45 protein-coding genes (1 of these 45 only partly in view) are annotated in these 57,671 nt (G+C 50.6%); 18 read left to right on the forward strand and 27 right to left on the reverse strand.

The features are described from left to right. Window positions 1–137: the 5' portion of an RNA polymerase sigma factor gene (locus ACYVH9_RS28245; RefSeq protein ID WP_460639796.1), read on the reverse strand. The gene continues 463 nt to the left of window position 1, outside the view; only the first 137 of its 600 coding nucleotides appear in the window; the start codon lies at window positions 135–137; its stop codon lies beyond the left edge, outside the window. Between the two features lie 482 nt (window positions 138–619). Here ACYVH9_RS28245 and ACYVH9_RS28250 point away from each other — a divergent pair, with 482 nt between their 5' ends. Next, window positions 620–1,753, forward strand: coding sequence for an endonuclease/exonuclease/phosphatase family protein (locus ACYVH9_RS28250; protein WP_460639797.1), 1,134 nt, complete (start codon window positions 620–622; stop codon window positions 1,751–1,753). A gap of 99 nt (window positions 1,754–1,852) precedes the next feature. On the opposite strand, the gene ACYVH9_RS28255 is transcribed toward ACYVH9_RS28250, so the two are convergent. After that, entirely contained in the window at window positions 1,853–2,242 is a 390-nt protein-coding gene (locus ACYVH9_RS28255; RefSeq protein WP_460639798.1) for a hypothetical protein, read from the reverse strand. A 452-nt stretch (window positions 2,243–2,694) separates the two neighbouring features. Between ACYVH9_RS28255 and ACYVH9_RS28260 the strand changes: the two genes are divergently transcribed. The 9 genes from ACYVH9_RS28260 (at window position 2,695) to ACYVH9_RS28300 (ending at window position 17,476) form a co-directional block, all read left to right on the forward strand. Further along, window positions 2,695–3,291, forward strand: a complete 597-nt coding sequence (locus ACYVH9_RS28260; protein ID WP_460639799.1) for an RNA polymerase sigma factor — start codon at window positions 2,695–2,697, stop codon at window positions 3,289–3,291. A 72-nt stretch (window positions 3,292–3,363) separates the two neighbouring features. Beyond that, window positions 3,364–4,437, forward strand: a complete 1,074-nt coding sequence (locus ACYVH9_RS28265; protein WP_460639800.1) for a FecR family protein — start codon at window positions 3,364–3,366, stop codon at window positions 4,435–4,437. Window positions 4,438–4,585: 148 nt separating this feature from the next. After that, window positions 4,586–7,936 (forward strand): TonB-dependent receptor, encoded by a 3,351-nt coding sequence (locus tag ACYVH9_RS28270; protein ID WP_460639801.1) that lies wholly within the window; start codon window positions 4,586–4,588, stop codon window positions 7,934–7,936. A gap of 16 nt (window positions 7,937–7,952) precedes the next feature. After that, window positions 7,953–9,596: a RagB/SusD family nutrient uptake outer membrane protein gene (locus ACYVH9_RS28275; RefSeq protein WP_460639802.1), complete on the forward strand. Its 1,644-nt coding sequence runs from the start codon at window positions 7,953–7,955 to the stop codon at window positions 9,594–9,596. Between the two features lie 83 nt (window positions 9,597–9,679). Beyond that, window positions 9,680–11,275: an arylsulfatase gene (locus ACYVH9_RS28280; RefSeq protein WP_460639803.1), complete on the forward strand. Its 1,596-nt coding sequence runs from the start codon at window positions 9,680–9,682 to the stop codon at window positions 11,273–11,275. 1,247 nt (window positions 11,276–12,522) lie between these two features. Then, a complete protein-coding gene (locus ACYVH9_RS28285; RefSeq protein WP_460639804.1) occupies window positions 12,523–13,797 on the forward strand; it encodes a serine hydrolase domain-containing protein in 1,275 nt (424 codons plus the stop codon). Window positions 13,798–13,928: 131 nt separating this feature from the next. Continuing rightward, complete coding sequence (locus ACYVH9_RS28290; protein ID WP_460639805.1) at window positions 13,929–15,149, forward strand: serine hydrolase domain-containing protein; 1,221 nt, start codon at window positions 13,929–13,931, stop codon at window positions 15,147–15,149. 73 nt (window positions 15,150–15,222) lie between these two features. After that, complete coding sequence (locus tag ACYVH9_RS28295; RefSeq protein WP_460639806.1) at window positions 15,223–16,524, forward strand: serine hydrolase domain-containing protein; 1,302 nt, start codon at window positions 15,223–15,225, stop codon at window positions 16,522–16,524. 757 nt (window positions 16,525–17,281) lie between these two features. Next, window positions 17,282–17,476, forward strand: a complete 195-nt coding sequence (locus ACYVH9_RS28300; RefSeq protein ID WP_460639807.1) for a hypothetical protein — start codon at window positions 17,282–17,284, stop codon at window positions 17,474–17,476. A gap of 91 nt (window positions 17,477–17,567) precedes the next feature. Here ACYVH9_RS28300 and ACYVH9_RS28305 read toward each other — a convergent pair whose 3' ends face one another. From ACYVH9_RS28305 to ACYVH9_RS28315, 3 genes are all read right to left on the reverse strand, one after another. Beyond that, on the reverse strand, window positions 17,568–18,203 hold the full coding sequence (locus tag ACYVH9_RS28305) for an MCP four helix bundle domain-containing protein (RefSeq protein ID WP_460639808.1): 636 nt from the start codon (window positions 18,201–18,203) through the stop codon (window positions 17,568–17,570). Window positions 18,204–18,417: 214 nt separating this feature from the next. Further along, a complete protein-coding gene (gene rnk / locus ACYVH9_RS28310; RefSeq protein WP_460639809.1) occupies window positions 18,418–18,828 on the reverse strand; it encodes a nucleoside diphosphate kinase regulator in 411 nt (136 codons plus the stop codon). A gap of 264 nt (window positions 18,829–19,092) precedes the next feature. Beyond that, a complete protein-coding gene (locus ACYVH9_RS28315) occupies window positions 19,093–19,323 on the reverse strand; it encodes a hypothetical protein (RefSeq protein ID WP_460639810.1) in 231 nt (76 codons plus the stop codon). Window positions 19,324–19,944: 621 nt separating this feature from the next. Between ACYVH9_RS28315 and ACYVH9_RS28320 the strand changes: the two genes are divergently transcribed. The 3 genes from ACYVH9_RS28320 (at window position 19,945) to ACYVH9_RS28330 (ending at window position 22,242) form a co-directional block, all read left to right on the forward strand. After that, window positions 19,945–20,304 (forward strand): nuclear transport factor 2 family protein, encoded by a 360-nt coding sequence (locus ACYVH9_RS28320; RefSeq protein WP_460639811.1) that lies wholly within the window; start codon window positions 19,945–19,947, stop codon window positions 20,302–20,304. A gap of 180 nt (window positions 20,305–20,484) precedes the next feature. Continuing rightward, window positions 20,485–21,339 (forward strand): AraC family transcriptional regulator, encoded by an 855-nt coding sequence (locus ACYVH9_RS28325; protein ID WP_460639812.1) that lies wholly within the window; start codon window positions 20,485–20,487, stop codon window positions 21,337–21,339. 72 nt (window positions 21,340–21,411) lie between these two features. Beyond that, the gene (locus ACYVH9_RS28330) at window positions 21,412–22,242 is read left to right on the forward strand and encodes an NAD-dependent epimerase/dehydratase family protein (RefSeq protein WP_460639813.1); all 831 of its coding nucleotides are present in this window, start codon (window positions 21,412–21,414) and stop codon (window positions 22,240–22,242) included. A gap of 246 nt (window positions 22,243–22,488) precedes the next feature. On the opposite strand, the gene ACYVH9_RS28335 is transcribed toward ACYVH9_RS28330, so the two are convergent. The 12 genes from ACYVH9_RS28335 to ACYVH9_RS28390 all read right to left on the reverse strand — a co-directional run bounded on the left by ACYVH9_RS28335 (window position 22,489) and on the right by ACYVH9_RS28390 (window position 39,224). Next, complete coding sequence (locus ACYVH9_RS28335) at window positions 22,489–22,821, reverse strand: ACT domain-containing protein (protein WP_460639814.1); 333 nt, start codon at window positions 22,819–22,821, stop codon at window positions 22,489–22,491. A 19-nt stretch (window positions 22,822–22,840) separates the two neighbouring features. Then, entirely contained in the window at window positions 22,841–23,659 is an 819-nt protein-coding gene (locus ACYVH9_RS28340) for a class II fructose-bisphosphate aldolase (protein ID WP_460639815.1), read from the reverse strand. 5 nt (window positions 23,660–23,664) lie between these two features. Next, on the reverse strand, window positions 23,665–24,609 hold the full coding sequence (locus ACYVH9_RS28345) for a carbohydrate kinase family protein (protein WP_460639816.1): 945 nt from the start codon (window positions 24,607–24,609) through the stop codon (window positions 23,665–23,667). Between the two features lie 65 nt (window positions 24,610–24,674). Continuing rightward, on the reverse strand, window positions 24,675–25,844 hold the full coding sequence (locus ACYVH9_RS28350; protein WP_460639817.1) for an SIS domain-containing protein: 1,170 nt from the start codon (window positions 25,842–25,844) through the stop codon (window positions 24,675–24,677). Between the two features lie 9 nt (window positions 25,845–25,853). Further along, complete coding sequence (locus ACYVH9_RS28355; RefSeq protein ID WP_460639818.1) at window positions 25,854–26,792, reverse strand: EamA family transporter; 939 nt, start codon at window positions 26,790–26,792, stop codon at window positions 25,854–25,856. 32 nt (window positions 26,793–26,824) lie between these two features. Beyond that, complete coding sequence (locus ACYVH9_RS28360; RefSeq protein ID WP_460639819.1) at window positions 26,825–28,792, reverse strand: S9 family peptidase; 1,968 nt, start codon at window positions 28,790–28,792, stop codon at window positions 26,825–26,827. Between the two features lie 27 nt (window positions 28,793–28,819). After that, the gene (locus ACYVH9_RS28365) at window positions 28,820–30,172 is read right to left on the reverse strand and encodes a DUF4832 domain-containing protein (RefSeq protein ID WP_460639820.1); all 1,353 of its coding nucleotides are present in this window, start codon (window positions 30,170–30,172) and stop codon (window positions 28,820–28,822) included. A gap of 10 nt (window positions 30,173–30,182) precedes the next feature. Next, a complete protein-coding gene (locus tag ACYVH9_RS28370) occupies window positions 30,183–32,099 on the reverse strand; it encodes a glycoside hydrolase domain-containing protein (RefSeq protein WP_460639821.1) in 1,917 nt (638 codons plus the stop codon). Window positions 32,100–32,123: 24 nt separating this feature from the next. Next, window positions 32,124–33,332 (reverse strand): NHL repeat-containing protein, encoded by a 1,209-nt coding sequence (locus ACYVH9_RS28375; RefSeq protein ID WP_460639822.1) that lies wholly within the window; start codon window positions 33,330–33,332, stop codon window positions 32,124–32,126. After that, complete coding sequence (locus tag ACYVH9_RS28380) at window positions 33,329–34,552, reverse strand: hypothetical protein (protein WP_460639823.1); 1,224 nt, start codon at window positions 34,550–34,552, stop codon at window positions 33,329–33,331. Before ACYVH9_RS28380 ends, ACYVH9_RS28375 begins: the two co-directional genes overlap by 4 nt. Window positions 34,553–34,596: 44 nt before the next feature. Then, window positions 34,597–36,072, reverse strand: a complete 1,476-nt coding sequence (locus tag ACYVH9_RS28385) for a RagB/SusD family nutrient uptake outer membrane protein (RefSeq protein ID WP_460639824.1) — start codon at window positions 36,070–36,072, stop codon at window positions 34,597–34,599. 38 nt (window positions 36,073–36,110) lie between these two features. Further along, on the reverse strand, window positions 36,111–39,224 hold the full coding sequence (locus ACYVH9_RS28390) for a SusC/RagA family TonB-linked outer membrane protein (protein WP_460639825.1): 3,114 nt from the start codon (window positions 39,222–39,224) through the stop codon (window positions 36,111–36,113). 478 nt (window positions 39,225–39,702) lie between these two features. On the opposite strand from ACYVH9_RS28390, the gene agaR reads away from it, so the two are divergent. Continuing rightward, entirely contained in the window at window positions 39,703–40,482 is a 780-nt protein-coding gene (agaR, locus tag ACYVH9_RS28395; RefSeq protein ID WP_460639826.1) for a transcriptional repressor AgaR, read from the forward strand. A gap of 16 nt (window positions 40,483–40,498) precedes the next feature. Here the strand turns inward: agaR and ACYVH9_RS28400 are convergent, their stop codons facing one another. The 5 genes from ACYVH9_RS28400 to ACYVH9_RS28420 all read right to left on the reverse strand — a co-directional run bounded on the left by ACYVH9_RS28400 (window position 40,499) and on the right by ACYVH9_RS28420 (window position 45,454). Then, window positions 40,499–42,796 (reverse strand): glycoside hydrolase family 20 zincin-like fold domain-containing protein, encoded by a 2,298-nt coding sequence (locus tag ACYVH9_RS28400; RefSeq protein ID WP_460639827.1) that lies wholly within the window; start codon window positions 42,794–42,796, stop codon window positions 40,499–40,501. Window positions 42,797–43,352: 556 nt separating this feature from the next. Beyond that, on the reverse strand, window positions 43,353–43,550 hold the full coding sequence (locus ACYVH9_RS28405) for a hypothetical protein (RefSeq protein WP_460639828.1): 198 nt from the start codon (window positions 43,548–43,550) through the stop codon (window positions 43,353–43,355). Window positions 43,551–43,638: 88 nt separating this feature from the next. Beyond that, on the reverse strand, window positions 43,639–44,229 hold the full coding sequence (locus ACYVH9_RS28410; RefSeq protein WP_460639829.1) for an HD domain-containing protein: 591 nt from the start codon (window positions 44,227–44,229) through the stop codon (window positions 43,639–43,641). Window positions 44,230–44,304: 75 nt separating this feature from the next. After that, complete coding sequence (locus ACYVH9_RS28415; protein WP_460639830.1) at window positions 44,305–44,874, reverse strand: Crp/Fnr family transcriptional regulator; 570 nt, start codon at window positions 44,872–44,874, stop codon at window positions 44,305–44,307. 232 nt (window positions 44,875–45,106) lie between these two features. After that, the gene (locus ACYVH9_RS28420; protein WP_460639831.1) at window positions 45,107–45,454 is read right to left on the reverse strand and encodes a hypothetical protein; all 348 of its coding nucleotides are present in this window, start codon (window positions 45,452–45,454) and stop codon (window positions 45,107–45,109) included. A 610-nt stretch (window positions 45,455–46,064) separates the two neighbouring features. Between ACYVH9_RS28420 and ACYVH9_RS28425 the strand changes: the two genes are divergently transcribed. Next, window positions 46,065–46,958 (forward strand): YihY/virulence factor BrkB family protein, encoded by an 894-nt coding sequence (locus ACYVH9_RS28425; RefSeq protein WP_460639832.1) that lies wholly within the window; start codon window positions 46,065–46,067, stop codon window positions 46,956–46,958. A gap of 132 nt (window positions 46,959–47,090) precedes the next feature. On the opposite strand, the gene ACYVH9_RS28430 is transcribed toward ACYVH9_RS28425, so the two are convergent. The 3 genes from ACYVH9_RS28430 to ACYVH9_RS28440 all read right to left on the reverse strand — a co-directional run bounded on the left by ACYVH9_RS28430 (window position 47,091) and on the right by ACYVH9_RS28440 (window position 52,519). Beyond that, the gene (locus tag ACYVH9_RS28430; RefSeq protein ID WP_460639833.1) at window positions 47,091–48,197 is read right to left on the reverse strand and encodes a fatty acid desaturase family protein; all 1,107 of its coding nucleotides are present in this window, start codon (window positions 48,195–48,197) and stop codon (window positions 47,091–47,093) included. Window positions 48,198–48,404: 207 nt separating this feature from the next. After that, window positions 48,405–49,526: a lactonase family protein gene (locus ACYVH9_RS28435; protein WP_460639834.1), complete on the reverse strand. Its 1,122-nt coding sequence runs from the start codon at window positions 49,524–49,526 to the stop codon at window positions 48,405–48,407. Between the two features lie 302 nt (window positions 49,527–49,828). Next, the gene (locus ACYVH9_RS28440; RefSeq protein ID WP_460639852.1) at window positions 49,829–52,519 is read right to left on the reverse strand and encodes an ABC transporter permease; all 2,691 of its coding nucleotides are present in this window, start codon (window positions 52,517–52,519) and stop codon (window positions 49,829–49,831) included. Between the two features lie 1,010 nt (window positions 52,520–53,529). On the opposite strand from ACYVH9_RS28440, the gene ACYVH9_RS28445 reads away from it, so the two are divergent. Next, window positions 53,530–53,757: a YcgL domain-containing protein gene (locus tag ACYVH9_RS28445; protein ID WP_460639835.1), complete on the forward strand. Its 228-nt coding sequence runs from the start codon at window positions 53,530–53,532 to the stop codon at window positions 53,755–53,757. 320 nt (window positions 53,758–54,077) lie between these two features. Then, entirely contained in the window at window positions 54,078–54,338 is a 261-nt protein-coding gene (locus tag ACYVH9_RS28450) for a hypothetical protein (protein WP_460639836.1), read from the forward strand. Between the two features lie 287 nt (window positions 54,339–54,625). On the opposite strand, the gene ACYVH9_RS28455 is transcribed toward ACYVH9_RS28450, so the two are convergent. Together ACYVH9_RS28455 and ACYVH9_RS28460 are read right to left on the reverse strand one after the other, a co-directional pair. Continuing rightward, a complete protein-coding gene (locus ACYVH9_RS28455) occupies window positions 54,626–55,588 on the reverse strand; it encodes a hypothetical protein (protein WP_460639837.1) in 963 nt (320 codons plus the stop codon). A 12-nt stretch (window positions 55,589–55,600) separates the two neighbouring features. Beyond that, a complete protein-coding gene (locus ACYVH9_RS28460) occupies window positions 55,601–56,002 on the reverse strand; it encodes a hypothetical protein (protein ID WP_460639838.1) in 402 nt (133 codons plus the stop codon). A gap of 404 nt (window positions 56,003–56,406) precedes the next feature. Between ACYVH9_RS28460 and ACYVH9_RS28465 the strand changes: the two genes are divergently transcribed. Next, window positions 56,407–57,615 carry a serine hydrolase domain-containing protein gene (locus tag ACYVH9_RS28465; protein WP_460639839.1) on the forward strand — a complete coding sequence of 403 codons (1,209 nt, stop codon included), beginning with the start codon at window positions 56,407–56,409 and terminating at the stop codon, window positions 57,613–57,615. Window positions 57,616–57,671 lie beyond the last annotated feature (56 nt).

Here is a 57,671-nt window from a genome sequence, read left to right on the forward strand (position 1 = left end):
GTAAAGCGGGTACCGTAATGATGGAGGGCACTGTAATGAAGCTCGGCAATCTCGCTGAACGCGGTTTTGTCGCCTTCGCAAAACTGCTGCCAGCGCAGATTCAGATGGGTGTCTGGAGAACAGATTGTCTTTTTCACACAGTCCAAGAATAGGTGCTACTTACAATTTATTAAAATTGTTCCAAAATAATCTTGGTATAAACATGTAAATTTTTAGCATGACGTTACTGTAACCGTCCTGCTCCATCATGCTTTCTCGAAAATAAAAAGCAGAACCCCTGGCTTTGACGACAAACGGACAGTTCGCCTACACTTAAATTGTGCTGATCCATATATGCTTTAGCATTAATCTGACTTCGGCATGTACTTTTTTCCGCATAAAGTATTCAAATAAGGGTCCCTCCCATCCTTCCACGGGCTTAAATTTTCAGTTCCAGCGCAGCGGGATTACTCTGTACCAGGAGAAAAGTTTGCCATGGCGGACCAAGATTCAATTTAAAAGAGCCTCGATCAAAGGGCTTTCCACTGGTGTTGCCGTTTACTCAAAACTTGGCTAGTGAAATGCTGTAAAGCCCGTGGGCACTTAACTTGCTGAATAAACCTCCTTAACGCCTGAAACGATGCGCTATTCCTTACTGAAGTATAAATTCACCAAGCTGCAACGCGACTTGGTGATTGATAATCTAATAGCCCTTCGGGAGCAACTGGATGCCGATATCCCAGATAAAGATTCAGAACACAATCTTTTATTGGCTACCTGGAATGTGCGGGATTTGGGGAAGGTTGATGGGAAGGAAAGTAATCGACGAGGCTTTGGCAAGCGCATTTTAGAGTCCCACTTCTATATTGCCGAAGTCATATCCCGCTTTGATTTTGTGGCGGTACAGGAGGTTAATGACTTGGCGGAATGGGAAATGGTCATGGATATTTTGGGCGGAAACTGGGATTACATTGCCACGGACGTTACCGATCCCAAATTAGGGGGCAATGGCGAACGGCTTACGTTTGCCTTCGACCGTCGAAAGGTAAAATTCTGCAACATAGCTGGAGAAATTGTGCTGCCCAATGATATGCTAATCACCAACACCGACCCGGATGCCCCAGATGAGCAGGCGCTCTTTCAGGGAAAGCAGTTTCGGCGAACCCCCTTTCTGGCGAGTTTTCAATCGGGTTGGTTTAAATTCGACGTATGCACGGTTCACCTATACTATGGAAGCGCTTCAGGGCCACAATTGAAAGAACGAATTAACGAAATCAATCGGATTGCTAAGTACCTGAGCGCCAGGGCTAACCAGGCTCTTTCGAACGAACGGGCTTTACTGTTGCTGGGTGATTTTAACATTGTCCACCCAGAGCATAAAACCATGAAAGCGCTTATCAATGAAGGATTTACCATTCCCAAAGCGCTTCAAGTGCCTTCCAACCTGGACCGAACAAAATATTACGATCAGATAGCTTTCAAGACCAAACCAGAAGTCCTGGAGTACATTGATCGAGCATCAACCGATCCCAAAAAAAAGAATGCGGGCCTGTTCGAGCTTTACAACAAGGTCTTTACCGAAGAAAAGTTTGAACAGTATAAAGAGGAGCTTAAAAAGACCCCCAACGGAAAAAATAAGGATGGGGAAGCCTTGAAAAAATATTATCTGGAATGGCGGACCTACCAGTTTTCCGATCATAAACCGATGTGGGTACGTCTTTCAACGAACGATAGCAAAGGCTACTTGGAGCGACTTAGATCGAAGGTCGATTAGAAGACGAAATACATCGAATACCAATGCATAACCCGCCAAGACTATTCCATTCTGGCTAGCCTTGGCGGTATGCTACTGATACTAAAGTTCGAAACAAAACTAGTTAACCGCCACCAGTCTGGGAGTTACTTCTACCTGTTTTGTGGCCAGCGTCACTTCTTTGGTGATGATCTCCACACCGTTACTGATCGCAACCTGGTATACGCCATCGGGCAGGTAGCTCACATCGAACCGGTAGCGAACCGCATCCTGGCGTTTACCGATTTTCTGAGAAAATACCGCGTTGCCTTTCTGGTCCAGCAGTTGAATCAGTACCGGACTGGTGGTTTCCTTTTGAACGGCTACCTGTAGCTTACCTTCCGTGGTGGTGTACATCGCACTCTGGAAAGCAGCGGCTTTCTTGGGCTCTTTCGGGGTAGCGCTGGCTGGGTTGAAGGTGGCAGCGGTTAATGTCAAGGCGACGAGCAAGGTGTTGATCAGGGTTTTCATGGCGTCTATTTTTTTAAGGATTGTTGTTCTGTTTGGTTGAATCAAAGGTCGGCAGCTTGGCCGGCAAAGCCTGTCACAAATGAGTCAACTCCTGGTACTTTTGGGAAATGCCACAAATCGCTCTACCATTCACGGTAAAGAACTGGCAGGAAGACAGCTGGTTGGATAAAAGCGACGAGACCAAATCCCTTGATCTTATCAGGCAGGGTAGCGTATGGCTGAACAGCACGAAACTGTTATCGCTTACCGGCAAATGTTGAAGCGGGAAAACGAGCAAAAGCGAATAGAAAAGCGGAATTCAATTTGTTGATTAAATTCCATCCTATCAGTAGTCCTTCCCCATAAACATCTTTTCCCTCTTATTGGCGAGCTATTTCAGGGAGAAGATGGAAAACGACTCGTTCAAGAAAAGAAATAACATCCAGCAATGGAATTAATGATTACATGACGTAATGGCTTATTCGGAAGCGACTGACGATAAAACTTTGTGGAAGGCTTTTAAGCAGGGCGATCAGGCAGCCTTTTCGTTGTTGTATCAGCGCTACGTCCGGGTTTTGTTCAGTTACGGGAAAAAGCTTGGTGCTGATGAGCAAGCCGTTGAAGATGCGATTCAGGATTTGTTTGTTGACCTGTGGCAAAGCCGGAGTCGTTTGAGTGATGTGGAGTCGGCCCGCTTTTATTTATTTCGCTCCCTGCGTCGAAAGATTCACGTTTCTATTCGCCCCGATCAAGCCTCGGCTGAAAGCTGGGAAGCCGTCGACGAGTGGCGGCTCCCGACCAGCCCAGCCTGGGAGTCCGAGGTGATCAACGCCGAAATGGCCCAGCTCCAAACCGCTGATTTACAGTCCCAGTTGAAGAAGCTGCCGCTTCGGCAATACGAAGTACTGGTGCTTTATTACTACCATGATTTCAGCTACGACCAGATTGCGGCCATTTTGTCCATCAACCAGCAGTCGGTTCGCAATCTGCTGCAACGGGCGCTGCACAAACTCCGCCAACTGGCGCTTTTTGCCGGTCTTCTGATTCTTCTTCAATTTTTTTTCTCCTGAAGTGAGTTAAACGGGCTCTTTGCTTTCTCTTACTTTATATAGGGATAATTTTATTTGTTCCTAGAGAACAAAATGAGCTATACCGATTTCAATCTTGAGGATTTTTTGAAAGACGAGCCCTTTAAGCAGTGGGTCTACCGGCCTACGGCTGAAACTAATGCGTTTTGGCAGCGCTTTCAGGAGGAGCATCCCCAAATGCGACAAACCATTGAAGAAGCCCGGGCAATGCTGCGATCCATCGATCAAGACGTTGTTCAGCATTATCCCGATGAGGAACAGGTCCGGCGAATGTTTACGAACGTTCAGGAGCGGATTCAAACAACCCCGGTGTTCCCGCTCCAAGCCGTCCAACGCTGGCTGGTGGCGGCTTCCGTGGTGCTTTGTCTGGGGTTTAGCTTCTGGTTCTATCAGAAAAGGTCCCGTTCCACTCCTTACGAACAACGGGTCGATCAGGCTACCGTGGCGTTGCAGGAGAAAGTCAATGATTCGGACAAACCGATGTCGGTGCAGCTACCCGATCAAAGCATCATTCGGTTGCAACCGCATAGCCGAATTAGTTACGCGACCGATTTCAACGCCCAGCCGACACGCGAGATATATTTATCCGGCAACGCTTTCTTTGAGGTCACTAAAAATCCGAACAAACCTTTTTTGGTTTATGCGGACAAGTTGATTACTAAAGTGTTAGGAACCAGTTTCTGGGTAAAGGACAACGAACCCGGCCAGCAGGTAATCGTGGAAGTGAAAACTGGGAAAGTAGCCGTTTTCGCCCAGAGCGACAATCGGGCTGCTGAAAAACGGGCCAATCGAGAACTGGAAGGCGTTGTCCTCACGCCAAACCAGCAAGTGATGTTCTCCAGCAATGACGCCCGCATGAAGAAGTCGTTGGTGGAAGAACCGCTACCGCTTCAGCCCAAAACCTTTGTTTTCAAAGACCAGCCCGTGGCTACTATTTTTTCCGCCCTGGAAGAAGCGTACGGAGTCGATATTGTTTATGATGAGGATCTGCTAGCAACGTGTTTATTAACCGCTTCTTTGTCGGACGAACCCCTTTTTGAGAAGCTCCGGTTGCTGTGCAAGGGCATTGAAGGCCAGTATGAAGTAGTCGATGCCCAAATCGTCATCTCGGCTAAAGGCTGTCGATAAAGAAGCTTGTTACCTACCCTGCAATTGCCTATGAAAAAACCGAATTCTTAAAACAAGCGCTCTTTTCCTGATTTACGTATAGCATGCCCGTTTGCGGCATTTCTGGATCTTCTTTGCCTATTTTTCTATAAAATTACCCTTTGACTCGATGAAAAAAATGTTTCCTTACCCCGCCTTTGGGCGAAAAATAACTACCCGATACGGCCTGTTTCTGGTCGTATCGCTGCTGTTCACCAGCATCGCCCTGGCCAACGGCATTCGGGCGCAGGCCGTGCTGGATACCAAGGTCACGATCCAACGCCAGAATCAGGACGTGAAAGCCATTCTGGCGCTCATCGAGGAACAGACCAGCGTTCGATTCATCTACAGCACCAGTCTGATTCAAGCCGAGCGGAAGATTTCGCTAAATGTTCAGAAGAAAAAACTGGGAGCGGTTCTGGAAGAAATGCTAAAACCGCTCAATCTAGGCTACGAAGTATCCGGTAAGCAGATTATTCTCAACCGGTTACCTTCCATTACTCAGCCCGGCGCCAGTTTGCCCCAATCGCCGGAAACTTCGCGTTTGATCCTCCCCGTTGATCTGGATATAACCGGAACCGTGGCCGACGAAAAAGGCGAAAAGTTACCCGGTGTTTCGATTATCATGAAGGGCACGCAACGGGGCACCACCACCGACGGCAACGGCCAGTTTCGGATTAGTGTGCCCGACAAATCGGCCGTTCTGGTGTTTAGTTTCGTTGGTTATCTGTCGCAAGAAGTTTCGCTGGGCGCCAAAACCGACTTGAACGTGATTTTACAAACGGACGAGAAAACCCTGAGCGAGGTGGTGGTAGTCGGCTACGGAACGCAGAAAAAACGCGACCTGACCGGAGCTATTTCGTCGATTTCCAGCAAAGACATTGCCGAAACGCCCGCGGCCAATTTCCTGGCCAATGCGCAGGGAAGGCTGGCCGGTGTGGACATTGTTCGGGCAAACGGAGCACCCGGCTCCAATCCCACCATTCGGATTCGGGGAAACCGGTCGATCAACGCCAGCAATAACCCCCTCTACGTGATTGACGGCATTCCGACTGATGTGAGTATCAACGACTTCAACCCGAACGACATCGAGTCGATGGAAGTGCTGAAAGATGCCAGCTCCGTGGCCATCTACGGCTCGCGGGGAGCGAACGGCGTCATTCTGATCACGACCAAGCGGGGGAAGCAGGGAAAAGCGGTGCTGAGTTACGATGGGTACTACGGGGTTAAAAAAGCGAAAAAAGACCTGGACCTGATGAACGGTGACCAGTTTGCCCGGTACGCCCGCATTTCCCGGGGTTTTTCGCCAACGGATGCCAGCCAGGATGCGGCTTTGCTGAGCAGTGTCGAAATTGATAACCTGAATAAAGGCGTTTCAACGAACTGGCTGGACCTCATCTTGCGCGATGGCGTGCAGCAGAGTCATCAGCTTTCGGCCAGTGGCGGCTCCGAAAATACGACCTACTATCTGTCTGGCTCATTCTTTGACGAAAAAGGCGTTCTGCAAAAAAGTGACTACCGGCGGTATTCGTTCCGGGCCAATATTGATACCAAACTCACCCAGCGGCTGAAAGTGGGTGTGAGCGCCACAGTTTCCAACGACGTCCAGAACGTGATGGCCAATGCGCCCTATAGCAACGCCCTGACGTTTTCACCCCTGGTTATGCCCTATGATGCGGAGGGGGCTTTTGTGGCCTATCCTAATCCCCGCGAAGGCAATCTCACCAGCCCGCTGCTTGAATACCAACCCAATCAGTTTGTGGATGAAACCCGTAAATACCGCGTTTTTGCGACACTTTTCGGCGAATATCAACTAGCCGAAGGACTGACGTACCGATTGAACTACGGACCGGACTTTAGCACCTCACGCCGGGGAACCTACAACGGCACGTTGGCGGGAGGCACCAGCCGGGCTTCCATCGACAACCGGCAGAACTTTGCATATACGCTCGAAAACATACTGACCTACAACCGCAAAGTCGGTTCGCATTCGCTGAATGTCGTTGGGCTGTTCAGTACGCAGAAAAACCGGTTTGAATCTTCAAATGCTGCGGGCCAGAACATCCCGATTGAGAACTCTTCGTTTTATAATTTGGGCAGTTCAGGAACCGTTACCGGCATTGGCAGCTCGCAAAACCAATGGGGTTTGCTTTCTTACATGGGACGGGTCAATTACGGGTTCAAGGATCGGTATTTGATCACGCTGACGGGTCGCGCTGATGGATCGTCCCGTCTTTCGCAGGGCAGCAAATGGGCCTTTTTCCCGTCCGTATCGGCGGGCTGGGTGATTTCGGACGAAGCTTTTCTGACGGGCAACACCAAACTATCCTTTCTCAAGCTGCGCGCCGGTTATGGTGAAGTGGGCAACACCTCCATTGATCCGTATCAGACACTGGGCGGATTGAGCCGTTCGATCTACGCGTACGGCACCGAACCTGCCTTTGGCTACGGATTGAGTGTCATACCAAATCCCGATTTACGCTGGGAAATCTCCCGCACGCTGAACGTGGGCTTTGATTTCGGATTCTTTAGCGACCGAATCACGGGTTCGCTGGAACGCTACGACACCAAAACCAGCGATTTGCTCTTGAGTCGGCTTATTCCGATCACGTCCGGCTACGGTTCGGTGCTGCAAAACATCGGTGCCACCCGCAATCGGGGCTGGGAACTAACGCTGAACGGAACGGTTTTGAACACCCAGTCGGGCTTGCGATGGGACGCCAATCTGAACCTGTTCGCCAATAAGGAAGAAATTGTGGACCTGTTCAACGGCAAGGATGATGTCGGCAATCAATGGTTTATTGGCCATCCTGTTTCCGTATTTTACAACTTCAAACAACTCGGTATCTGGCAAACGAACGAAGCAGATGAGGCCACCCGGATCGCCAAGCAACGACCCGGCGACATTAAAATTGCGGACGTAAACGGACGGGATGCCGCCGGGAATCTAACGAACCAACCCGACGGTGTCATCAATGCCGACGACCGGACGATTTTGGGGTCCACCGTGCCCAAATGGAGTGGCGGTATTACCAACCGCTTCAGTTTCAAAGGCCTTGACTTTTCGTTTCTCGTTTACGCCCGGCAAGGCCAGATGATCCGCAGCGATTTTCATTATCTGGGCGGAAACCAGTGGCAGGGGCGCTACAACAGCCTGAACTTTGATTTCTGGACGCCCGAAAATCCGACCAATAAAATCCCGATGCCTTACGCTGCGTCGGCGCCCTTGTACTCCGATGCGGTGCGGTTTTTCGACGGATCGTTTGTCAAAATTCGCAACATCACGTTGGGATACACGCTGCCCAAAAATTGGGTAACGAAAGCGAAACTTTCGAGCCTGCGCCTGTACGCAACCGCCGACAACGCCTTTATTTTTTCGCCGTATAAACTGGTTGATCCCGAAACGTCGAACGGTATCGTAGGCGGAAGCGTCCCGATGACTTCGGCAACCTACGTTTTCGGTATGAATCTTAAATTCTAAGCCTTGCCCTCGAACAATGAAAAAGATCAATTTTACACTTTCGCTGACGCTTTTGTTCTTCGGCTTTTTTTCCTGCCAGACTATTCTGGAAGAATCCCCCGTTGGACTCGCAACCGCCGACAGTTATTATTCGACGCCAACCGGATTGGAAGACGGTCTCCGGGCGGTCTACACTCCCTTGCGCCGTTTTTACGGTCGGGAAGAAGCCTTTTTCCTGACCGTTCCCGGAACCGATATGTTCACCAACGGTTTTGGTGGCGTTACCAACTCCCCGGATATCAACAATTACTCCGCCAACTTCCTTGGTTCCAACGCCTTCGTGACGGCGGTCTGGGATAATTTTTACGTGGGCATCAACCAGGCCAATGCCGTGATCAATCGGGCGCCGACGGTAGCGGGGCTATCGGAAGCGACGAAAAACCGAATTATGGGTGAGGCTCGTTTTTTGCGGGCGTTGTATTACTTTCATTTGGTTCAGCAGTTTGGGGATGTTCATTTTTCGCTGCAAGAAACCATCGGCGTTCAGACGACCGCGAAAAGAACGCCCGTGGCTACCATCTACCAGGAGGGAATCATTCCGGATTTGCAGTTTGCCATTCAAAACTTACCGGCTAAGGCGGCCCAATACGGACGGATTACCAAACCGGCTTCCGAAGCAATGCTGGCGAAAGTTCACCTGACGCTGGGCAACTGGGCGGAGGCCGAGCGGCTGGCCAGTCAGGTAACGAAAGGCTATGATTTTCAGTTGGTAAAACCGTATGGCAACCTGTGGGATATTAACAACGATGTTAATTCGGAGGTGATTTGGTCGGTGCAATACACGGGCGATCCGCTGACGAACGGCGAAGGCAACCAGAGTCACCTGTTTTTTATTTTTGACTACACCCAAAACCCGACCATTATTCGCGATCTGCCCAATGGTCGGGCGTATCAGCGGTTCATGCCGACCAATTACCTGATCAAGCTCTTTGATCCAACAAAAGATAGCCGGTGGGAAGGATCGTTCAAAACCGTTTGGCTGGCCAATAGCCGGGGCACCATCAACGGAAAAACGGTTGCGCCGGGCGATACCGCCATCAAAATCGTGCCTTATCCGGTAGCGGATGCGGTTCAAAGTCAGACGCCTTACTGGTACATCGATTTCAACGACAAATGGGTCGGTGCTGCGAACATTACCAACAACGAGATTGGCGGGGGCCAGCGTCGGCGTTTTCCGGTGCTCAAAAAATACATTGATCCGCTGCGGGTGAGCGTGAATGCGACGGATGGCCGCCGGGATTTTACGGTGATTCGCTTAGCCGAATTATACCTGATTGCCGGGGAAGCAGCCTGGCGGCAGAACAAGCCAACTGAAGCGGCGGCTTACATTAACGTGGTTCGGACACGGGCAGCCATGGCCGGGAAAGAAAAGGACATGCAGATTACGGCGGCAAACGTCAATCTGGATTTTATTCTGGACGAACGGGCGCGGGAACTGGCGGGAGAAATGCACCGCTGGTATGACCTGAAACGCACGGGACAACTGCTGGAGCGGGTCAAAAAATACAACCTCGACGCAGCCCCCAACATCAAGGAAATGCACCTGGTTCGCCCTATTCCGCAGACCCAGATCGACCGGGTGACAAATCCGGGTGAGTTTATGCAGAATCCGGGGTATTGATTTCGATTCATCAGCAGGCGTTGCTGGTTTGTTGATGTGTCGCATTATCTTTCGCGTTATGTAGCTTTCTAACCCAATTGACTATGATTGCTAAACTTTTCTTTTTCTTTCTAGCCTTAGCGTTGGTTTATTCGCCTGCGTTAAAGCCACCGACGCAGAAACCAAACATCATCCTGATTCTGGCCGATGACATGGGCTATTCCGATATTGGCTGTTTTGGCTCCGAAATAAAAACGCCGAATCTGGATAACATGGCCAAAAACGGCCTCCGAATGACGCAGTTTTACAACGCGTCCCGCTGCTGCCCAACCCGGGCGTCGCTGCTAACGGGTCTATTTCAGCATCAGGCGGGTGTCGGCGACATGGTGAATACCCGCAAAGAACCCGCCTACCAGGGCTACCTCAACCAGCAATGCGTGACCGTTGCGGAAGCCTTGAAACCGAGCGGCTACCAAACCTACATGGCGGGGAAATGGCACGTGGGCACCAAGCCCGAACACTGGCCCCGCAAGCGCGGCTTCGACCGGTATTTTGGTCTGATCGACGGTGCGGGCAGTTATTTCAGCGACGCACCTTACCGCCCAAACCAACAGCTGACCATTGCGCTGGATGATCAGCGGTATACGCCCCTAAAGGACTATTACGCAACCGATGCTTTCACCGATCACGCCGTCGAGTTTATCGAGCAAAACGCCAAGTCCAGCGCGAAGGAGCCTTTCTTTCTTTACCTGGCTTTTACGGCCCCGCACTGGCCCCTGCACGCGCTGCCGGAGGATATTGCCAAATACAAGAACGCCTACCAGAAAGGTTGGGACAAACTTCGGCAGGAGCGTTTTGAGCGCATGAAAAAGATGGGTATTCTAGCCCCCGGCACCAAGCTTTCGCCCCGCGACGAGAAAATACCGGCCTGGGATTCGCTGAGTGACGATGAGAAAAAAAGCTGGGAAGATAAAATGGCCGTTTATGCCGCGATGATCGACCGGATGGATCAGAATATTGGCCGGGTTCAGCAGAAACTGAAAGAATTAGGCCAGGATAAAAATACGGTTATTTTGTTTCTTTCGGATAACGGAGCCAGTCACGAAGACATCAACGCAAACGGTTTTTTACCCCACATCGTTGAAAGCAGCAAGAAACCCGCCAGCGACCCGACCTCGTTTACGGCCTACGGATTTCGCGGGGCCAACCTGAGCAATACGCCTTTTCGCTTTTACAAACACTGGGAATTTGAAGGCGGAACGGCCACACCGTTTGTTGCCTACGGCCCTTCTATCGTAAAACCGGGTAAGATCGATTCGCGCCCCGGCCACATCATCGACATCATGGCGACTTGTTTGGATCTGGCAGGCGGCACCTATCCGAAAAGCTACCAAGGCAACACGATCAAGCCCACGGAAGGCGTAAGTCTGGCCCCCTTGTTCCGGGGTCAATCGTGGAAAGGCCACGACGCGCTGTTTTTCGAGCATGAAGGCAACCGGGCCGTCCGACAGGGCGACTGGAAAATCGTTTCGAATTATCCCGAAAACCGCTGGGCGCTTTACAACCTGAAAACCGATCGCACCGAATTGCAGGATTTAAGCCAGAAAGAACCCCAGCGCGTCCAGCAGATGGCGGCCCTCTACGATGCCTGGGCCAAACGGGCCGATGTGATTCCGTTTGCCGAGTTGAGCAAAAAATAGCTGGCCCACTCCGCGAAAGGACACTCAAAACATACCCACATTTCACGCCTGATGACTTGTGGCACCCGTTACAGCATCGGATGCTTTTCGTTGAAACATTTTTTTGTTTACTAACTTAAACTAGACCTACCAAAAAGGGAATTGTCTTCCCAACTCCCATGTAGGATATGTTACGCCATCCAGCGATTTTAATTCGTTTGGCTTACGGTTAGTTGGGAAGGGACACGTCCATTTTAGACGTGTCCCTACTTACTTTAGTGCCTTGGTTTTATAGGAAAAATTGGGCAAGAGCGTCAGGCTTGTACCATTATGGATTGACCAGGTGCTCGGTCTTTTCCCACCCAGCAAACTTTAGCCCGGTTACCTCAACTCGTCATGTCTATTTTAGGAGGAAGCCTTCACCCGTTTCGGGCACGGGACTTAGTAACTCCCACCCCAACAAGCGAAAGGTACAGACCGTTGCTGAGGCCGACGGAATGAGCGGCTTCGACGCTACTTGCTTTTATACTCAGTCTACAGCCCGAACCATCTCAGAACACGTTCCGAACCGGAATTGCCTGGTTGCCCCAAGTCTGGAGAAATAAGCCTGGGATTGGTTGCTATTTACCGGCACAGCTTTGTCATTCGACCAAAACGGGCGGCCCCGCTCCCACCAGCTGGCTAGTCTGACGGGAAGCAGGTCTTTCTGAACGATGAATAATCGGATTGGGTGCATTTGGTGGCTTGAAGCTCATCCTGCTGGGCGAATGGCTGACATTTGGACCATCTCTTATCGTATTCGGACCATTTCTTATCGTTTCCAATCATCAAAATTAAATACCTTTGGCCGGGCAACAATCCCCCATTAACTAGCTGATAAACAAACACATAAATGGACATACCATTTAAAAAGTGAGACAACACGCAAAGTGGTAATTCTTTACGCATGTCGCTTTGTGGAAGCTAGATTCATAGCCATTTTACGCTGGTGAGTTGGGGTCGTGTGGACTCTTCACGTATATCCTGACGGTAAGGGGGTTGAACCGTGAGCCGATTCAGAACGCTATCGATGTGCTGTTGGCAGGTGTTGAGAAGTTGGTCGGACGCCGTTAGGGCAACTTAGGTTACCCAACTCATCTGCCAGGTGAACAATGGAGTAATAAGGGTTCGCAGCCCAGAGCGGGTCACCTGGATTGCAGCACGTTCGTTGGGATCAATTTTTCAGTTGCATCGTCTTATTTACCCAGTAACCTTTAAAAGTATTAACCATGTTTAAGTTCCATTACTCAAAAATAGTTGTACACCTGGCGGTGGTTTCACTGAGTTGTATCATGGCGATGAGCTGTTCTTCCCTGCTCAATGACCATGTCATTGTGCAACCCGATGGCCAAAACCGGGTACAAAAAGCGGTTGACAGCGTTCGCGTCGGCTTGGAAAAAGAGCTGGGTCATTCGGTACCATCCCTGAATGTGTATATTCAAACGCCCAATCAATCCATCTTTGCCTCCTCAGTACCAACCGGCTCCACACCCTTCACTGAGAATACCAACTTTCGCTTTGCCAGTAACACCAAAACGTTTACCTCTACGGCCCTCCTGAAGATGCATCAGGACGGTTGGCTAAACTTTAAAGCGAAAATCACGGACAACATTCCGGGTACCAATATCTCTTATGTTCCCACTACGTTGGAGTGGGATTTCCCCCATAAAAATGAGATTACAATTGAGCAACTGATGCAGCATAGCGCAGGAGTTTATGATGTTGATAATGACCCAGTTCCTGGTTTTAATGGATTATCCTACACGGCATATGTTCAAAATGCTGAACCGGATCATCAGTTTACCACCGAAGAGATGGTTCTTCAACTCGCCATCCATAAGTTATCCTATTTTGCCCCGACCACTGATTATCATTACAGCAATACGGGCTATTCCATTCTTGGTTACATCATTGCCCGTGTCTATTCGCTGAAAAGTGGCAGCCCGAAAACCTACCAGGATTATCTGCAAGATCATATCGTCGGGCCGGGCACGAAAGTACCGCTGGCCCTTCGGTTTCCGGTTTTGTCCAGCGATAAGCAAATGCCTAGCCCCTACGCGCCAGGTATTGAGCGGCTTCCCGGAAGAACAATTCTATTCACCGACTATAATATGAGTGCTCAGGTAGCGGAGGGCAATGGCTACGGCACACCAGCTGCGCTCAATACATTCATCCGGAAGCTCATGAGCGGTGAACACGTGCTGACCCCCGAAACCGTGAAGCTTATGCAAACCGATATTAACCCCAAAAGCGGGAACCAGTACGCCCTGGGATGTTTCTACACGCCAAATCTGGGGTACGGTCATAATGGGGAACGCTGTGGGACGCTGTCGCTTGCCATGTATGATCCCACAACTGGCGTGTCGGTCGTGGCCTTTATAAATCTGGTCGATAATAGCCAGGTTACAACGGATGAGCATAGCACATTTTACAAGTCTTTCAATGCGATATATGGCGCGGCTTACGGAAGCCGCGCGGCCTTAGGCTATCCCGGTAGACCCTAGAATTCGCCGAGTGCTTGTGCTCATACGGCCTGCCTTGGAGCCGACTATCAACTCAAAGGCGCGCTTAAACCGTTTCGTCCCGTTCAGAAGCGCATCTTAAACCCCTTTTCAGCTTCTCTAATGCCTTTACTATGAAACTTACGACCCTTATTTCCTTTGTCACACTATTCATTCTGGGCAGTTCAACACTGCAGTCCTGTTTGCAGGATCATGTACCACCCCCTAATATCCATGCTCAACTCCAGTCGCTAACCGATAGTCTTTATCAGCACTTTGATCAGAAATGGGGAATTGAGAAAAACAAAGGTGGTTTTTTTCTGCAAGTGACTAGTCCGTCCGGTTCAAATCTGGTATCCAGTAACATCGAACCGGGTGTTCAGGGAAATTTCCATTTCCGAATCGCCAGCCTATCCAAACTATTCACGGCCTCAGCCATTATGCTCCTTCAGCAGGAAGGTAAATTAACCATTACCGATTATATCCCGGCTTACCTGCCTACTTCTCCAGACTACGATATTCCCTACAAGAACCAGATCACCATCAAACAATTGCTCCAACACCGGGCGGGGGTGTTTGATATTACCAATCAGGACATTCCCCAAAGCGTCAATCAGCCCTACGCAGGTAAACGTTACATTGATTACATTCGGGACGACCTCAACCAGGAAGCCCATACCTTCACCTTCGACGAACTGGTCGGTATTGTCGCTCACAACAAGTTATCCAACTTCGCTCCGGGTACTACCTTTCACTATTCAAATACTGGCTATAATCTGCTGGGCAAAATTATTGAAAAAGCCTCGGGTATGTCCTACCCTGATTTTATCCGGACCCGGTTTCTGGAGCCCTTACAGCTAACCAATACCTACAATGTATGGCAGGGGACCGATCAACGAATGAGGGATTCGTTTGTTAACTCCTATCTCCACGTTCCCAATCAGAGTCCAATCGATACGCCGGAAGATAACATGTCGATGAATGTAACAGAGGGCGATATGGTTTCAACGCCTGCGGATATCACCCGGTGGATCGAATTATTGCTAACGGGCAAAGCCGGTTTAACGCCCCAAAGTGTGGCTCTGATGGAAGAAATGGAAACGGCCGATGCCTCCCACGGTGTTTACGGCCTGGGACTTACCTTCAACGAAGGGCTGGGCTTTGGTCATGATGGTGCTCACTTAAGTTACATATCGACACTGCGTTACAACCCGGCTACAAAAACGACAGTGCTGATGGTTGCTAATTTTATCAAAACCAATACCACACCGGAAAAAAGCTCGATTGACTTTCTGGAGCTGGCATTGGGGGTACGCTATACGGCCTTACGAGCAGCGCAGGTCGCGATAAAATAATGCTGATGGAAAGAAACCATTTCTTTCCATCAACTCCTATCCAACCATTTTCATTACACTGAAATAAGCCAGGATGAATTCTATTACACATCTAAAGAGACTGTTCAAGGGCCCTCTCAAGCTGAACCGCACAACGTTTGTTCGCGGTTTACTGTTGAGTGGATTGGCGGGGTCGCTGTTGGGTTGTAGCTTTATCAACGTGGCTGATCACGCTATCACGCCAAGCGATAAACTACAAGAGGCCGTCGATAACGTACGGATTGACCTGGAAAAAAGCCTGGGTTACCCGGTCCCCTCACTCAATGTGTATCTTCAGACACCTACCCAAACGTACTTCACTTCTTCTGTCACTGCAGGGCAACAACCCCTCACGTCTACTACCCTTTTCCGATTTGCCAGCGTCACCAAAAACTTTACCGCCACGGCCATTTTGAAGATGTACCAGGACGGCTGGCTTGATTACAAAGCCCACATCACCGATCTGATTCCCGGTACCGATCAGCCCTACGTACCGACCACGCCCGACTGGAACATTCCCAACAAGAATCAGATTACCATACGGCAACTGCTTCAGCACAGTGCTGGGGTCTACGATGTGGACAATAGCCCGGTACCGGGTCTGAATGGGGAGAGTTACGTTAATTACGTTTTAACCCGCGATTCGACTCACTCATTCACTGCCGAGGAAATGCTCAAACCGATCATCGATAACCAGCTTCAGTATTTCGAGCCCACCAAAGGCTACCACTACAGCAATACGGGCTATGTCATCCTGAGCCGGATTATCGAACGGGTATACTCAGCCAGAAGCGGCCAGGCAAAAACCTACGCGGATTACCTCTATGACCACATTACCGGGCCAGCTAGCCAGGTACCTTTGCCGATTTGGTTTCCCTACCAGGCTAACGATATTCACTTGCCTCAGCCAAACGTAGCCAGCCTGATTCGGCGTGTATCGGGCCGAATGGATCGCTTTGGTCCGGTTAACATGAGTGGTCACGTCGGTGAAGGCAATGGCTACAGCACCATGGCGACATTGAACACCTATGTGCGTTCGCTGATGCAGGGTCAGCATGTCTTGCAGTCCCAAACCGTCAAGTTGATGCAATCCGATGTATCGGATGCCAATCCCTTTTATGGGCTGGGCACCTCCTTTCGTCAGAACCTGGGTTACGGCCACAATGGAGCCATTGCGGGCTATTTGACGACGATGACATACGACCCGGCTACGGATATTTCGGTAGTGGCGATGCTGCCATTGTGGGACCTTACTCAGGGGCCAAATGGGGACACGTCATTTGAGAAGTGCTTCAACTCGATGTATGACGCGGCCTACGCAGCCCGAGCCGCTTTGGGTTACCCGGGTAAACCTTAAAAGAAGGCCTGATTTAGTTTGGGCAATCAGTTGGGAAACGATGACACAAAACGAATCACTGGTAGGCACATGAAAGCCGTGCTTTTGGCAGACGCTGAATTGTGGGATAGTCGGGGGAAAAACCGCAAAAAAAAGCGTCAACCTACTGTTTTTTTGCCCTTACGTTTGACGCTCTGGACCCCTTCTTTTAAAGAAGAGCAGGAAATATTCCATGACGTATACCTTTAAACAGGACTTAAAGCGGTCACCAAAAAAGCTACCAGCGCGTCCAGTTAGCGACCCATTTTCCAACGGAATCCTTCATTTTTCGATACATCCTAAGTCGAGTAGGCAGCTATGCCCTTTTATGGGGGCAGTTACCGAAAGAAAAACTCCTTTTAGTCATATAGCTGATTTTCCGCAAGATGGTCTATACCCTGGCCCCCTGCAACGGTGTTGGTAGTAAACCACTTTACGGGTGGCGACCGAAACGCTCCTGTCACCGACGCACCAATGTGCCCTGGCCCCGCTAGGAATGGCAGTAACCCCATTGCAATCAGCCACTTGCTACGGGGAATCACTCTGTAAAATATCGCTCGTTAAAGTGGCTTTATGCCTCGATAAAATCGCTAGTAGGGGACTCATTTGTCCTCTTATTTTGTTGTAATAAAGGGATCTTATACCGCGTCGTTTTCTTTTCACAACCCGGTTGACTGGAAGTATTTCGAGGAGGGGATGTCGGGTGGTTTACCGTCCAAAAACATTGACAACAGATACAATGAAAAAGCAAATTGCCCTTGAACTGACCGAGAATGAAGCCCAAATGCTGGCGTTCTTATTGCATACAGCAACAGACCAATTTTACGCCAGTAAGGTTCTTCGGGATCGGGCCAAAATCAGTTTAAAAGATTTACGAACCGCCGAAACCATTCGTCGTAAATTATCGCATTACAGCAGGCAGACTTCTGTATAACTTGCTTCATCAACGGGGGCTTAGATCGACCTGAGCGGTATTGAGTAGAAGACTAAAACGCTCAATGTCGATCTTTTCAAGGCAAGGTCGCTCAAAAGCGATACCAAAGCAGGCTTACCCCAATCACGAAGACCAAGCCGATCTGCAGCGCTGTCAACGCATAGATGTAGTTGGCTTGGCCCCGCGACTCGTTGATTAATTCCTCACCAACGGCAAGTTGCAGGGCGGCCAGCTCATCCAGCGTTTGCGCCACATCGCTAAATGCCAGGCGACCACGCCCGGTAAATAAGGTTTGCTGTTCCGTAGGTTGATCGACCAAATTTGTGGTGATTTCGGTTTCCAGCTGGCTATAGCTGGCTAGCCGCTGTTTCAGCAATTGGAGTCGACCGGCTTCTTTTTCCGTCAGGTTCGTCGTTTCATACTTCGTGAGTAGCGAGTCTGCTCGCCGGTTAAGCCGGTCAAGCATCGAAGAAACCTGGCTCACCGTTGTCTTCTGGGTGGCCAGTACGTAAGTTTCAAGCAGCAGGCGTTTTCGATAGACCGTTGCTGTCAGGTTAAGCAGGATACCAGAAGGTACCAGTCGATCCTCATAAATGGAGGCTGCGGTGGTTTGAACGGCGTGCAAGCTCCGGCGACTCAGAAAAATACTGGTCAGGACTAGACCCAACAAACCAATAACCAACAGCGTGGATCCTAGGCGAGATTGTTTTTTAACAGGTGTTATCATAATTAGAAGATGGCTTACGAATGATTGTAAAGAGCGTGAGATTGCCGGCCACTGTAGGCTTATTTAAAATACGATCGAGGCAAACCGATCCCTATTGCGCTATCCCTGGTGGGGTCTTCTCCCAATCGTCTTTCCGTATACTGGCAACTGAAACCACTCCTTCTACTGCCCTAACTATAAAGCGTTACCCCAGTTTAGTCTGGACCGTTTAACGCTACAGGTTAAAATCACCGGCGGCTTCGGGTTGGTACATGATCTGATCAATTTTGATTTTCACGGTCCGTCCCGGCGTGGTCAAGCTGATTAGATCCCCTTTTTTGCAGCCTAATAAGGCCGTAGCCAGGGGGGAAAAAATAGAAATCTGGCGTTTATCCACGTTTGCCTGCTCCGGATAAACCAAGCGAACGTTCAACGTTTGCTGGGTATCGAGATACCGTATTTTTACCAGCGAGTTCATGGTCACTACATCCGACGGGATTTCGGCGGGTTCCAGCAACGTGGCCTGACTCACCTCCATCAATAAAATTCGGATGTGGTTGAACGAGGCATTGGGATCGGATTTGGCTTTGGTTACCCGGTCAATCAGCCGCTGGTAATCGAGTTTATTAATAATTAGATTGGTCATGGCTATACGGATTCAAATGGGTGAATAAACTCATTATTTTGCCTGTAGAAACTTTTTAAGGAATGTGGAAGGACGATCCGATTGGTACAGATTAGCGAAATTTGTACAATAACGAACGGTTAGCAAACTAGGGAATTAAAAGAAACCGGCTATCAAAAGATTCATTCCCTTTCGTTGAACAGCTTGCGTAGCTACTTCCATTCCTTTCCATCTGCTCAAAGGCTCTGAACTCGTGGGGAAGCAAATGCATCCGCGCATACTCTTTCAAGCAATAGGCGCGTGCTTGGTACCAATACCGCCTAAAGGCGTTAGCGCCCGGCAGTGCTGAAATCCCAGCTCTGCGTAAAAAAACCGCTCTTTGGGCGGAATGGTGTCCAACCAGTTCTGGTAGTCCCTCAAGGTTGGTTCAAATGCCCGGGGGGCCGCTAAAAAATAACGGACGATCACCTGCCCAATTCGGCGATAGAGTTCAAATTCCCAGATTTGTGGATTCATAGTGAGTTCGTTGTTTATTTTCATAGGAACTTTCAACCTGACTCAACTGCTGAGCAGGCTTAGCGACCAATAGTCGGCTTCCCACCGGTTAGGCACGAGTCCTGTTTGATGGAATTAGCCGTTTCGTCACATTCATATATTCAGTATAAAAACTAACATTTTGCAATTGTAAATTTACAACTGTAAATATTGAGAAGCAACTCAATGAGGCAACTTTCCGGTTTTACCTTACGAGGCCGTTATATTGATCCGGAACGGGATCTGTGCATCCGCGTACGTACCGAATGGTCCTTCCTTCAGGCATCCAGGGAAGGCAGTAAAACGCAGCTACCACCTGCTGCTTTATTGCAGCAGTATCCCTTTTCTCAGCAGGACTTATTCGGATTACTAGGCGATAACCCTGCTGGGCACGGCGGAGAAAATGGCCCTCTCCAGGATAAAAGGAATATACCCGAAAGCCGACTAGCGCCTGCCCTTCACGGATTTTGGCTACCAACGGGTCAGCTTAGGCGCCTTCTCAAGAAAATCCCACAAAATATCAACTGGCGCCGACAGGCACCAGCCCCAAACCAGGCTTAGCTTTGATGCCGATACGAATGGACCCTACCCGATCAATCACCAATGAATTATCAGCAAATTCTCAACCAACTCTATCAGGATTTCAACGCCCGAAACATTGATGCCGTTTTAGCCTTCATGCACGTCGATGTGGCTTGGCCGAATGGCTGGGAAGGTGGGTACGTGTCGGGTCAGGAGGAAATACGGGCTTACTGGCTACGGCAATGGCAACAAATCAATCCTGTGGTCAAACCCGTTTCATTTCAGGCAAGGCCAGACGGCCAAATTGAACTGGGCGTTCACCAGGTGATTTACGATCTGAATGGCCAGTTGTTAAGTGATAGTCAGATAAAACACCTTTATACGTTCGAACACGGAAAAGTGAGAAAAATGGCTATTGAACATGAGACTCCGGAGAAGTAGTCGAGATTAACTACGACCGATCCTGGTGCAGCGTCTCCTGAAAACGGGGATGTAACGAAATAACCCGTTACTTTGCCGCACCGAAGAGTGAACCAGGACCCCGGCTACTTCCCGACGGTGTTTGACTTTTCGTAAGGAAGTCTGTACATTCCCTACCTTCAGATCAGGTGGACATGAACCATGCGACGTATTCAGTTAGTACCGGAAAATTTTAGCCAAAATAGCCAACTGCCCATCCGGATTGTCTCCCCGGACTTTGGCCATTTGCCACCAGAGGCCGTCCACCAGTACGGTCCCACTCACGGCCTACCTTACTACTTTTTTCTTTTTGTGCTGGATGGTTTTGCCCGGTACAACGTCGATGGTGAAACGATCGATGTTGGCAAGGGTGAACTGCTTTTCTCATTGCCGCACCAGATTCAGCAGCGGCCCGCTACCGTTCCCGGAAACGATTATTATAAATTGGGCTTTGATGAAGCATGCCTGGCCCGTTTGCCGAAACATTACCCATTCTTACTGAATCCACTCAACCAGTTAAAAATTAGGTTTTCGCCCGCTGCCGCGCGCAGGCTTCAGGCGATTTTTGCCCTGCTGCTGGACTTATTAACGGCTTTGGATGCGGATCCTGAACTCATTTTGGCCCATCTGAATAGCCTGCTTACGGAAATAAATACCGCTTATTTTTACGGACACAAAAAGGCCGCCGACGACCGACTTACCAAATACATTGGGTTTAAGGTATTGGTCGAAAACAACCTCACCGATCACCCAACCATTAAAGAGATTGCGGAAGAACTTGCGCTCAGCACCGATAGCCTGTATCAAATCGTTAAACAGTATTCGGGGCACTCACCCAAAGAATTTGTAACCAACCGGCTTATCCTCGAAGCCAGACGCCGGATGTATTCTGGAAACCGAACTTCCGTCAAGGAACTGGCTTTTGAGCTCGGATTCAATGACCCGGACTATTTCTCTCGCTTGTTTAAAAAGGTAACGGGCAAAACGGTTGCCGCGTTTTTTCAGGATTTGTCCTGAACGGATCGGTTTTCGTCCGGCTCTGTTTACGGCATCCTTCCGAGCTTTGTTCATTCAACAATTTGTTAATTTATGAACAGCCAAGGAGAAAAAATACTGGTAACCGGTGCAACCGGTCTCGTCGGAGCGCGCCTTCTGCCACGTTTGGTGGAAACGGGGTTTGCCTGCCGTGCGCTGGTGCGCGCAGGAAGAGACGTTCCAACCGGCGTGCTAGCGATGGAAGGGGATCTACTGAATGCCGAATCACTCAGGCAGGCCGTGGAAGATGTGTCGGCGATTATCCATTTGGCAGCGGTGTTCCGCTCGCAAGACACGGATTTGATCTGGAAGAGCAATCTCGAAGGCACACGCAACCTGATCAACGCGGCCCAAATCCATGCCCCCCAGGCGCGCTTCATCATGGCAAGCACCACCCACGTTTACAACGTAAATAGTCCGCATCCCGGCCGCGAAGACGACGCGGTAGATCCGCAACACGCCTATCCCGCCAGCAAGATCGCAGCGGAAAAGGAGCTTCGCGAAAGTGGGCTTACGTGGTCGATCCTGCGTTTTCCCTTTGTCTACGGAGACGGAGATGGTCATCTGGAAACGCTGCCGGAACATTTGATGGCGCGCAACTGGCATCCCGCCCTGCGAATGAGTACCATCCACCACCGCGACATCGCCACGGCCATGCACCTGGCCCTATCCGGTACCATGGACAGCCGCATCGTCAACATTTCGGATGAAGCGCCAACCTCGATCTACGAGCTGGTTCGGCTGGTTGGTCAAACCCTGGAATCATCCGCAGAGCCGCTTCAAAATCCCTGGTACCTTCATGCCGATGGATCGCTGGCCCGTCGTCTCGGCTTTCAGCCTACGGTCAGAACGGTCTATCAGGCTGTGCAGGAAAAGTTACTGTAAATCAGGAGCACGACCGAATAAGGACCTGCCAAAGACGGTACCCATATCCTGTCGCCTTTTGCCTTCGTAAGGCCATTCCGGTTCGTTTTCGGTGTATAAATGCGAACCCCACTCATGCATCTCCCGGAAGCGCCCTTTCATTCAAGGGCGCTTCCAGGGATTCAGGGAACAAACGGGTAAGTAGGCATGATTCGGGCAGCTGTTGCTGAAGCGATGAGACAGCCCTTCCTAGATTAATTCGTTTTTTCAATCTTCTTCCATTTCATAGGGTCCCTGCCAGAGCGCCTGGTCTGCCTGGCTGTTCAGCCTGTCGAGATTATGCTCCAGCCAACGATTGGCTGCGGCTGGGTTCAGAAAGCTTCTAAAAACGTCGATTTGTTTTTCCAATTGTGCGGATAGTTTACGAACCGCTTCGTCGTCCTCGTTCATCACAATCGTAAAGCGGTGAATACCCGGGAGACCGGATGCGGTCACATGAAGGGATTCAATATTTATCCGGCGCCGGGAGATGATGACGCTGATCCGGTTAAGCATGCCGATTTGATGTTCAGCAAATAGTGTAATGGTTAACTCTCTCATCCCGACCGTGACGGTTTTATCAGCTATTTTGGACGATCAGCAATTTCTCTTTTACCAGCTGGGTTACGCTTTGGGTGGCAACCGGGAAAATTTTACGGAGGTCAATTTCTTCCCCATCCAGTGTAGTCTGGAGGGTTTTAACGAAAATATTCTTTATCTCTGTGGCAAGATTGACTTTGCAGATTCCAAGGGAAATCGCTTTCCGAAGTTGCTCTTCAGGAACCCCGGAGCCCCCGTGCAAAACCAGGATTGTGTCGACGGTAGCATGAATGTCTTTCAACAGGTTAAACTGAAGCTGGGGCTCCTTCTTGTAAAAACCGTGCGCGGTTCCAATGGCAACCGCTAGCGCATCCACCCCGGTTTCCTCCACAAAAATTTTAGCTTCCGCAGCCTGCGTGAAGACCTGGGCGTCGTGGGATTGCCCCAGCTTCGCCACATAGCCCAATTCCGCTTCCACATTGGCGTTGTAGGCCTGCGCCCGTTTGACGACTTCGCGGGTAATTCTGATATTTTCCTCAAAGGCAAGTTCGCTGCCATCGATCATCACCGAGTCGAACCCGGCGTCGAGGCAGGCTTGCGCCAGGTCAACGGATGATCCGTGGTCCAGATGAATCCAACCTTCCACTCCGAATTCTTTCAGCCCTGACCGGGCCAGTTCCACGGCGGTGTGGAGTCCCATGTAATCAATGGAACTACGGGTCAGTTGCAAAATAACGGGCTGCTTGGTTTCTTTGGCAGCTGCCAGGACCCCGTGCAGGGTTTCCAGGTTATAAAAATTAGTCGCGAGCAACCCCTTTTTCTCCCAGGTCAATTGCCGCATTTTTTCTTTCAAGGTCACAGGGATTACAAATCAAAGTTAAAAATTTCTTTCGCCGTTCGCTTCACCGATGTTATCTGGGCAAAAGCGGCCGTCCCTCCTGCCGCCGTGGTATTGATCGCTCCCGCCAGATTGCCCAGCCTCAGGCACTCCGGCAATTCCTGCCCGTTGAGAAAAGCATTGATAAATCCGGCATTGAAACTATCCCCGGCACCAATGGCATCTACGAAGTTTTCCGTCAGGAAAGCGTCGGCATGAAGCACCCTGTGGTCCGCATAGGCTGTTGCGCCATTGATTCCTCTTTTGACCACAATGGTATTGGCAAAACCGGAAAGTCGGTCGATGGCCGCCCCCACGTCAGGCTGGCCGGTCAGGCACAACAGCTCTTTTTCGTTCGGCAGAAAAAAATCGACGTAGGGCAGGCAGGATTCGGCTGGAAATGCCCATTGATTGGCCGGATCCCATTGCAGGTCCAGCGAAGTAGAAAGGCCAGCGGCCTTAGCTGCCGCGAACAACTTGGTGATATCGGCCCGTAACGCGCGTTGTAAAAAATAGGACGATACGTGAAGGTGCCGGAATTGGTGCAGCGCATGGAGCGGAATGTCACTGATCGACAAATGATTCATGGCCCCACCATGCGTAACATTGGCGCGATCCTGATCGTAGTTCAGGATCATCGTCAGTCCAGTCTGGTGCTCAGCCGATTCGATCACAAAGCGGGTATCGACCTTTTTGGACTGCAGCTCCCGAAGGATGAATTTTCCGAAAAGGTCATTGCCAAGCATGCCGCAAAAGGATACACGGCTGCCCAGCGCCGAACTATTGGATGCAAAAATGGCCGACGAACTTCCCAGCGTCAGCAGCATTTGATCGGCCAGGATCTCCTGGCCAATCACCGGAAACCCGTTCACCTGATCCAGCAGGATGTCAACGTTCAGCTCGCCAACGACCAACAGGTCTGTTTGTTCCATAATAACGGTTAAAGCCAATTTTTAGAAAGTTGAAACGCTACGAACCGAGCGTCTTTTTTCGTGGGCTATCTATCCTCCAGCACCTCCGGATAAATGGTCACCCCCTGCACCACCCGGTTGATGGCTCCCGATACCGAGGGGTTGTCCGGCATCAGGCCCAGGTAAAGCGACTGGTAGAACCCAATCAGTTGCCCCACGACGGCAGCCCCTATAAAGGATAGTTCATTGGGCCCGTCGTGGTAATGGGCCAGCGTAATATCCAGCACGGAATTATCCAGCTTCTGGCTGGGCATATTCCAGGTTGCGGTGGGTACACGCTGCCGATCCTGGTCGATGGACAGGCTCAGGTCACGCTCGTATAAGCCCACAACGGGATCGGCCGAAAACAGGTAAACGATCAGCGATTCACGATTCACCACGGCCCGGGGGCCATGCCGGAATCCGAGAAAGGAATCATGTTTGCAGATCACCTGGCCATCCGAGAGTTCCTGGACTTTCAGGTGACACTCCCGGGCGATACCGAGCAGCGGCCCCGAGCCCAGAAAGATGATGCGACGGTAGGGCTGGCTGGCCAGTGAAACGATCTGGGGCAAAAGCTCCCCCAGCAGGTACCGGGTTTGGTCCACCAGCGTTTTCAGTGACGCCCGCAGGGCCTCAATGGCTGGTAGTTTCACGACCAGGAGAATAGCCAGCAACATGCTGGTGAAACTGCCCGTCATCGCCAGTGACTGGTCATTGGCCTGTTCGGGCAAAACCAGGTAAAATGCATGAGGCAGTTTCCGGTGGGTCAGCGCGCTGTCCTTGTTGCAGGTGATGATCAGGTGATGAACCTGGTCGCAGTACTCATCGGCTATTTCAACGGCTGCGAGGCTTTCGGGGCTATTTCCTGACCGTGAAAAAGACACCATCAGCGTTGGAATCTCCCGCTGAAAATGAAGTTTCGGATGGGTGATCAGGTCCGTGGTCGCAATGGCATGCGTAAGTTTGCCCGTGCTTTCCTGGACAATTCCCTGGGCAGCTTCTCCGATAAAAGCCGACGAACCGGCACCGGCCAGGATGATACGCAGGTCGGGCAATTTCCATAAAGGAGCCAGAAAAGCCTCGATCTCCTTTCGCTCGTGGCGGATCATCTCGTAAACGTTCTGCCAGAGAACCGGCTGGCCCTCTATTTCAATCGCCGTGAACAGAGCACCTTTATGCTCCAATTCCCTGTCGTCAAACCGTAGGTATGGCATACACAAATTCTATTTTACTTCGTTAATTGTTTGGTTCGGGGCCAGAATTTCTTCACCGCCTTTTTTCTCCATCTTCATTTCGGCATTCCCCATCATGACGGCCGAGGCAATGGCCAGCCCAATACCCACCAAGGTAACGGGATGGGGAAAGGTGGAATAAATCCACAACGAAAGGATCACTGTCAGGACGGGTGAAAGGGCGGTGGTCATTGGGGCGACGAAAATCGCGCGGCCATACCGGAAAGCATATACCAGGCAAAGCGCCCCGAAAGCATTCAGCACCTGCACGGCTGCCGATAGGTACGGCCCATTCAGGCCATAGTTGATCGGCTGAGAAAAATCCGTCATCCAGAGCGCGAAAGGAATGAGTAAGAGGGAGCTGAGGGTCATGTAAAAAAAGATACTTTCGGCCTTCATGTGCTCATTGGCAAAGCGCATGACAAATCCCTGCGCTCCCCAGGCCAGCAAGGGCACCAAGGTCAATAGGATCCAGCCATAGCCACGCAGGGCAGCATTCCCCGGTGGAATATAAGAAAGTAAAAAAATGGCGACCACGGCGATACCGATGCCGGTCCAGCCCAGCGCTCCCGTCGATTCCTTCAGAAAGAGAACGGCCATCAGGATGGTTACCACCGGTGTAAGCGACAGAATCGGAAACACAAGGTACGCGGGCGCGATCCGGAGGGTTAAAAACAAAACCAGCTGGCCAGCCGCCCCAAGGAATCCGGCCAGGCACCCGAATAAGACCGAACGGGCATCCGATTCCAACTTCCACTTATTCACGGCCAGTGCCACAACGGCTGCGGGGATCATCATCACAGCCCAGACCACATACCCCAGGGTAGGCGGAAAACCGTTTTTCTCGGGCAGCTCAATCAACGCTCCCCAAACGCCCATGAAGAGGACGTGTATAATGACGAAACTGATCCAGGTTTTTGAATTGCTCATAGGGCAGTTAAGGACTGCGGAGTCCGGTTCGTTTAGTCGTGGCAATAAGTCTTCAACCAGTCCACCGTGCGGTTCAATACATCATACCGGTTCTGGGGCTTCAGGTCAGGCCGCCAACCGTGGCCTTCCCCGACGTACTGCACTAGCCTACTGTCGACCCCCAGTTTCCGGAGCGCGACGTACAGTTCTTCCGCCTGCGAAACCGGTACTTCATTGTCTTTTTCCCCATGCAGCAAAAGCGTAGGTGTTTTGACATTTTTTACGTAGTTCAGCGGTGAACACTTCCACAGCAAATCAAAATTATCGTAGATATTACCCTCAAACTCCGACTCCATCAGACTGTGGTAGAGAGAAGTTCCGGCAAAACTGACCAGATTGCTAATCCCGCCGTCGGCAACAGCCGCCCGGAAACGGTTCGTTTGCGTAATGATCCAGTTGGTCATGTACCCCCCGTAGCTCTGGCCGGTGATGGCCAGGTTGTTCGCATCAATCCAGGTATTGTGACTAATCGCAGCATCAACGCCTGCCATCAGGTCCTGGTAATCGCCCCCGCCCCAATCCTTCACGCAACCGGAAGAAAACGCCTGGCCGTACCCGCTACTTCCCCTCGGATTGATATATAGCACGGCAAAGCCCTGAGCCGAAAGCACGTGCAGCCGTTCCTCAAACGCGTACCCTACCATGTTGTGGGGTCCACCGTGGACAACGAGCACGAGCGGATACCACCCCTCTTCCGTAAAACCGTAGGGCTTGATGAGCCAGCCCTGGACCTTAGTATCGTCGAAACTGTCAAACCAGAAACTCGTGGCGGGTTGCAGACCAATCTCTGCCAGGAGCTCATCGTTAAGATGGGTCAGCTGGCGGGATTGCCCGGCCTGCTGGTCGTGTATGAAAACTTCCGGCGGGTGAACGGCATCGGTCCGGGTGTACACGATGAATTGTCCAAGGGCATCCATCTGATAGTCAAGCACCGTGCATTCCTCACCGAGGTTTTTTCCCGGGCTACTTCCATCCACTGAAACCCGGTAAAGCGCGGTGGTCCCTTCGCTGCCCGCCGTGAAATAAATCCGTTGTTTAATCGGATCCCACCGGATCTGTTCAATCCGCCGGTTAAAGTCCCGGGTGAGACAGACCAGCTCGTTGGTAGTCGGCGACAACACATACAGGTGCGTATCTTCGGCGGGGCTGTCGTTCGTTGACACCTTTGAAGTCGTCCCCAGGAAGGCAATCTGTTTCCCATCGGGTGACCAGGCAGGCTGGCAAACCGTTCCAAACTGTTCGGTATGCCGGGTAATCTCCTGGCTACTCAACTCCACACTCCACAGGTCGTGCAACTGGTTGTTGTCGGCATCACTTGATCGGTTGCTGACAAAGGCAATGCGTTGCCCGTCCGGACTCCAGCTCAGGGAATGATCGTTGTAGGGGCCGCTGGTCAGTGAAACCGGTTTTCCGCCTTGAATATCGACGATCCAGAGATGCGAGAACTCGTTGTCCGTGATATCCGGCCGACCTCGCCCTCCTTTTGTTTTATACAATATCCGGTCAGCGATTTTTACAGACTCTGAACTCCTTTTGAGAACCGCAGATGAGGCACCGACGAAAGCGATCCGGGTGCCGTCGGGCGACCATTCAAAATTTTTGAGGGCCAGGTGACCCAGGAAATAATGGGACTCATAAACCGGAGCCACCGGGCGGTGTTCATTCGTACGGAGGCAATAGATCCAGATCCATTCGTTGCCTTCCTGTTCAGCCAGGTAAGCGATTTCGTCGGTAACGGGTGACCATTTCGGGGAAGATCCGCTCCAGGCTTTTAGCTCCGTGTTTGTGCGAAAATCCAGCACCGAAATCGTATCCTGGTACGTATTTTCATCCAATAGCACCTTCGTGGTCCCGTGGACGACATACCGGTTATCGGCCGACAGCGAAGCTGCTGACGGCACGGCAATCTGTTGCAAATCCTTTATTTCAAGCGGTCGTTTTCGTTTATATTCATCAACCATAATTCCTCAATTCTGCCTTTACTTTAACTAATCGGCGATTGAAATGTCACCCACTTTATACCACCCTTCCCCCGTTTTTCCCGCAATCGCAAGCTGGATCGCCGGTTTACCCGTAGAAGGTGCCAGTAAACCAACCTGCAATTCGTAATCGCCCGGGGCAATTGCATCCGGCAGCGGCAAGGACGTGCGGTACGCACTCCGACCCGGAAGCCATTTTTTCACGTCCGCGTCGGTGCGTATCCGGTATCTTTTATTACTGTCATTTTTAGCCACCAGTTGCACGGCCAAGTCGTAGGATTTATAAATAGGTGCTACACCCCGGTTCTGCCAGATCATCTCACAAGTGATCGTTGCTCCTTTACCGACCAAAGCGCTGTATTTCATTTCTTCCAGCACAAACCGGTAGCCCAGCTTCTTTTCAAACTCTTTCACTTTCGGATACCATTCTTCCGGTATGGCTTCGTTGCCGTTATTCACGCCCGTTGCGTGCCACTCCAGGGCCTTGGCAAGAATATAATCAATATTCCAACCCCGTTTATGCCACTCCTCCATGGTCCAGCAGGTTTCCAGCGCGACCGGTCCGTGTTGCCAGTTTTCAAAAGCGTTTGCCGCCTGCAGGGCCGGCGGATAAACGCCTTTCATATGGTTCCAGCCCAGCGAATCCATATCGCCCCAGCAATCCGCCCGCCAGCCGGTTTTCTTCGACACGGCATACCCAAAACCATATTTCTGTTTGAACGCAATGAGCGCGGCCAGCGGAGTTTTCGTAAAACTGCCGAGGTAGGCATCGATGATGATGCGGGCCGCGGAATCGGAGGGAAAAACAATCTTTTTGGGATCAGCGGCATCAGGGTCCGTGTGCCATTCGCCCCATTGACCGACGCTGCCGATATCGACAAAACAAACATCCGGGTGACCATCATACCGCTGGCCGAGTGCCTTGATTAGGTTTACCTGCTTCTCGATAAAAACCGGGTTATCATAGAAAGGCGACTTAACCCCTGCTTTAAGTGCCCATTCCGGCACCATCATGTCTACATCCTGGCACATCACCCGGAAGTTCACCTGCTGACCGTTTCTGACCGCCCGCGCAATCGTGCTGTCAATCAAGTCAAACCGGATCTTGCCTTCTTCCGGCTCCAGCGCATTCCAGAAAAACCGTTGCTGACTGATCCCACAGGGCGTGTGCCGCCGGTTCGTTAGATGTTCGTTGTATATCGTACTGGTTGACGTAAAACCCCGACCCGGATTGAGCAAAAAAGCATCCGTCTCGACCGGCTTCACCACCACCATCTTCTCGGTCGACGAACATCGGCTGAGCAAAGCAGCAAGCCCAATGAAGGCCAGACCAGCGAATCCAATTTTTCGGCTAAATAACATACCTGTCTGCTTACTTATTTTTTGAGGATGGATTGATCAACTCGCCCAGTTCAAGCCGTTTGCGGTCCCATAATTCCGGATCGTAACTCCACACGTCCAGCTTGCCAACGGATTGATCCCCGAAAGGCCGGGCTATCACGTCGTTCACCAGCGCATCGGCCCGCCCTTTGTTTTTGTCCTGGCTCGCCAGCAGCCGCATGTATTCGTATTCCTGCACGCCGTTGCGCAAGGTTTTGAGACGGATAGACGGTGCGGCTACCTTCACATTCGGGATAATGCCGGGGCTGTAGATCAGCAGGGCGTTTCCATTCATTTTCTTGTGGTCGTATCCATCCGCATTGCCGTTGTCATGCCCGCCGTCGTTGGCGCTTTTCCAGGTTTCGGTATCGTACCAGGCCGCTTTCCACCCGGCGCCTATCCCCCAGCTGATCCACGAATGAGCCCTGTATTTCCAGACGCTCCAGCTAATGGCGCGGTCGTTCACCAGCGGCAAATCGGTAAACGTGGAACTGCCCACCCAACTGTTCACCTTGCTTTCGTAAATCATGGGGCCATACAGCCATTGATCAATGCCTTTTTTCGTGTAGGCCGCCATTCGGTTTTCGTCAAAATCAATGGTATGCACCGCCCAGGCGCTGATGGATCGATCGATCACCTTCATCGCGGTATCGTTGTAGCTGCCATCCACCCGGAACTTCGCTTCCGGATATTCTTTTTTGAACAGGTTGCCGTAATACGCCATACGGTCCCAGGCTTCGGGGAAATACGACTCATCGAGGCCGTTGAGATAAACCGTCAAATCGGTTGTTTTCGGATTGATCAGCGGTTTCAGGTGCGCACGAACCTGACGGATCATGGCCGTATATGCTGCCTTATTCGCCGGGTTTCGCTCCACATTCGGCTTGCCTACATCCGGCCAGCCCCGCGTGTCGTGTTTGCCGTAGACATCGAAAGGGAGCAGAAACGTTTCGACCGGCGTGCCGTAACCCGGGCCAAACACGTAGCCATGCTCTTTGGTAAAAGCCGCCCCGGTCAGGTATTTTTTCAAACGATGGTCAAACGCCGTCCAGTCGATGGCGTTGACGCCCGCTTTTTTGGTCAGGACGGGTTTGTAGGTGGGGTCCATGACGCAAACCCGGTTTCGCTTCATGAGCTGGTAAATCTCCAGCTCCTCTTTTTCCGTCATGCTGCTGACAAAGCCTTCGTGCTGGAGGCTCGCCTTGAGGCTGTTTTCATTCGGAATGGCAAAATCCCAGACATCGAGCTGCACCGGAATCGACTTGGTAACCCCATCAATGACCACCGAAATCGTACTGGTATAACGCCCGGCCGGGGCATCCTTTCGGTCAAAGGGAATATACTGATCCACCCAGAAGAACTGCGACCGCTGATCTTCAATCCGGTTATTGAAATCCGGCAACTGCAAGGGATAGACCCATATTCCTTTGGGGGGCACCGTGCCCTGCTGAATAGCACTGAACGGAATCAGTGCGTCTGGATACCAGCCCTTGCCCAACGTCGTTTTCGGATAACCGGTGGTTGGTGTTTTCACCTGCACCGACCACGCCAGAAAAAGCTCCGGTGCATTCGACCATTGGGTATTTCCCGAGCGGAACGGCTGCATGGAGACCTGAATTCCCTTGAGGGCTTCGGCAGATTGATTGGTCAGAACGAGCTGGAACGAAATGTACTCGCCCCGGGCGGCTTTTAGCGAAACCCGGCTGCCGTCATAAATCCAGTTGGATGACAGCAGTTTGTCCGCCTTCCGGCTTTCCCCGTACGGTGAATCATAGACCCGGTGCGTGACCGGATCCAGACGGACCGACGAAGGGATAACCGAGATCGACCAGTCTGAAGGACGCTCGCTAGCCAATCCCGGCAAACAAAGGATTAGGGTTAGGAATATAAATAGGACTATCTTTTTCATATGCGTACAGGCGGTTTTTACGCGCTATTTCCCGGAAGCGTTATCGACTGGAAACACCAGCAACTGGCTCAACGCTTCGTCTTCACCCATCACGATGTATTTCCCGTCTTCGGAGGCCGTGATGGTCGACAACTGAAAACCGCGCCATTCGATCCCCTGCTCAATGCCGGGAGCCCTCAGGATAAACTGAGGATTCCCCAAATCGGTAAAGCCCTCGCCCGACGGGCTGTAGCTAAACAGGTGTACATAGCCCGGCAACGCCCCCGACAACCCGTAGAGCTTGCCATCGGCGCCCACGCAGAGGCCGCGCAGCCGGTTCATCATGGCCGGTTTTCCCAGATTTTTGACTTTTCGGGTAGCAGGATCGAACTGAAATAACTGGCCATCACCGGCATTTCCCCCGTACAGAAGTCCATCGGCGGTTTTTGTCCAGGATTCGGTGCGGCCCAGGGTTCTCCGTCCCCAGACTTCGGGGAGTTCGGTGATGGTGGTGAAGCTTTCGTCGGCGGGGTTAAAAACCACGAGTCGGTTAATGGGCTGGCTGGTGTACACCAATCCCTGCGCATCGGTTATCATCGCGCCACTCAGGTATTCCTCGGGTTTCTGGTGGAATTCATGCACCAGTTTACGGAGATCCTTCGAGGTGACTCCGCTGTTTTTATACACCTTGAAGCTTTTCGAGCCAAGGTTGTAACTAAAGAAAAAACCGGAGGGATAGCTGATGCCATAAAGCATTTTACGGCTGGCATCTCCGGTCAGCGAGAACACCCCTTCTCCCTGAACCGGTGTGCCCAGGTCCGCAACCCGGATGCCCGCATCGGCGCCCACCTCGACCCGCAACAGGTGACCACTTCCGGTCCCCGCAGCCATTGTGCCCGCATATAACGCATTATCTTCCGCCCGGAAAAAACCGGTTCGGATGCTGGTTTGCCCCGGCAGGTCGTTGTTAAGATCCTTCAGGGTCAGCATTTCCCGTTTGGAAAGGGAAGCTACGAACAGAAAAGGTGCCCGGTTTCCCTGCGCTGTGGTGCCGCCAATGATAAAATCCTTCTGAACCGTTAACGATGTAATCGCGTTGCGGTACATCGGCATTCGTAGCAGCGAGGTATTGGAAAGCGAAGCCTCAATTCCGAAGCCTTCCATCGGTTTGAAATAGCTATACTGCGCAAAAACCGGCATAGCCAACCCCATTAACCCAAGTGCCAGTAAATTTTTTATAAACCTGGTTTTCATTTAGCTACTTTTTTGCCGGGGTTGAACTTGATGAGAAACGGTTCGGAACGGTCGTTTGAATCAAGATTCCGTCGACCGGCGAAATACAGATTACCGAATTTATCTTTCGTATCGGAGCCGGTAGCCTCACTGAGCTGGTCAACGGGGTATTCGTAAATAACCGTGTGTTTTCGGGTTTTCGGATCGAATTCCATCATCACCGTCCGGTCCTTGATCAGAAAATTGCCGTGCCCGCCGACGAAGTAATAGAGCTTGCCGTTATCGCCGATGTTGAGGTTGGGGACATAGGGTCCGTAGGGTTTCACATCCGGGCGGCTGTCGGCCACCCCGCCCAGGTCCTCCACCCGGCCAATACCGTCTTTTTGCGGATAAAACGCAACGATCTTGGCCCCGTAGGTGATGAGGTAAATCACGTTATTTTTTTGATCTTTGGCGTAAGCCGTAATGCCGGTGACAATCTTGTCGCCCGGGGTGCCCGCAAAGGCGGGCAGGCTTTCCCGGGCAAAGAGCAGTGTATCCTGAGCCGTCTGGTATTTCACCAGTCGCTGCCGCCAGTCGACGTAGTAGCAGTTTCCCCACCAGTCGGTGAACAGAACCCGGGGGACGTGGGAACTGCCCAGTCGCCCCAGGTCTTTCATGTTGTTTTTAGCCGGATCATACACCAGGAAATGCACCTGCGGGTACGAGACGCCGAACAGTTTGCCGGAAACCGGGTCAATGTCAATGTCCTTCACACTCTCATACTGCATGCCCATCCCCAGGTTCACCAGATCGTCCGTTGCCGGATGCCACTTCATAAAAAAACCGCCTGCGTAACCCGAGGGATGTTCCATAAAGTACTCCTCCCGCGACTCACCGCCATCCGTCGAGAAATACATGTACCCATCCTTCCCTTCGATGATCTTCGAATGGATTTTGCCCTGCCACTGAAAAGGCCGCAAATGGCCGCGATCCGCCAGCGATCCGTGGTTGGTCATCTTTCCGGTGGTCACGTCGTAGTCGTACAACATGATTTTGTCGACGTGATTGGTCACGCCGACCACCACCTTGCCAAATCGGTTGCTATACCCGATATCGTCCCAGGTCGAATGGGCATCGGGAAAACCACCATATGGGATAAAGGCAATATGGTCCTTGTTGATTTTGGGCTGCGCCATCGCCGGAAAAACCAGCGCCTGGCACAAACCGGCTAGCAGAACGGATCGGATTAACGATTTCACACGCGATTTTTTAAAGAAAAAACATGCCGCCATTGTATTCCCTGTTAGTAACCTTCATTTTGCACAATCGCGGGAGAACTGGTCGTAACGACCAGCACCGGAATCGGATACAGGAGCTGATACGGTTTAATCGGCGTCGAAATTCCGACGGTAGGTTTGCCAGTGCCCGATATTTTTGAATTCATCACCGTGATGGCCCGATCCGTGCGCAGCAGATCGAACCAGCGATGCCCTTCAAACGGCGACTCCAGTCGTTCTTCGTTGTAAACGGCCGCCTTGAACGTTTCGTAGTTCAGGCCGCTCAGATCAGGGAGGCCCGCACGCTTCCGGACCAGGTTGATCGCGGTATACGCATCGGCAGTAGGCGCTTTATTGACTTCATTGAGTGCCTCGGCATACATCAACAGAATGTCGGCATAGCGGATCACGTACCAGTCGGCTCCCGAGTCGGCATTACCACTCCCGGTTTCGCGCTCTACATACCCGCGGATGTATTTAGCAGCTACGAAGGCACCAGCCTGCGTGTAGCCGTCAGCGATGTTATTACGGCGAATGTCACCGGTCGTGTAGGCAGCAGCAATATCTTCGGTCGGTTGGTTAAATCCGTAAGCTCCACCGGTTGGAATGACGATGCCCTGCGAACCGGTTGGCGCAAAGTGGTTCGGCAGGTTGGAGCCCAGACCATTCGACATCGTTCGGTAATGCACTTGCAAAACGGCCTCCGCATTTCCCTGCTGACCCGCCTTGTAAAGATTGGCATATACCGGAAGCAGGCTATACGTGCCGGAAGTCACTACTTTCTTGAATTCAGCAGCGGCCTCGGTATATTTTTTCTGCGTCAAATAAACCTGTCCAAGCAGACTTTGGGCGGCACCTTTTGTCACTTTTCCGATTTCTGCCGCAGGATAGGAAACAGGAAGCAGCCCCTCCGCCTTCACCAGGTCGGCCTGGATTTGCGCGTAAACTTCCTGCACACTGGCCCGACCCACTTTGTAGCTGGCATCGATATCGGAAACCGGCTCGGTCACCAGCGGAACACCGCCCCACAACCGCACCAGGTTAAAGTACGCCAGTGCCCTGAGCGCACTGGCTTCGCCGGTAAATTGCTTTTTCAGATTGTCCGAAACGGGTGAAGCGTCAATGCGGGCGAGAATGCTATTGGTTCTGGCGATCAACACATAGCTGGTCTGCCAGAATGCCGTTAAATGCTCGTTATCCGTTGTTTCCCGAAACTCATCGATGTTTTTCTTGGCATCGTTACCCCCACCGCCAGGGCCAAGCTCGGTCGTATTATCCGAACGAAGGTCGACCAACAGGGAATAATAGCCGTTGCCCGAATATACCTGAGCCAGCGCGTTATAGGCACCCACCACCGCCTGCCGAAAGTCGGATTCCGTTTTGAAAAAGTCCGTTTCGCCAATTTGGGAAATCGGTTTTGATTCCAGAAAATCTTCACAGGACGTTCCGGCGAATGCCAGGACGACCAGGGCAACAGCGGTCTTTATGTATTTTGAGGTCATGTCAATCAATGCTAAAGGTTGATCAGGATTTAGTTGGATCAGAAACCGAGGTTGAGGCCAAACACAATGGTTCTGGCTACCGGGTAGGTACCATAGTCAATACCAGGGGTAAGTGCCGACGAAATCCACGGATCGCCTTCGGTGGTATTCACTTCCGGGTTGTAGCCGCTGTATTTCGTGAAAGTGTGCAGGTTCTGGATGTTCACGTACGCTCTCGCATTTTTGAGGATCGTTCCACTGAGGATTTTGCCAAGGCGGTAGCCGATCGTCACGTTTCTGATGCGAAGGAAAGAGGCATCTTCCACGTAGTACGATGAAATGTTCCGGTTGTTGGCTGAATTATTAGGACCCCACGTTTTGCCATCGCCCGGTTCCTCCGGCGAACGCCAGTAGTTGTTGGAGATCGTCGCATTGTTCCGGTAAACGCTGCGCTTGGTCAGGTTGAGCACATCCACGTCATGCACGCCTTGCAGCGAAATGCCGAAGTCGAAATTGCGGTAGTTTACGTTGTTTGTCATGCCGTAGGTGAACTTCGGCAGATTGTTTCCAATAATGGTTCTGTCGGAATCATTAATCACGCCGTCGCCGTTCAGGTCTTTGAACCTGACATCACCCGGAAAGGTATTTGGTAAATGCGCGGAAGCGTCCACTTCGGCCTGGGTATTGTAAATACCGTCGAAAACCAGGCCGTAGTAACTTCCCAGCGGACTGCCGATCTGCGCAATGTGCGTTAGCGAGTTTTCCTGCGCACGGTTAGCCACGATGATCGGTGTGCCGCCGATACCCAGGGATTCAACCCGGTTGGTATTAAAGGAAATGTTGGCGTTGGTGGTCCAGGTAAAGTTCGGGCGCTGGAAATTCCGGGTTTCCAGGGCAATTTCAACCCCTTTATTGCGGAGACTTCCCAGGTTGCGCAGCGCCGTTTCATAGCCGGTAGCAAGCGGCACCGGCACATTAAGGAGCAGGTCTGAGGTTAGTTTGTTGTAATAGTCAACATTCAGGAAAATCCGGTTTTGGAAGAGTCCGATATCAACGCCTAAATCGATGGCTTTAGCTTTTTCCCAGCCCAGAATGGGGTTCCCCAGCGAACCCTGTGCCAACCCGTTGATGATCGCGCCGTCACCCGACCCCAGAATATAGTTGCTGCCGTTGATCAATCCCACCGAAGCATAGTCGGGGATCTGGTTGTTGCCGACCAGACCGTAACTGGCCCGCACCTTCAACTCGCTCACGGCGGCTACATTCGCCATAAATTTCTCCTGGCTGATCCGCCAGCCGACCGATGCCGACGGGAAATTCCCCCATTTGTTATCCGAACCGAACCGGGACGAACCATCCCGGCGGAACGTGGCCGTTAAAAAATACTTCTCGTCATAATTGTACGTGGCCCGGCTTAGCAATGAAAACAGGGTCCACTGGGACCGGCTGGAACTTCCCCCCGTCACGATGCCCGCATTCAGCGTCGGCACCAGATCGTTCGGGAAAGAATTGGCACTGACGGTGGTCGAGTTGAAGGCCGACTTTTGTGCCGTCACCCCCGCCAGGACATTCACATGATGCCGTTCCGCAAACGAATTGTCGTAGGTCAGCGTATTTTCATTAATCCAGCTGATGTTGGTCGACGAGAAAGAACGACCGTTCGATGGACTGACGCTGATGTAAGAAGGTGAAAACCGGTTATTACTGAACGTGTTGACATCCGCATTGATACTGGTTTTGAACTGAAGGTTTTTCAGAATATCAACGGTTGTAAACAAGCTCCCGACGGTGCTGAACTGGTTCATGGTGTTTTGAATGCCCTCCCCAAAAGCCAGCGCGTTGTTGTAAATAATATTCTGCGTCGTTCCATCGTCGAAATGCAGCGTGTAAGACCGTGAATACGAACCATCGGCATTTTTCGCAGGATAAAAACCCGGCGTCGACATGACGGTAACAGCGACCGCGCCATAATCCTGAATCCCGCCGGACGTAGCTATGCGGTTATTCGTGTAGGCAGGTGCAATGCGCGCACCGACCCGGATTCGGTCCGATACTTTCGCATCCACATTCAACCGAAACGCATATTTCTTAAAACCGGAATTGACGATAAGCCCTTCCTGGTTCTGATAGTTACCCGACACGTAATACCGCGCATTGTCTGTTCCGCCGGAAGCGGCTATCTGGTAATTCTGCATCGGTGCCTGCCGGTACAGCAGATCCTGCCAGTCGGTGTATGGTTGGGCCGATGGGTTCTTGAACTCATCCGGAATCTTAAATCCCGGTCCGCTCCGTGCGGAATTGGGATCCGTTGCTTTTCCGCCCGCGCGCACCCAATCCGTATTGCGCATGTCGATCTGGCGTCGCGCGTATTCTTCGTTGCTCATCAATCCCACCCGCTTCGCAATTTCCTGAAAACCGTAGCTGGCATTGACGGTGATCTGCGATTTACCGGCCGCTCCCTGCTTGGTGGTAATCAGAACCACGCCGTTGGAGCCCCGAGACCCGTAAATGGCCGTGGCTGCGGCATCTTTGAGCACATCAATTGATTGAATATCACCGGGGTTGATGCTCGCCAGCGGGTTTACCGGCGACTGGCTTCCAATGCCGCCACCCTGAGCCGACGCATTACTGACCGAGTTATCGAGCGGCACACCATCGATCACATACAAAGGCTGGTTACCGGCCGTAATGGAACCCGTACCCCTGATTTTGATGGATATTCCACCACCCGGCGCAGCCGAGGTCTGTTGCACCTGTACACCGGCCATCTGTCCGGCCAGCGCTTCACCGAATGAGACCACCGCCCGATCCTGCAATTGCTTAGCGTTCACCGAGGCTACCGAACCAGTCAGTTCCCGCTTCGACTGGCTTCCGTAACCAACCACCACGACTTCGTTCAGCGCTCTGTCACTGCCTTCTAGCTGTGGTGAGATGGTAGAACGGTTTCCAACCGGCTGCTCCATTTCACCATATCCAATATACGTAAATAGAAGACTACCGTTTGCAGGCACCTGAATAGAGTAAGCTCCATTCGCATCGGTAACCGTACCGGTCGTTCCTCCCTTAACCCGAACGGTTACCCCGACCAGCGGCTGACCGGTGGCTTTTTCAGTAACCCGGCCACTAACCGTAACTTGATTTGCCCGACCAGCCGTCTGAGCCTGACCGGTCATACAAAAGGAAAACAAAAACAATGCTATGAAGAGGATCTTCACAGGCAGTCCGCCTAGGTTGCGGAAACAAGTAAAACCTTCGGTAAACATTTTTTTTCTCATAAGGTAAGGAAGGAAAAAGCTATTTTGATCGTATCGAAAGGTATCGAAACAAATATAAGATTTATTTCTATGAACAAATCTTTTTCGTAAGAAAAAACAATATTTACAGCAATAAAACAAAGGAAACAGAGGCTTTCGAAGTTTATACAGTAGGTTATATGAGCTAAAAGAAACGAGTTTAGCTTTTTTCTTAGTGGAAAATACAACGTCTGATCATTTTCAACATACCCTATCGATTGGCAGAGCTATGAAAGAAAACCGTTGATAGACAAAACTTTTCAAAACATTGTGATAAAGTAAATTTGTCTATTTTTGAAATCGCTACTTCGGGCAACGCCACGCATCTCTATTCTTAATTCATCTTATTTACTACCGCATGAAACTCCCAAAAAGCACGTCAACCGTTGAACGACGCACCCAGATACTTGACAAGTTGAATACGGAAGGTCAACTGAATGTAACCGCACTAAGCACGCAACTGGATGTCAGCGAAGTCACCATTCGCAATGATTTGAACTGGCTTGAGAAAAAGAATATGCTGGTCCGTGCCAGGGGGGGCGCGATCAAAGCCGAGCGTGTTGGCGCCGAGGTTTCCCTGACGGAGAAAAACAAGCTGCATTACCAGGAGAAACTGCGGATTGGCAAAGCCGCAGCGGCCCTGATTGAAGATGGTGACACCATTATTCTGGACTCGGGTACAACGACTCTGGAAATCAATAACCACCTTTCTGACACCTTATCGCTGACCGTAATTACCAATGCCCTGAACATTGCCAACCGGCTGGCCGAGCACGAGCATGTTAATGTGATCGTGCCCGGCGGATTCCTCCGTAAAAATTCATTATCTCTCGTGGGAGCCACGGCCGAAGAAAGCTTCCGGAATTATTTCTGTGACAAGCTCTTTCTGGCAGTCGATGGATTCAGTAGCACACACGGGCTTTCAACGCCCAATGTGGAGGAAGCCCATCTGAACCGCATCATGATTGCGAATGCCCGCCAGGTCATCGTCGTGACCGACTCCAGTAAATTTCATAAACGGAGCTTCGCATTCATTGCCCCTATTTCGGCGGTCCACATTGTAATTACCGACTCGGGAATTCCGGATTCGGATAAAAAAAGGCTGGAGACCGCCGGTATCAAGGTGATCATCGTGTAACGATTCCGAAAGCGCTCTATTTGTACTGCTGCCAGTCCAGTTGTTTAGTCATCAAGGGCAGCTGGTGCCGCTTCGCATACTCATTTCGTACGTTCTTCACCTCATTCCACCACTGGTCAAGCGGATAATGTAACTCCCGGTAGATAAGGTAACTAAGATCGATGGTACGGACCGGCTGGTGGTCTTTGATATCGTCCACCTGGTGCAGAAATGTCCGGCCATTGGCTTTTTCAACCAGTGGATGCCATTCCTTTGACCAGACCTGCGTGACCAGGGCAAGCGTACTATCGCGCTGCTGTTTCAACGTCCGAACCATTTCCAGGGCCGCATCCAGCTGCCGGATGGCCTGCGCCGGATTGGCCGCTGCCGCCGTGGACGCTGCGTGCAGCCGGTCTGTGACCTGGTTCAATGCGACCAGCATGCGTAGGTTCTGCCCGCAGATAGCCGCGACCGATTCCAGCACTTCCAGGTTGTAAAGCTGCGATCGGGCACGCGATTTATTGTCCCGTAGCAGTTGGAGCGCGTGTGCATTGCGGGGAAGCATCGACTGTGCGGTAGTCAGGCGTTTGGCGTTTACCGGAAGTGTCTTGCTGGCGATGGCCAGGGTCCCCGCAGCAGGCACCGGCAGGAGCGGCAATGTCTGGTCTTTTTCCGGCTGAGGCTGGAGGAAAATTCCTTCCGAGTTACCTTTTATCGGCGTTCGCCAGGGTGATGCGATCCAATCCCAACTTTCAGTATGAAACTCTGCCTGCACACTGAGGATCCGGTACACCGTGTCCATATCTTTTTGGGAAGGCCCGTAAAAAGAAGTCATAAACCGGGCCGAGGCATCCGCCGGGGTCAGGTTTTTGTGGTTCCATCCAGCCGCCGTTCCCGTGGCATAGCCCAACCAGAATGTTTCAGGATGCAGCCCTGCATCGGCCCAACCGGCAATCACCACGCCCATGAAAGAAGCCCGGTTTTCACCAAAGGCTTTCCCGATTTCTTTCATCATATCCGCGACCCGGCCCGACGAGCGATCACTACCATCGGCCATCACGGCGGTTTTTGTATGCAGCGGGTAATAGTTCGGGAAAATAGGCTCTGCGCCCTGCGTAGCGGTATACACAAATTGCCGGATTCCGTGCTTTTTAAAATCCGGGGCCATGTTGTTGTAAACGCCATTGACCACATGCGATGGCAGTGACGGGATATCCCCCTTCGTCAACGGAAATTCGCCCCAGAACAAAACCGTACGGCCCTGCTCATGCAGTCGGTCGGCCATTTTTTTGATGAACCACGCCAGCAACCGTCCATTCCCGCCCAGGCTATCTGCCATCTGTTTTTCCGACGGCGCTTTACCGGTGTAGTAGGCCTCATCCGTGGAGAGAAGAATATACTTACTGCCCTTGCTGGCATTGATGAGTTCGCTGAACATGGCATCAAGCAGCTTAAAGGTGCCGGGGTTGGTCACCGAGAACTGGTAATTAATGTCGTCAATCAGCCGCAGCTTCCGGTATTCCGGGTGTTTGAGGATAAAGGACACGTGGGCCGGGGCATCCAGGAAAGGCACCAGGTCGATGTAATGCGCCTTTGCAAAATCAGTCAACTCCTGGTATTCTTCAGCCGACAAGGCGTACGGTTCAACAATGGCGGGGGCCGACTTGTAGTTGAAGTGGCCTTCCAGCTTTATGGCAAAGGCATTAATTTTATAGGTGGATGCCTGCCGGATGATTCGCTTCAGCGCGCTCATTTTTTCCAGGTGATGGGCATCGTCCCAGTAAATCATCCTGACGTCCACGGTGGGCCAGTCAGTTAGCTCGCCTTCCGGAAGTTGTAGTGCAGGAGCCTGCGTTCGAAGCAATTGTAAAAAAGTCTGGATGCCGTAGTACAACCCCTGGGCAGCATTGGCCGTAATCGTGATCTGCTCAGGCTGTAAACGCAATCGATAGGCCTGCCGGGCCAGCGCGGCCCGGTTCGTATCGACGCTGGTTCCAATGGCAACTGAGCCCTCCTGAACCACGAGTTGGATGGCAGGAAAACGCTCAGACCCGCGGTTTGCTGCGTTATTTTTCCCCGATCGTTCGGCCTGCCGTTGCTTTTGAATGGTATGAAGGGAAAGACCGGCTTCTTTTAATCCCTCCTGCAGGCTCGTCACTTCCTGTCCCACAACCGCCGAAGGCTCGTAAACAATCTTCCAGTTTTTACCAATCGTAATCATTTTCCCGGTTAGTTTCTGTTGCTGCGGCAACGGCAACAAACCCGAACCAACTGCCGGTTTTTTAACGGTTTTTTGCGGAGAGGCCGGGACTTGGGCACTGGTCCGGGGGAGCATGAGAAAAAAGCAATACACCCAAAAAAAGATGCGGCCGGTTAAAAGGCCTCGTTGTATGACCAGAGGATAAGATCCTATTTCTCCAACAACTCGGCAGGAAGGACTGGCACTACGTTTTTTCTGAAAAAAGATTGATGGATTCAAAGCAGAACGGTTAGGGTTAATATTTTATTTCTCTCTATTTCCGAAACGCAGGAAGGCTGCGGAAATGGCGTGTACGATTCGATGTCGTCAACTTTGTTTCAGGGCTTGCCCATGAGGGTCGCACCCCGGCCACCATTACCTGCTTAGCAGCATCCTGCCGTTAAACAACAGGAGCTTAAAGGAAAGAGGCAATTGGGGTTTGATTTTAATGCCCGGCTAGCGTTCCTGCCACCTTTATGCTCAGTCGCATCGGTCTGTAGGGCAACGGCAAACAATAGGAAGGCCTTGAACGGAACCCACCCAAAAGCTATTGGCACTAATATAGCACAAACGAATTGTTTTGAAACATTCCGTTATGTTTCGAAAGGTAATGAAACTTAGTTATGAAAATCAACACTTCGTCTATTTTTCCTCAAGCTTTCGAGGCTACGTGCAAGAGGCCATCAACCGTGTGGGCCGGATTTACCAGTCTGACGAACTCATGTGTACTGGCGTACGAATAAAAGACCGGTAAAAAAGAGGCATCCCGTTGAATGGGGCCGGGCAATGGCAGTACGGTCATTGAGGTAGTGGCCTCCTCCATATCCTGGGCATTGTCAAGCAGCGCCATGCGGGTGGCCCAGGATCAGATTGCTGGCCAATCTTTTTTGGGCCTTTAGCCAAAATGCGGGGGGGGGCGGACGCCACGGCGAGATGATTTACTTTTTTAATATCCCTTTTTCAACGCTCTCCTGGATGAGCCGCTCGGCGTATTGCCAGATTGACTCGGACCCCTGCCGAATCATTTGTTTTTTGGTATACACATTTTGGTAGGTTACACCGAATTCCTTCCAGGTTCCGCCGTTATTTGACGTATTCTGGAGCAGGGGTTCCAGTCGGTCCATTGCCCGGGCAAATTTGGCTTCATTGGTTTGCCCCGCTTCAAACTCTTCCCATACGGCGATCAATTCATAGGCCTGATGAGCAGGCAACAACCCAAAAATCCGTTGGGCCGCCTTTCTTTCTTCCTCGGTATTGTCGTGGCTTTTTTGGGTATCATAAATAAAGGTATCCCCGGCGTCTATTTCAACAATATCATGAATCAGAAGCATCTTCATAACCTTAAGCACATCAACCGGGAAATTAGCATGTTCGACTAAAACAAGGGCCATCAGCGCAAGATGCCAACTATGCTCGGCATCGTTCTCATTCCGATCACTGTTGAATAGCTTGGTCTTCCGGAGAATGTATTTAAGCTTATCCACTTCCTTTATGAACTCAATTTGCCTGAAGAGATTCGTCGATTCCATCGGTCTTTTTTTGATGATGGGACAAATTTGCGGGGGTTGGATGGAAACACAATTGCCAATTGACAAGAAATGTCTTTAGGGAATGTTTTTTCGTATCCGACTTAGCGAAGATGGGGTGATGCCCAGGTAAGAAGCCAACATAGTCAGTGGAACCCGATTAGCCAGCCCCGGGTAATGGTCAAGAAAATTCAGGTATCTTTTTTGGGCGTCCTGCACCAACATATTACTGGTAAACTTTAACTTATTTTCCAGTACGTGAGATGTTATTTTAACGAATAAATCCTGCCATCCGGGGATGAGAGCGGAAAGCTGGGTAAAGTCGTCTTTGGAAAACACTAAAAGTTGACAATCCGAAATGGCTTCAATGTACTCAGCGGATGGAATTTCATCCCGAAAGCTGTTGATATCAACAACAAATCGGTTTTCATAGACAAAATACCGGGTGAAGCTGTCTCCTCGTTCATCGTAGTAACAGACCCTGAAAATCCCCTCTACCACGTACCCCAGCTGAGTAGAAACTTTTCCAGCTTCCGCAAAATAAGCTCCTTTAGCCACCTTGCAGTATTTGGCCTTAGCCCGAATCAACTCACGCTGTTGCGCGTTCAGGTTACCAAATTGGAGCAAATAAGTGATGAGTTCTTCCATCCGTCAACGTTAGAAAAGGACAGTACTGTAAAAACAGGGATCGTGCTGGTACAACCGTATAATTGACCCGGAACTGGCTGGGCTCATCACAGGCGGTTAGGACAGACTATATGGAGCCTGGTTGCCGTTGTGCCCAATCTATAAATAGGTGCAAGGTTGTGGCGGTAATAAGCTGCCCGACAAGGCCCTATAACCGTTGGACGCGCGGGCAGCCTCATGGTTTATCCTGGTTCTAGAAAGCGGGTGGCGTAATTTGCCCGGGTCTTTGCCGGGCTGCGGCAACCGACATCTCAAGTTCTTGGGCGGTCAACTCCGTTAATTCATTGACAAAAAATATGGCACCAATCTCATCTTCCGCATAATCTACATCCATGCGTAACCAAATATTCCATTCCGGAATTTTCATGTGGGAGACCGAGCCAACGGCCGGAATTCCGGTGGGTCTTCTGGCCCATAAATCCGCATATTGGGAAGCCAAAGAAGGAAACTGTTCGGTCAGGGCATCCTGAGCTTCAATCGGCAGACCTTCAAAAGTAAGTTGGGCCTCTTCGGCCCATCGGACATCCAGGGGTTGGCGCATCAATAAAGACGGTTGATTGTTGGTTAATACACTTAAAAAACACAAAAATTAGGGGTATAAAGATAGTTCGTTTTACATCTGACTCTGCTTTTAAGCCCTGAATTTGCCAGAAAATTGACTAAAAGATGAGCAAAAGAAAAGGAACCAATCTTCGATTAGGGCCTCGTTCCGGTTTCGATCAAAAGCCAAACACTCCTGCCACTTCCATCAAGTGCGGGCCCGAATAGGTCAGGTGGTATTCTGGTCAATCCTCCAAAAGCGCTCGCTATGACTTAAATCCTGAGAGAAAGCACGGTTTGCCGACAAAATTCCCCCATTGGCAGCATCCATTTCGGACGAAACGACGGGAGAGCCAACCTACCCGTCCGGCAAATAAATGTCGCTTTGGGTATCAAGCCTCAAACGTTTTGCGCTCAATCTCGTTAAGAAACTAGGCTGTAGTATTGACAATGACGAGGAAGCAACGGCTTCTTAATCTGACAGGCGAGGTTATTGCATTTCTGAAGATACTGGGGCCTCTGTGCCCGGTTCCGCCCTCGCCAAGAAGCTTCAACGCCACTTTCCTGTGAGACACCGTATTCCCCTTTTTCGATTAGCTTATCAGGCATTCGTGGATCTAAAAACGAATGATCCGGTTCGCATGGCCGCGGCCACTGCGTTCTTTTCCCTGTTCGCCTTACCGCCCATTATCATTATCCTCAGCCAGCTCTACAGTGGGCTCATGCAGGCGTCCGATCAACGCATGAATCTGCAACTATTTGCAAAACTAAGTGAACTGGTGGGCACGCGCAGCGCTCAAAGGTTGCAGGATATCTCCCACCATCTCCAGCAGCCGCGATCCACCCGGTTGCTGACAACTTTGAGTATCGGTTTGCTGGTGCTCAGCTCGACGACGTTGTTGGGGGTTATCAAAAGTTCACTTAACCAACTTTGGCAGGTCAGACCCGTAGCCGACCGGCCTATTCGGTACGTTTTAGTCGATAGAGTGCTGGCATTGGCCATAATCCTGGCAGGCGGGTTGCTCTTTTCAGTTTCCCTAACCCTGAACCGGGCTCTCAAGCTCTGGGAAAGCCACTGGTTGATGCAACTTATAACGACATCCTGGACCCGACCACTCGCTCGATATGGGGAATCGATTGTCCTGCTAACGATTGGCGTTGCTCTTATTTTTAAGTATTTACCGGATATCCGGATCAGATGGTCGGCCGTTTGGGTGGGCGCCTTGGTCACCGCGGTGCTGCTCAAATTTGGGGAGCAATTGCTCAATCGTCTGTTGGTGCAAAGTGCGATGAGTTCAATTTTTGGTTCATCCGGCGCACTGATGCTTATTTTACTGTTTGCCTTTTATGCCTCCTTAATTTTTTACTACGGGGCGAGTTTTACCCGCTGTTATACGCTTTGGCGCCAGTTGGAAGGTGGGCCTGGTGCTCAGGCCGTTGCTTATCAAATTAAGGAAGTCAAGAAAACTCCTTCAACTGTCCCCAAACCGGGGAAGCGCAGGTAACCTTTTTGAAGGGTATGGATCGAAAGTGGGGGGTGGCCCAGGTCCTAACGAATGCGTCAACCGTTAGGCAGCTAGCGGGTTTAAAAGCCGTTTTACTCCTCCATCTTTTGGGACAATATTACAGGAAGAAGCTTATGGACTGCTAACCGAAATGCCGGGTGCAAGGGGGCTGATGAGGGGTTTGTAGCTTGGGCTAACCGGTGCCAGAATAGGCCGGGTCCGTTGGCGAAGCAGAGCCATTACCTCTTGATCGTCCTTAAACATGCCACCAACATTGACAACATGACGGGCCAGCTTTTCATACTGACGGGTCATCAGGCAGTAAAAAATGGTGGGATACCCAATGCCATCAAACACCAGGGATTGATGCCGGGTGTACTCGGGTAGGGTCTGTTGAAAATAGCCGGGGTACTCCGTCCAGTGCAGTGTAGGACGTTCGTGGTGGGCAATATGGTAGCCGTCGTTCCAGCATTTGTGATTGTACTTTATGTTAATGCAGGTAATGGCGTTGGTATACGGATTCCCCGGTTGTTGCCCATCGACAAAGGCATGCTGCGTCCAATTGCCCAGCATCATAATGAAACGTGAGCCAAAGAACGGCAGAATAAACACCACAACCGTTGCCGGCCAGTTGACAATCAGGAGCAAAACACAAAGAGCGAAATAAGACAATTCACCCACTAGTGCCCTTTTGGCTAGTTTTCGCCGTTTTTTGCGGTTCAGATACGTCGTTAGCCCCACCAACCCAGTAAACAGAAAAGCGGCAAAATACCGCAGAAAATCCCGCAGGCTGTCGCGCTGGTAGGCCATGGTGCTGCTATCATCTTCCGCCTGGTTGTTTTCCGGATGATGCATCCCGATATGGTGACTAAAATACGTTTCGGGCGTTTGACCAAAAAAAGGCGTGATTACCCACGGAATATAGTGGTTCATGACCTGGTAAGGCGCCCGGAACAGGGGACGGTGGCTGGTGCAGTGCACCATCAGACCAAAAGGCCCCTTAAACAAGACGTGGCTGACAAGAAACTGAGTGATTGCCAGGCACCACCATACCCAGCCGGTGATGAAGGGCAAGTATAGCAGGATACTGAGCGGAATAAGAATAAAGGTGATCTTCGCCGTCAGGCGAAGGAAGGGCAGATCCCGCTCGTCCTTCAGATACCGAAGCAGGTAGCGTTCGAGTCGATTGGTGGGTTTGCCCACGCCGGTCGGGTCGGTGATGGTAGGAAGGTCTTTCATTGGAAAAAGTAACTAGCCCTGAGCCGGGCTCTTAAAAGGATAACTCCCCATGGCATCCCTTGCGTATCCGTGCTGCCGTAAAACTATCCATTGGGGCGTATTCAGGACACAGCGCTGGGCCCTGTGTTGTCCCTTATTCGATGCTAAGATGCTAATTTATGTACGATTTAGCCACAGGTGGGACCTTGTTAACGGGCGCGCCGGGGCTCACCCCCTTTTCGGTATAAACGACCAGTACGGTTGCGGCAACATGACCAGGCACACGGACGCCGGGACGGGAATCTGATCACCGGTGGCTTTCAGTTCACCATTACGGGTATCCCGTTTGAAAAGCGTAATGTAGTCGGTTTGCTGATGACCTACCAGTACATACGGACTGGATGCGTCCAGTAGGAAATTACGGGGTTCATCCCCGCCCGTATACTGCAACCCACGGAGGGTTAGCTTCCCATCCTTACCGACTGAAAAAAGAGCCAGGGTGTTGTTTCCCCGGTTCGTTGCGTACAGGTATTGGCCCGTTGCGTCGAGATGAATATCACCTCCAGAGCGCTCACCAGCGTACGTTTCCGATAGAAAGGAAACATTATCTTCGAGTAACTCCACGGTATCGGTTTGCCGGTTTCGCCGAAGGATAGCCACCGTTGAACTCATTTCTTTGATGCAGTAAATCCATTCATCATTGGGATGAACAGCAATCAAGCGAGGCCCTGAACCGGCAGATACGGACACGTAGGGGGTAGAACAAGGTGAAAGACTGCCGTCCCGTTCATCGATCTGGTACGCGTAAATTTTATCAGTCCCCAGGTCCGACACATACAGCAACCGATTATCCATCGAAACCAGGGCGGAATGGATGTGTGGTGCCTCTTGCCGCTCGGGATCCCTGCCTTTGCCCGTGTACTCGATTACCTGCTGAACGTCTCCCAAGGCACCGTTCTCCAAGATCGGCAGTACGGCCAGGCTACCGCTCCCGTAGTTCGAAACGAACGCCCATTTCCCGCTTCGGTCAATGCTGATGTGACAGGGGGCCTGCCCCCGCGAACGCTGTTGGTTGATAGCCGTCAGCTGACCTGATTCTGGATGAATGGCGTAGGCATTGACACTACCGGCACGCTCTTCGCCTAACTCGTCCTCTTCATGAACCGCATACAGATAGTGACCCGATGGATGAACCGCCAAAAAAGATGGACTTTTGCCATTCGTTACTGTTTGCCGGAGGTAAGCCATGCCCTGTTTCGAATCAAAGTCAAATACATAAATGCCTTTACTACCCCGAACGGAGTACGTACCGACATACAATATTGCGTTAGCGGACTGATTTTGTGCCATATGAACAAACGGTAGTCATGGATAATCTGACCGGCTAGGGCCAACGGTAGCGGTAGGCGTCCGGATCGGTGGCCTTTTTATCCCATAACCCCCCATCGGCTTTACGCGCCGGATGCGCTACTTGTTGATGAGGGAATGGCCCCTTTCCGACGCAGGGTAATCCATCAGGATTGACGACCTGTGCCCTTCTATTTTTGAACCCTACCGGAGAGAACTTATCGCCCCATCCCTCAAAATCCAACGATCCACATCTGCATATTCCTATCCAGGAGCTGTCTTAGGGATAGATAGGTTATAAAACGCTATTCCGATCGCAAACTTTTTACCGGATTGACCAGGGCTACTTTGATCGCCTGATAGCTGACCGTCAGCAACGCAATAAACAGGGCAAGTCCTCCTGCCAAGGCAAACATCCACCAGGCCAGCTCAATGCGATACGCATACGCCTGGAGCCACTGATGGGTAGCCCACCAGGCGACCGGAAAGGCAACACCATTCGCCATTAACACGAGTTTAAGAAAATCCCCCGACAGCAGTGCGGCCAGGTGGAGCGCACTGGCCCCCAACACTTTACGAACTCCCACCTCTTTGGTGCGCTGCTCCGCCGAATAGGTAGCCAGTCCAAACAAGCCCAAGCAGGCGATGAAGATGGTGGCCAGCGCAATACCGATCAGCAGCGTCTGCCGACGGGCGTCCTCCTGGTAGAACAAGGCCAGTTGTTGATCCAGAAAATGGTATTCAAACGGTTCATCCGGATCAGCTTTCAGTAGCACCCCTTTGAGCTTTTTCAGGGTTTGGTCGATGGACTGAGCGTCGATACGCACCGTGTAATAATCAATACCATGTACCGGATTATGAATGTAAGCCAGTACCAGCGGCTCAATTCGGGTCTTCAAGGATTGAAAGTGAAAATCTTTGACAATTCCGATGACTCGGGCTTTAAATGGCTGCTGATCAGCGTTCACAGGCTGAAACTTATCACCTCGGGACATGACGGGGATCTCAACCAACTGGCCCGATGGCTCGGTAATGTTTAGCAGTCTAGCGGCTGTTTCATTGAGTAGTACTGAGCTGGAATCCGCGGGGTTGACAAAATTTCTACCCGCCTGTAAAGTAACTTCAAACGTGTTAAGAAAATCTTTATCGGCTCCAATCAAGTAAGCTACCGTAGGATGGTTGGTTTTACCGGGCGTGTGGATTTTAACGGTTCGGTACGTTTTCCACTCGCCGGGCACGCGGGAAGTCCCTGATACATTTTTGACCGCCGGAAGTTGGGCCATGTCAGCTTTAATGGCCTCAAAACGGTCCCGGGCAGCCCCCGTATTGACATCAATAACGACCAGTTGGTCTTGGTTAAACCCCAAAGGCTTCGTATGCATAAACCGCACTTGACAATACAGGACAATCGTACCGATGATCAGCACGGTAGAGATACTAAATTGAAAAACGACCAGGGTTTTGCGCATACCGAGACTACCCCGCTGGTTGACTTTCAGGCCTTTCAATAGCAGCACTGGTTTAAAACCGGACAGCAGCCAGGCGGGGTAACCACCTGATAACAACCCCGTCACCAAGGCACCCACCAGGGCCATGAGCCAGATTCGATAGTCGGTTCCAGGCCCCAGCGAAAGTTGTTTATGGACAAATGAATTGAAAAAGGGCAGCATCAGGTTGACCAGTACCAGCGCCAGTAAGAACGATAGGACCGTAACCAGCAGCGCTTCCACCAAAAATTGATACGTCAGATGCGTCCGCTCGGCACCGATGGACTTACGGACCCCAATCTCCCGTAAGCGACTGGAGGCCCGGGCCGTCGACAAGTTCATGTAGTTAATGCCAGCAATACTTAGGACAAACAAGGCAATGAATGAAAAGATGCGAATATAAAACGGACTGCCCTGAGCCATCGCTTCCACATTCGCATTGCGGGCTCCATCAAGAATTCCCTCCGAATGCAGGTGAATGTCCGGCAGGTTTTGAAGGCAAAAAGATAGCCTGGTGCCTTTTTCGGTTTTGACATTAGCCAAGATTAACTCCGTTATTTTCCGGCTCACGGCGGCTGGGTTTGAATGGGGTTTTAAAAGCAAGTAAACGGAAAAATCAGTGGAAGCCCAATCGCTGTCCTTGGTTTGTTGAAAAAACTCACTTGTATGCAACGAAGCCTCCGACACCAGTGAATTGAAATCGAAACTCGAATTGCGCGGGTGCGCCTTTAAAATTCCGGTCACTTTCAGCGGGGCGGCCAAGTAGCTAAACTGGAGTGTTTTACCCAATACCTGCGTATGACCAAACAGCCGCCGAGCCAGCGTTTCATTGATCACGATGGAATTAGGCTCTTTTAAGGCCGTATGCTTATCGCCTACCACCAGGGGAAAATCAAAGATCTGCAAAAAATTTTCATCGGCCTGGGTAATCGTTTCCTGGAAGTTCACCGGATTTTCGGGGTTGATCAGGTTGGCCCGGCCGGGTCTTGATACCCGCGTGGTCTTTTCGATTTCGGCAATGGTTTTGCCAGCTTCTGCGGACAGTTTATAACTTGCTGCGGCAATGGTGGTCGTTTCACCCTCCGCGGCTTTCTGCTCAATTACCCGGTAGATGCGGTCGGCTCGGGTATGTTGCTGGTCGAAGGTTAGTTCATCGAAAACATACAGCCCAATCAATAAGAAACAAGTTAAGCCAAACGTGAGTCCGGCCAGGTTGAGGGTGGTATAGAGCTTGTGCCGGCTCAGGGTTCTACCAGCGATGGTGAGGTAATTGCGCAGCATAGTGAAGTTGAGGAAAAAGGGTTGGGAATCGTCCGCGTAATGGGGGCTTAAGAACACCACCTGACTAGATCTTCGGCGCCAAAGCCGGGGGTGCATTAGCAGCAATACATCCACCAGGTACCCTACTTGCGCACTTCGGTAGCCGAACCGTAGCCGCCGATGGTGAAATAATTCATCAAGATCACCTAGTATCTCCTCCCGTAGATGAGGAGATACTAGGTGATCCAGGACACCAGGCGCTCAGCCCAGCGGAATGGCCGGGGGTTCGCCGGGTGCTTCATACCGTGGAAATTCCAAAAGGGGATTGGGGGATTCCAAACCACCATTCATGTTGAATTCGGGGCCGTTCCTGAAAGGCCTGTTCTTCAAATTCGCCTACTTGAGTCCTTTTCATGGCTTGGGAAGTATCTTTCTCTTTTGCATAGCAAATAACACACCAATGCAGAAAAAGTGACTTTTGTACGCTAAAATGGGCAAAATGCAAAACCTAGAGATTTAAAACTGTCCGATTGTGGACAGGGAATGTACTATTCTGGACAGGTGGTCCCTCTGACCAACAGTGCCCTCATGGCCAGATAGTTCTCATTGATGAATAAAGGTATTGAGCACCAGTGGGAAGCAGAACTACTGGTTCACTCCTAGAAAGAGGTCAAACCCTAAATTGCCTTTATCGCATGGACGATTTCCTGACAATGATCCGAGGCCCTCACCACTTCGAACGAACCATAACGACGGGAAATACCTACTTTCTTATTCAGCTGGCTTACTTCCGATTTTCTACCAATCGGCAAAGCGAATCTGGATTTAAAGCAACACAGGGTACTTGAAGCACGCTTACAGCAATGCTTGCTACCCAGTTTATGGTTGTTTACGGCACAAAACCGGTGTACAAACGCCCCGAACTAGGAAAAGCAATCAAGTCTTGTAAAGCCGTGGCCATCCTGTACTAAGCGGCAATGAGACGACCTACCTACTAAGGTAGAAGTGAAAAAATAAATGTTTTTTTCAGCGCTCCACATTCTACATTTCTACCTACTTTCGAATCGTGAGGGTTTGCCATGACAGCCCAATCAGGTTGGGACATCGCCTAAAGCGGGCCTAAACTACAATAAACCATAGGAGAAGATTAGTGATGAGTTGAAACAGCTAGTTATTAACTTGCGGGTCGTGTAACTGCGAACAGATTTAACACCACTCCGGGGGTACATTGTTTTTTAAAGGACTTAACTTTTCAAGCTATGATCACGCATATCTACCAATCAAAAAACCACCCCAATTCGTATCTCCTGCTTCCTGCCGACCGGGAAGATGATTTCGCCCAAGTGCCCACTGATGTACGCACCCAGCTGGGTGAACTGCAGAAAATAGTCGATGCGGAGATAGGGCCGGGTTCGCTAGGAATTGACCTGTTACAAGCCAAAAATGATTTTGATCGGGTGGGTTATCATGTGGTAAAATCCATGTAGCACCGTTTTAAGGCCGTTGCTGGTTCCATAGACTGGCGTGTCGCTAAGTTGCATCCGAATGGTTTGTGGAGGTAACAAGCCTACGATTGCAACCGCTGAAACGACGAAAAATAAGGGAGAAAGAGACCTGCTGATCACGGAATACTAGCAGTCTGCCGAAATCAATACGAATCGTTTCGATCTCCTGGCGGGCGAACCATCACAACATGCGTTTGTTTCTCCTAGCCTTAGCAAAATCGGGGCATAGCCGCTGCGTAAATAGATAGAACACAAGTTATTCTATTTAGTTGTTCTGATTGCGCTTTTACTCCCGCGGCAACATGTTTGTTTACTTTCAAGTTATTTCACCAGCGGGCAACCTGCACGATCATACGTTTGCCTGTTTTCAGATAGAATTCATTTTTACCATATTAAATGAATTCGTGGCGACCAATTTTCAATTGATTTCGGCCTACCTGATTGACGAAAGTGGAGGGCGAACAACCCTTCCGGTGGAGGCTTTTGATGGCGTCGATGCAACGGATGAACTTGATCGCCTGCAACGGGAATACCGCCAGTTGGTTGCCGTTCATAGCTCTTGACATGGAGAAGGAGCCGGCCAGCCAGCTGGCTTCTGGATTACCGCGCTCTTCTGCGTAAGACGATTACTATCCTAGCAAGTGCAACGCCCCTTATTCATCCAGATGCCTGCTGGATTCGCTTCTCCATTCCACTCTTGGGTGTTCTGAATCTGCTAGTCAGGGTGCCGTATGCTACGGCATAACCTAAAAAGATCAGGGCCGAAGTGTATGAACGCTAATTACGGATTTGGGGGCCATTCCGTTTTTACTCGCCTGTCTAGGCGGATCGTAAGGGCCCGTTGGACGGATTACAGCTTCACTTTAAAGGCAATCAGCCAAAACTCCTGACGAGCCAATCCTTGCGCCGGGTTTTGGCCATAGCGGTAACTAAACCCTAAACTTAGCTTGTTATAATCGCCTTCGTGTGGATAAATAGGAATGTTGATCCCCGCATCGAGCAATGGTCTCCAGCCTGCTGATTCATGCAATGTTCCCAGAAATGTGTAACGGTTCGTATAATCAATATAGATATCGAAAATTCTCTTTAGATAACGGCCCCTTTTGTCCTTTGCCATCGGTGTTAAGGAAACATAGCCTTTCAGAACACCTCTCAGGATATGGCCTTTTGCGGAGTCACTTTCTGCTTTCCAGTGATTTTCGTACTCAAACCCGGCATTTGGGCTAATGAAGGCATTGAATTGCTGTGACCCTAGCACGCAGCGAATTGGTGCATTGAAAGCGTACGAGTTCTTACAAAGAGTAGTGGGATCAAATTGATTGCGTTGAAACCAGGTAAAGTCCAGCGTTACAAGTAGACCTTCGGAAGGCTTTTCTGCGTAAATCCGATTGTACTTTACATTTGTATTCAAGACCAAAGCCTGGTCAGCCCCCCTTTCGTTTTTTACATCAAAAAAGGCACGGCCGCCCACCCCTATCTGAAAATTATTTTGCTGTTTATCGATTAATGTATTGCGATGGTATTCCGTTTCGGCCTGTATAAAAAAGCGTTGACTTAACTCCCTCGTTAGTCCCGCAGCTGCATCGATCAGAAAGGAATGAGGTCCGTTTTTAGGGAACGTTGCGGTTAAAATAGCTGGCTCTGGTTTAGTGTCTTCACTCTGAAAAGACTGCCTAATTTTAAGGTTCCATTTCTTACCCGGATTAACGGATGTTTCGATCGCAGCGGAATCGATTTGCCCCTGGGCCGTCTTACCTAGAAATAAAACCATAAAGCTGATCCAGTAAGGAAGTTTGTAAAACATATTCTGCATGGCCAGCTCGCGTTAGATTTTCCCTTTTACCATTTTGATACAGTCACTTACCGTTTCACAATCAGCCACATCAGCTAAGGTTACCGAAGCTTCTGAATGATAAACTTGAATCACATTGGTTAAAGCAGCCGCTAAACGCTGCTGCATAATGGGAGTTCCCAGGCCCAAGATCGAAAGTTCATCATCATCAAAAATCTGGTCGGATGGCAACCCTGCCAAACGTCCTATTTCATTCCGGGTTGCTTCTTCAACACACTCTTCTAGGCTTTTCTCATCTAACTGATCGCGTATATTTTCTTTCAGGGTGGCCGCCAATCCATGAAGCAAATCCTTTCGTGGTAGTGGTTCGTGCAGCAACGCCAGCAGGCTGTGTACTTGAAGCGGTTTCAGTTCAAGTCTAATCGTTTGAGCCATAATCGTGAAGTTGATTAGTTAATGAATCCGTTCGCTAAATTCACAGTTTTTTGAATGGCCTGGTTAGGGGTAATTTCCCCTATTTAAATCAAATTTTGGGGTAAATTGACCACGGATTGAAAGACACTAATCAAGAAATAATCCAGTAGCCTTATTGATAACAAACTCGGAAAAATCACTCTTTTTCGGTTGCGCTAAAGTGGGCGTGAGGTTGGCCATGAAGCTGACCTCGTTGCTGCATTTACAGGCTGGCTCTTGACAAAGGCATTACCGTATCCATTGGTTATTTTTCAGGAAACCAACCATTTAGCCTGTGCCTAGAGAGCTGACATAACCAAAAAGGAATCCATGAAGTATATTTTTCAGATATTTGAGTACTAATTCCACCGCTATCCTACCTGTCGATGCCTAAAAAACCCTTGCGTAACGTAGTTTCATGGTTTATTTTCTTGGTTTCTTCAAGCTGCTTCGCTCAGTCCATCAGCAACAACTTGGATAAGGCTTTGCGTACCATTCACAAAAAATCTAATTTCCCGGGATTTGCCATTGCCGTAGTGAAGAAAGATAGCCTCTGTTTTTCCAATAGCTATGGTTACGCCGACAAACGAAAGAAGAAACCCTATACCCTGGAAACCATTCAGCCCGTGGGTTCAGTGAGTAAAACGTTCATTGGCCTCGCCGTTATGAAATCCATTGAACTGGGCTATTTTGATTTAGAAACCCGGATCAATGATTTGTTGCCGTTTCAAATCAGCAACCCTACTTTTCCCAATGACCCCATTAAAGTAAAGCACCTGGTCACGCATACGTCTAGCCTCCTCGATGACGAACAAACGTATTACAAAGTGGCTTATCAACTGGGCCATACGCCAACGATTGAATTAGGCGATTTTTTACTGAATTACTACACACCAAATGGCAGGTATTACGCTCCCACCAACTTTGACGATAAAAAAATAGGGACGAACTACGCGTACAGCAACATTGCTTCAGCGCTTATGGCCTATATTATTGAGGTGCAATCAAAAATGCCGTTTGCAGCATTTACCCAAAAATACATTTTCCAGCCCTTATCAATGGATCGTACGGATTGGTTCTACCAGGCGAGGTATGAAGATCAATATGCTACCCTGTACCAGGTCAATACGCCCGAAAATTCACTGGAAAGAAAATTAGTCAATCCGGACAAAAGCCTAAAAGCATATTCGTGTGTTACTTACCCGGATGGCAGTTTAAGAACATCGGTAAAAGACCTGACCCGCTATGTGTTAGAACTAATGAACGGGTATTTCACTGGGGAAGCGCTTATATTGAGTAAGGACGCCTACCAAACTCTATTTGCAAAACAGTTTACAGAACAAGCCAGGCCCGCTAACGTAGAACCCCAAGAACCCAATAGGGCTGTTTTTTGGGCGTATTCAAAGAACGGAGGAATCAGGCATACCGGAAGCGACCCCGGCGTCTTTGCTTTTATATCGATTAATCCCAGCACCCAAATAGGCCGAATCATGACCCTCAACGCTTCATTGGACGGAAAAGACAATCGGAAGACCATCGGTTATTTCAGAGAAATCATCAACGCGATGGACCAATTTGAAAATACGCTTAAATAAGGAGCAACAAGAAGGGTTAATGCATTCATATGCCTTGTAGTAGCGTAGCATGAAAT

Source organism: Larkinella harenae, from assembly GCF_054780515.1.

What these genes read in the sequence shown, in the direction of transcription:
- ACYVH9_RS28250 (WP_460639797.1), top strand. Translation starts at nt 620, where the DNA reads ATGCGCTATTCCTTACTGAAGTATAAATTCACCAAGCTGCAACGCGAC.
- ACYVH9_RS28255 (WP_460639798.1), bottom strand. Translation starts at nt 2,242, where the DNA reads ATGAAAACCCTGATCAACACCTTGCTCGTCGCCTTGACATTAACCGCT.
- ACYVH9_RS28260 (WP_460639799.1), top strand. Translation starts at nt 2,695, where the DNA reads ATGGCTTATTCGGAAGCGACTGACGATAAAACTTTGTGGAAGGCTTTT.
- ACYVH9_RS28265 (WP_460639800.1), top strand. Translation starts at nt 3,364, where the DNA reads ATGAGCTATACCGATTTCAATCTTGAGGATTTTTTGAAAGACGAGCCC.
- ACYVH9_RS28270 (WP_460639801.1), top strand. Translation starts at nt 4,586, where the DNA reads ATGAAAAAAATGTTTCCTTACCCCGCCTTTGGGCGAAAAATAACTACC.
- ACYVH9_RS28275 (WP_460639802.1), top strand. Translation starts at nt 7,953, where the DNA reads ATGAAAAAGATCAATTTTACACTTTCGCTGACGCTTTTGTTCTTCGGC.
- ACYVH9_RS28280 (WP_460639803.1), top strand. Translation starts at nt 9,680, where the DNA reads ATGATTGCTAAACTTTTCTTTTTCTTTCTAGCCTTAGCGTTGGTTTAT.
- ACYVH9_RS28285 (WP_460639804.1), top strand. Translation starts at nt 12,523, where the DNA reads ATGTTTAAGTTCCATTACTCAAAAATAGTTGTACACCTGGCGGTGGTT.
- ACYVH9_RS28290 (WP_460639805.1), top strand. Translation starts at nt 13,929, where the DNA reads ATGAAACTTACGACCCTTATTTCCTTTGTCACACTATTCATTCTGGGC.
- ACYVH9_RS28295 (WP_460639806.1), top strand. Translation starts at nt 15,223, where the DNA reads ATGAATTCTATTACACATCTAAAGAGACTGTTCAAGGGCCCTCTCAAG.
- ACYVH9_RS28300 (WP_460639807.1), top strand. Translation starts at nt 17,282, where the DNA reads ATGAAAAAGCAAATTGCCCTTGAACTGACCGAGAATGAAGCCCAAATG.
- ACYVH9_RS28305 (WP_460639808.1), bottom strand. Translation starts at nt 18,203, where the DNA reads ATGATAACACCTGTTAAAAAACAATCTCGCCTAGGATCCACGCTGTTG.
- rnk (WP_460639809.1), bottom strand. Translation starts at nt 18,828, where the DNA reads ATGACCAATCTAATTATTAATAAACTCGATTACCAGCGGCTGATTGAC.
- ACYVH9_RS28315 (WP_460639810.1), bottom strand. Translation starts at nt 19,323, where the DNA reads ATGAATCCACAAATCTGGGAATTTGAACTCTATCGCCGAATTGGGCAG.
- ACYVH9_RS28320 (WP_460639811.1), top strand. Translation starts at nt 19,945, where the DNA reads ATGAATTATCAGCAAATTCTCAACCAACTCTATCAGGATTTCAACGCC.
- ACYVH9_RS28325 (WP_460639812.1), top strand. Translation starts at nt 20,485, where the DNA reads ATGCGACGTATTCAGTTAGTACCGGAAAATTTTAGCCAAAATAGCCAA.
- ACYVH9_RS28330 (WP_460639813.1), top strand. Translation starts at nt 21,412, where the DNA reads ATGAACAGCCAAGGAGAAAAAATACTGGTAACCGGTGCAACCGGTCTC.
- ACYVH9_RS28335 (WP_460639814.1), bottom strand. Translation starts at nt 22,821, where the DNA reads ATGAGAGAGTTAACCATTACACTATTTGCTGAACATCAAATCGGCATG.
- ACYVH9_RS28345 (WP_460639816.1), bottom strand. Translation starts at nt 24,609, where the DNA reads ATGGAACAAACAGACCTGTTGGTCGTTGGCGAGCTGAACGTTGACATC.
- ACYVH9_RS28350 (WP_460639817.1), bottom strand. Translation starts at nt 25,844, where the DNA reads ATGCCATACCTACGGTTTGACGACAGGGAATTGGAGCATAAAGGTGCT.
- ACYVH9_RS28355 (WP_460639818.1), bottom strand. Translation starts at nt 26,792, where the DNA reads ATGAGCAATTCAAAAACCTGGATCAGTTTCGTCATTATACACGTCCTC.
- ACYVH9_RS28360 (WP_460639819.1), bottom strand. Translation starts at nt 28,792, where the DNA reads ATGGTTGATGAATATAAACGAAAACGACCGCTTGAAATAAAGGATTTG.
- ACYVH9_RS28365 (WP_460639820.1), bottom strand. Translation starts at nt 30,172, where the DNA reads ATGTTATTTAGCCGAAAAATTGGATTCGCTGGTCTGGCCTTCATTGGG.
- ACYVH9_RS28370 (WP_460639821.1), bottom strand. Translation starts at nt 32,099, where the DNA reads ATGAAAAAGATAGTCCTATTTATATTCCTAACCCTAATCCTTTGTTTG.
- ACYVH9_RS28375 (WP_460639822.1), bottom strand. Translation starts at nt 33,332, where the DNA reads ATGAAAACCAGGTTTATAAAAAATTTACTGGCACTTGGGTTAATGGGG.
- ACYVH9_RS28385 (WP_460639824.1), bottom strand. Translation starts at nt 36,072, where the DNA reads ATGACCTCAAAATACATAAAGACCGCTGTTGCCCTGGTCGTCCTGGCA.
- ACYVH9_RS28390 (WP_460639825.1), bottom strand. Translation starts at nt 39,224, where the DNA reads ATGACCGGTCAGGCTCAGACGGCTGGTCGGGCAAATCAAGTTACGGTT.
- agaR (WP_460639826.1), top strand. Translation starts at nt 39,703, where the DNA reads ATGAAACTCCCAAAAAGCACGTCAACCGTTGAACGACGCACCCAGATA.
- ACYVH9_RS28400 (WP_460639827.1), bottom strand. Translation starts at nt 42,796, where the DNA reads ATGCTCCCCCGGACCAGTGCCCAAGTCCCGGCCTCTCCGCAAAAAACC.
- ACYVH9_RS28405 (WP_460639828.1), bottom strand. Translation starts at nt 43,550, where the DNA reads ATGGCGCTGCTTGACAATGCCCAGGATATGGAGGAGGCCACTACCTCA.
- ACYVH9_RS28410 (WP_460639829.1), bottom strand. Translation starts at nt 44,229, where the DNA reads ATGGAATCGACGAATCTCTTCAGGCAAATTGAGTTCATAAAGGAAGTG.
- ACYVH9_RS28415 (WP_460639830.1), bottom strand. Translation starts at nt 44,874, where the DNA reads ATGGAAGAACTCATCACTTATTTGCTCCAATTTGGTAACCTGAACGCG.
- ACYVH9_RS28420 (WP_460639831.1), bottom strand. Translation starts at nt 45,454, where the DNA reads ATGCGCCAACCCCTGGATGTCCGATGGGCCGAAGAGGCCCAACTTACT.
- ACYVH9_RS28430 (WP_460639833.1), bottom strand. Translation starts at nt 48,197, where the DNA reads ATGAAAGACCTTCCTACCATCACCGACCCGACCGGCGTGGGCAAACCC.
- ACYVH9_RS28435 (WP_460639834.1), bottom strand. Translation starts at nt 49,526, where the DNA reads ATGGCACAAAATCAGTCCGCTAACGCAATATTGTATGTCGGTACGTAC.
- ACYVH9_RS28445 (WP_460639835.1), top strand. Translation starts at nt 53,530, where the DNA reads ATGATCACGCATATCTACCAATCAAAAAACCACCCCAATTCGTATCTC.
- ACYVH9_RS28450 (WP_460639836.1), top strand. Translation starts at nt 54,078, where the DNA reads ATGTTTGTTTACTTTCAAGTTATTTCACCAGCGGGCAACCTGCACGAT.
- ACYVH9_RS28455 (WP_460639837.1), bottom strand. Translation starts at nt 55,588, where the DNA reads ATGCAGAATATGTTTTACAAACTTCCTTACTGGATCAGCTTTATGGTT.
- ACYVH9_RS28460 (WP_460639838.1), bottom strand. Translation starts at nt 56,002, where the DNA reads ATGGCTCAAACGATTAGACTTGAACTGAAACCGCTTCAAGTACACAGC.
- ACYVH9_RS28465 (WP_460639839.1), top strand. Translation starts at nt 56,407, where the DNA reads ATGCCTAAAAAACCCTTGCGTAACGTAGTTTCATGGTTTATTTTCTTG.